49 protein-coding genes and 2 pseudogenes (1 of these 51 running past the window's edge) are annotated in these 57,671 nt (G+C 36.5%); 31 read left to right on the top strand and 20 right to left on the bottom strand.

The window, feature by feature from the left end; translation table 11 throughout:
* Positions 1-662: pseudogene (spa, locus tag HMPREF1208_RS08015) on the bottom strand (staphylococcal protein A); the annotation flags it as partial.
* 729 nt (positions 663-1,391) lie between these two features.
* On the opposite strand from spa, the gene HMPREF1208_RS08020 reads away from it, so the two are divergent.
* The 4 genes from HMPREF1208_RS08020 to HMPREF1208_RS08035 are packed head-to-tail and all read left to right on the top strand — an operon-like array spanning position 1,392 to position 6,510.
* Positions 1,392-2,906, top strand: coding sequence for a PTS mannitol transporter subunit IICB (locus HMPREF1208_RS08020; RefSeq protein ID WP_016425856.1), 1,515 nt, complete (start codon positions 1,392-1,394; stop codon positions 2,904-2,906).
* A 22-nt stretch (positions 2,907-2,928) separates the two neighbouring features.
* On the top strand, positions 2,929-4,950 hold the full coding sequence (locus tag HMPREF1208_RS08025) for a BglG family transcription antiterminator (RefSeq protein WP_016425857.1): 2,022 nt from the start codon (positions 2,929-2,931) through the stop codon (positions 4,948-4,950).
* A 13-nt stretch (positions 4,951-4,963) separates the two neighbouring features.
* On the top strand, positions 4,964-5,398 hold the full coding sequence (locus HMPREF1208_RS08030; protein WP_016425858.1) for a PTS sugar transporter subunit IIA: 435 nt from the start codon (positions 4,964-4,966) through the stop codon (positions 5,396-5,398).
* On the top strand, positions 5,398-6,510 hold the full coding sequence (locus HMPREF1208_RS08035; protein WP_016425859.1) for a mannitol-1-phosphate 5-dehydrogenase: 1,113 nt from the start codon (positions 5,398-5,400) through the stop codon (positions 6,508-6,510). Before HMPREF1208_RS08030 ends, HMPREF1208_RS08035 begins: the two co-directional genes overlap by 1 nt.
* A gap of 210 nt (positions 6,511-6,720) precedes the next feature.
* On the opposite strand, the gene HMPREF1208_RS08040 is transcribed toward HMPREF1208_RS08035, so the two are convergent.
* From HMPREF1208_RS08040 to arcA, 5 genes are all read right to left on the bottom strand, one after another.
* Positions 6,721-7,440, bottom strand: coding sequence for a Crp/Fnr family transcriptional regulator (locus HMPREF1208_RS08040; RefSeq protein WP_016425860.1), 720 nt, complete (start codon positions 7,438-7,440; stop codon positions 6,721-6,723).
* An 18-nt stretch (positions 7,441-7,458) separates the two neighbouring features.
* A complete protein-coding gene (gene arcC, locus HMPREF1208_RS08045; RefSeq protein WP_016425861.1) occupies positions 7,459-8,400 on the bottom strand; it encodes a carbamate kinase in 942 nt (313 codons plus the stop codon).
* A 15-nt stretch (positions 8,401-8,415) separates the two neighbouring features.
* On the bottom strand, positions 8,416-9,846 hold the full coding sequence (gene arcD, locus HMPREF1208_RS08050) for an arginine-ornithine antiporter (RefSeq protein ID WP_016425862.1): 1,431 nt from the start codon (positions 9,844-9,846) through the stop codon (positions 8,416-8,418).
* A 119-nt stretch (positions 9,847-9,965) separates the two neighbouring features.
* Complete coding sequence (argF, locus tag HMPREF1208_RS08055; RefSeq protein WP_016425863.1) at positions 9,966-10,973, bottom strand: ornithine carbamoyltransferase; 1,008 nt, start codon at positions 10,971-10,973, stop codon at positions 9,966-9,968.
* Positions 10,974-11,007: 34 nt separating this feature from the next.
* Positions 11,008-12,243, bottom strand: coding sequence for an arginine deiminase (gene arcA, locus HMPREF1208_RS08060; protein ID WP_016425864.1), 1,236 nt, complete (start codon positions 12,241-12,243; stop codon positions 11,008-11,010).
* Between the two features lie 425 nt (positions 12,244-12,668).
* On the opposite strand from arcA, the gene HMPREF1208_RS08065 reads away from it, so the two are divergent.
* Positions 12,669-13,148, top strand: coding sequence for an arginine repressor (locus HMPREF1208_RS08065; RefSeq protein WP_016425865.1), 480 nt, complete (start codon positions 12,669-12,671; stop codon positions 13,146-13,148).
* Between the two features lie 104 nt (positions 13,149-13,252).
* On the opposite strand, the gene HMPREF1208_RS08070 is transcribed toward HMPREF1208_RS08065, so the two are convergent.
* The gene (locus HMPREF1208_RS08070) at positions 13,253-13,846 is read right to left on the bottom strand and encodes a TetR/AcrR family transcriptional regulator (RefSeq protein WP_016425866.1); all 594 of its coding nucleotides are present in this window, start codon (positions 13,844-13,846) and stop codon (positions 13,253-13,255) included.
* A gap of 194 nt (positions 13,847-14,040) precedes the next feature.
* On the opposite strand from HMPREF1208_RS08070, the gene HMPREF1208_RS08075 reads away from it, so the two are divergent.
* The 4 genes from HMPREF1208_RS08075 (at position 14,041) to HMPREF1208_RS08090 (ending at position 18,863) form a co-directional block, all read left to right on the top strand.
* A complete protein-coding gene (locus tag HMPREF1208_RS08075; RefSeq protein ID WP_016425867.1) occupies positions 14,041-15,816 on the top strand; it encodes an oleate hydratase in 1,776 nt (591 codons plus the stop codon).
* 249 nt (positions 15,817-16,065) lie between these two features.
* Positions 16,066-16,653: a DsbA family protein gene (locus HMPREF1208_RS08080; protein ID WP_016425868.1), complete on the top strand. Its 588-nt coding sequence runs from the start codon at positions 16,066-16,068 to the stop codon at positions 16,651-16,653.
* Positions 16,654-17,068: 415 nt separating this feature from the next.
* The gene (locus tag HMPREF1208_RS08085; RefSeq protein WP_016425869.1) at positions 17,069-17,836 is read left to right on the top strand and encodes a trypsin-like serine peptidase; all 768 of its coding nucleotides are present in this window, start codon (positions 17,069-17,071) and stop codon (positions 17,834-17,836) included.
* Between the two features lie 259 nt (positions 17,837-18,095).
* Complete coding sequence (locus HMPREF1208_RS08090) at positions 18,096-18,863, top strand: trypsin-like serine peptidase (RefSeq protein ID WP_016425870.1); 768 nt, start codon at positions 18,096-18,098, stop codon at positions 18,861-18,863.
* A 214-nt stretch (positions 18,864-19,077) separates the two neighbouring features.
* Here HMPREF1208_RS08090 and HMPREF1208_RS08095 read toward each other — a convergent pair whose 3' ends face one another.
* A complete protein-coding gene (locus HMPREF1208_RS08095) occupies positions 19,078-20,244 on the bottom strand; it encodes an FAD-dependent oxidoreductase (RefSeq protein ID WP_016425871.1) in 1,167 nt (388 codons plus the stop codon).
* Between the two features lie 11 nt (positions 20,245-20,255).
* Entirely contained in the window at positions 20,256-20,789 is a 534-nt protein-coding gene (locus tag HMPREF1208_RS08100; RefSeq protein ID WP_016425872.1) for a PadR family transcriptional regulator, read from the bottom strand.
* Positions 20,790-21,058: 269 nt separating this feature from the next.
* Here HMPREF1208_RS08100 and HMPREF1208_RS12445 point away from each other — a divergent pair, with 269 nt between their 5' ends.
* From HMPREF1208_RS12445 to HMPREF1208_RS08120, 5 genes are all read left to right on the top strand, one after another.
* Positions 21,059-21,241, top strand: coding sequence for a helix-turn-helix transcriptional regulator (locus HMPREF1208_RS12445; RefSeq protein ID WP_016425873.1), 183 nt, complete (start codon positions 21,059-21,061; stop codon positions 21,239-21,241).
* Between the two features lie 482 nt (positions 21,242-21,723).
* Complete coding sequence (locus HMPREF1208_RS12660) at positions 21,724-21,993, top strand: CPBP family glutamic-type intramembrane protease (protein ID WP_371665304.1); 270 nt, start codon at positions 21,724-21,726, stop codon at positions 21,991-21,993.
* The gene (locus HMPREF1208_RS12665; RefSeq protein ID WP_155976562.1) at positions 21,983-22,153 is read left to right on the top strand and encodes a hypothetical protein; all 171 of its coding nucleotides are present in this window, start codon (positions 21,983-21,985) and stop codon (positions 22,151-22,153) included. The genes HMPREF1208_RS12660 and HMPREF1208_RS12665 overlap by 11 nt, the downstream gene beginning before the upstream one ends.
* 435 nt (positions 22,154-22,588) lie before the next feature.
* On the top strand, positions 22,589-23,560 hold the full coding sequence (locus HMPREF1208_RS08115) for a chitosanase (protein WP_016425875.1): 972 nt from the start codon (positions 22,589-22,591) through the stop codon (positions 23,558-23,560).
* 24 nt (positions 23,561-23,584) lie between these two features.
* Positions 23,585-24,847: a glycoside hydrolase family 5 protein gene (locus HMPREF1208_RS08120; protein WP_016425876.1), complete on the top strand. Its 1,263-nt coding sequence runs from the start codon at positions 23,585-23,587 to the stop codon at positions 24,845-24,847.
* Between the two features lie 490 nt (positions 24,848-25,337).
* Here the strand turns inward: HMPREF1208_RS08120 and HMPREF1208_RS08125 are convergent, their stop codons facing one another.
* A complete protein-coding gene (locus tag HMPREF1208_RS08125; RefSeq protein ID WP_016425877.1) occupies positions 25,338-26,072 on the bottom strand; it encodes a GntR family transcriptional regulator in 735 nt (244 codons plus the stop codon).
* A 550-nt stretch (positions 26,073-26,622) separates the two neighbouring features.
* On the opposite strand from HMPREF1208_RS08125, the gene HMPREF1208_RS08130 reads away from it, so the two are divergent.
* The 5 genes from HMPREF1208_RS08130 to HMPREF1208_RS08150 all read left to right on the top strand — a co-directional run bounded on the left by HMPREF1208_RS08130 (position 26,623) and on the right by HMPREF1208_RS08150 (position 32,257).
* Positions 26,623-27,993 carry an MFS transporter gene (locus tag HMPREF1208_RS08130; protein ID WP_037559412.1) on the top strand — a complete coding sequence of 457 codons (1,371 nt, stop codon included), beginning with the start codon at positions 26,623-26,625 and terminating at the stop codon, positions 27,991-27,993.
* 30 nt (positions 27,994-28,023) lie between these two features.
* On the top strand, positions 28,024-28,686 hold the full coding sequence (deoC, locus tag HMPREF1208_RS08135) for a deoxyribose-phosphate aldolase (protein ID WP_016425880.1): 663 nt from the start codon (positions 28,024-28,026) through the stop codon (positions 28,684-28,686).
* A 41-nt stretch (positions 28,687-28,727) separates the two neighbouring features.
* Entirely contained in the window at positions 28,728-29,906 is a 1,179-nt protein-coding gene (gene deoB, locus HMPREF1208_RS08140; RefSeq protein ID WP_016425881.1) for a phosphopentomutase, read from the top strand.
* Positions 29,907-30,070: 164 nt separating this feature from the next.
* A complete protein-coding gene (locus tag HMPREF1208_RS08145) occupies positions 30,071-30,982 on the top strand; it encodes a DUF5996 family protein (protein WP_016425882.1) in 912 nt (303 codons plus the stop codon).
* A 567-nt stretch (positions 30,983-31,549) separates the two neighbouring features.
* Positions 31,550-32,257, top strand: a complete 708-nt coding sequence (locus HMPREF1208_RS08150; RefSeq protein ID WP_016425883.1) for a trypsin-like serine peptidase — start codon at positions 31,550-31,552, stop codon at positions 32,255-32,257.
* Between the two features lie 150 nt (positions 32,258-32,407).
* On the opposite strand, the gene HMPREF1208_RS08155 is transcribed toward HMPREF1208_RS08150, so the two are convergent.
* Positions 32,408-32,686 carry a GNAT family N-acetyltransferase gene (locus HMPREF1208_RS08155; RefSeq protein WP_016425884.1) on the bottom strand — a complete coding sequence of 93 codons (279 nt, stop codon included), beginning with the start codon at positions 32,684-32,686 and terminating at the stop codon, positions 32,408-32,410.
* Between the two features lie 274 nt (positions 32,687-32,960).
* On the opposite strand from HMPREF1208_RS08155, the gene HMPREF1208_RS08160 reads away from it, so the two are divergent.
* On the top strand, positions 32,961-33,899 hold the full coding sequence (locus HMPREF1208_RS08160) for a ketopantoate reductase family protein (protein ID WP_016425885.1): 939 nt from the start codon (positions 32,961-32,963) through the stop codon (positions 33,897-33,899).
* 76 nt (positions 33,900-33,975) lie between these two features.
* On the opposite strand, the gene HMPREF1208_RS08165 is transcribed toward HMPREF1208_RS08160, so the two are convergent.
* Entirely contained in the window at positions 33,976-34,836 is an 861-nt protein-coding gene (locus tag HMPREF1208_RS08165) for an oxidoreductase (RefSeq protein WP_016425886.1), read from the bottom strand.
* A gap of 180 nt (positions 34,837-35,016) precedes the next feature.
* Between HMPREF1208_RS08165 and HMPREF1208_RS08170 the strand changes: the two genes are divergently transcribed.
* Positions 35,017-35,799, top strand: coding sequence for an alpha/beta hydrolase (locus tag HMPREF1208_RS08170; RefSeq protein ID WP_016425887.1), 783 nt, complete (start codon positions 35,017-35,019; stop codon positions 35,797-35,799).
* A gap of 114 nt (positions 35,800-35,913) precedes the next feature.
* Here the strand turns inward: HMPREF1208_RS08170 and HMPREF1208_RS08175 are convergent, their stop codons facing one another.
* Positions 35,914-36,444, bottom strand: coding sequence for a DoxX family membrane protein (locus HMPREF1208_RS08175; protein WP_016425888.1), 531 nt, complete (start codon positions 36,442-36,444; stop codon positions 35,914-35,916).
* A 418-nt stretch (positions 36,445-36,862) separates the two neighbouring features.
* Positions 36,863-38,301, bottom strand: a pseudogene (locus tag HMPREF1208_RS08180) (6-phospho-beta-glucosidase).
* A gap of 142 nt (positions 38,302-38,443) precedes the next feature.
* Between HMPREF1208_RS08180 and HMPREF1208_RS08185 the strand changes: the two are divergent.
* The 6 genes from HMPREF1208_RS08185 to HMPREF1208_RS08210 all read left to right on the top strand — a co-directional run bounded on the left by HMPREF1208_RS08185 (position 38,444) and on the right by HMPREF1208_RS08210 (position 44,343).
* Positions 38,444-39,148, top strand: coding sequence for a GntR family transcriptional regulator (locus HMPREF1208_RS08185; RefSeq protein ID WP_016425891.1), 705 nt, complete (start codon positions 38,444-38,446; stop codon positions 39,146-39,148).
* Between the two features lie 180 nt (positions 39,149-39,328).
* Positions 39,329-40,360: an NAD(P)/FAD-dependent oxidoreductase gene (locus HMPREF1208_RS08190; protein ID WP_037559540.1), complete on the top strand. Its 1,032-nt coding sequence runs from the start codon at positions 39,329-39,331 to the stop codon at positions 40,358-40,360.
* A 288-nt stretch (positions 40,361-40,648) separates the two neighbouring features.
* Entirely contained in the window at positions 40,649-41,092 is a 444-nt protein-coding gene (locus tag HMPREF1208_RS08195; protein WP_016425893.1) for a MarR family winged helix-turn-helix transcriptional regulator, read from the top strand.
* A 2-nt stretch (positions 41,093-41,094) separates the two neighbouring features.
* The gene (locus HMPREF1208_RS08200; protein WP_016425894.1) at positions 41,095-42,441 is read left to right on the top strand and encodes a dihydrolipoyl dehydrogenase family protein; all 1,347 of its coding nucleotides are present in this window, start codon (positions 41,095-41,097) and stop codon (positions 42,439-42,441) included.
* A 523-nt stretch (positions 42,442-42,964) separates the two neighbouring features.
* A complete protein-coding gene (locus HMPREF1208_RS08205) occupies positions 42,965-43,414 on the top strand; it encodes a (4Fe-4S)-binding protein (RefSeq protein WP_228480301.1) in 450 nt (149 codons plus the stop codon).
* Between the two features lie 38 nt (positions 43,415-43,452).
* A complete protein-coding gene (locus tag HMPREF1208_RS08210; RefSeq protein ID WP_016425896.1) occupies positions 43,453-44,343 on the top strand; it encodes a VOC family protein in 891 nt (296 codons plus the stop codon).
* Between the two features lie 470 nt (positions 44,344-44,813).
* Here HMPREF1208_RS08210 and adhE read toward each other — a convergent pair whose 3' ends face one another.
* Positions 44,814-47,414 carry a bifunctional acetaldehyde-CoA/alcohol dehydrogenase gene (gene adhE / locus HMPREF1208_RS08215; RefSeq protein ID WP_016425897.1) on the bottom strand — a complete coding sequence of 867 codons (2,601 nt, stop codon included), beginning with the start codon at positions 47,412-47,414 and terminating at the stop codon, positions 44,814-44,816.
* A gap of 285 nt (positions 47,415-47,699) precedes the next feature.
* On the opposite strand from adhE, the gene HMPREF1208_RS08220 reads away from it, so the two are divergent.
* Entirely contained in the window at positions 47,700-49,118 is a 1,419-nt protein-coding gene (locus HMPREF1208_RS08220; RefSeq protein ID WP_016425898.1) for an anion permease, read from the top strand.
* A gap of 233 nt (positions 49,119-49,351) precedes the next feature.
* Here HMPREF1208_RS08220 and HMPREF1208_RS08225 read toward each other — a convergent pair whose 3' ends face one another.
* Both HMPREF1208_RS08225 and HMPREF1208_RS08230 read right to left on the bottom strand, forming a co-directional pair.
* Positions 49,352-49,879 (bottom strand): transcription repressor NadR, encoded by a 528-nt coding sequence (locus tag HMPREF1208_RS08225; RefSeq protein WP_016425899.1) that lies wholly within the window; start codon positions 49,877-49,879, stop codon positions 49,352-49,354.
* Positions 49,866-50,972: a cysteine desulfurase family protein gene (locus HMPREF1208_RS08230; protein ID WP_016425900.1), complete on the bottom strand. Its 1,107-nt coding sequence runs from the start codon at positions 50,970-50,972 to the stop codon at positions 49,866-49,868. The genes HMPREF1208_RS08225 and HMPREF1208_RS08230 overlap by 14 nt, the downstream gene beginning before the upstream one ends.
* 105 nt (positions 50,973-51,077) lie before the next feature.
* On the opposite strand from HMPREF1208_RS08230, the gene HMPREF1208_RS08235 reads away from it, so the two are divergent.
* Genes HMPREF1208_RS08235 through nadA form a run of 3 tightly spaced genes read left to right on the top strand, consistent with a single transcriptional unit; the run spans position 51,078 to position 54,531 of the window.
* The gene (locus tag HMPREF1208_RS08235; RefSeq protein WP_016425901.1) at positions 51,078-52,646 is read left to right on the top strand and encodes an L-aspartate oxidase; all 1,569 of its coding nucleotides are present in this window, start codon (positions 51,078-51,080) and stop codon (positions 52,644-52,646) included.
* A complete protein-coding gene (gene nadC, locus HMPREF1208_RS08240; RefSeq protein WP_016425902.1) occupies positions 52,597-53,430 on the top strand; it encodes a carboxylating nicotinate-nucleotide diphosphorylase in 834 nt (277 codons plus the stop codon). Before HMPREF1208_RS08235 ends, nadC begins: the two co-directional genes overlap by 50 nt.
* Positions 53,431-54,531: a quinolinate synthase NadA gene (nadA, locus tag HMPREF1208_RS08245; protein ID WP_016425903.1), complete on the top strand. Its 1,101-nt coding sequence runs from the start codon at positions 53,431-53,433 to the stop codon at positions 54,529-54,531. It begins immediately after the preceding gene.
* An 87-nt stretch (positions 54,532-54,618) separates the two neighbouring features.
* Here the strand turns inward: nadA and HMPREF1208_RS08250 are convergent, their stop codons facing one another.
* The 3 genes from HMPREF1208_RS08250 to HMPREF1208_RS08260 form a co-directional block, all read right to left on the bottom strand.
* The gene (locus HMPREF1208_RS08250) at positions 54,619-55,569 is read right to left on the bottom strand and encodes an alpha/beta hydrolase (protein ID WP_016425904.1); all 951 of its coding nucleotides are present in this window, start codon (positions 55,567-55,569) and stop codon (positions 54,619-54,621) included.
* 20 nt (positions 55,570-55,589) lie between these two features.
* Positions 55,590-56,390 carry an arylamine N-acetyltransferase family protein gene (locus tag HMPREF1208_RS08255; protein WP_016425905.1) on the bottom strand — a complete coding sequence of 267 codons (801 nt, stop codon included), beginning with the start codon at positions 56,388-56,390 and terminating at the stop codon, positions 55,590-55,592.
* Positions 56,391-56,933: 543 nt separating this feature from the next.
* Positions 56,934-57,671: the 3' end of an endo-alpha-N-acetylgalactosaminidase family protein gene (locus tag HMPREF1208_RS08260; RefSeq protein WP_016425906.1), read on the bottom strand. Its footprint extends 3,666 nt past the window's final position; 738 of the gene's 4,404 nt are visible here — the last part of the coding sequence; its start codon lies beyond the right edge, outside the window; it ends in the stop codon at positions 56,934-56,936.

The raw sequence follows: 57,671 nt of genomic DNA on the forward strand, positions 1-57,671 counted from the left end.
TGTTGTGCTTCTGTGTAATCAGGAGCAGCTTGGCTGTCGTTTAATTTTTTAGCTTCAGCAAGAATATCTTTGCTTACACTTGGATCATCTTTAAGACTTTGGATAAAACCGTTACGTTGATCTTCGTTTAAGTTAGGTAAGTTTAAAATTTCGTAGAACGCATTTTGTTGATCTTCATTAACATTAGGTGCAGGTTTTGTTGGTGCTTGCGCAACGTTTACGTTTCTAGCTTGGATTAAGATGTCTGCACTTACGCTTGGATCGTCTTTAAGACTTTGGATAAAACCGTTACGTTGTTCTTCAGTAAGGTTAGGTAAGTGTAAGATTTCATAGAATGCATTTTGTTGGTCTGCACTGTGATCAGGTGCAGGTTGTGAACCAGCTTGGCTGTCGTTTAATTTTTTAGCTTCAGCAAGAATGTCTTTACTTACACTTGGATCGTCTTTAAGACTTTGGATGAAACCATTACGTTGGTTTTCATTAAGATTAGGTAAGTCTAAAATTTCAGCGAAAGCATTTTGTTGAGCCTCAGCAGTATTTGTAGCATTCGCATTGTTTTCTTCTGCAAATGTAGGAGAGCTTACTAATAAAGAGCTCGCGATTAAGCAAGATCCGACACCGATAGAAAGTTTACGAATACTAAAAAAGTTTTTATTTTCCATTGATTACAATCCCTTATAAAAATAAAATGTATAATGTAACGCTTACTATAAGACTACAATATAACTATAAAAATGTATAGTGCAAATTTAAAAATATATGACAAATTAACCTAGCAACATCAGATTGGGGTTAATCGATTTTTATAAAAAATCTATATTTATTAGAAATATACTGTTGCATAACACTGTATTTTAAAAGTCTAAAAATTGTACAATATAATGAAGGAACATGTTCAAATTTTTCCCATTAGTTCATGTTATGTAAATTTTTTGTGAATAAAATGAATGCTTATTGCATAAATTTTGAATTTAAAAAAAGTGCAAAAAAGAGCACCGAATAGACTTTGGTAGGGGTCTATGCGGTGCTTTAAATCTTTACCAAGACATTTGAAAAAAGATCGTAAATGGTTAGTTTTAAGGTATAAACTATGAATCATACTGCATTTATATGCTTTTTATTCGAATTAGACTGCTATCCATAACCTCACATAACATATACTTTTTGAAAAATAGTAACAAATTTCCTCTTTTTATAAAAAATATGCACTCCTTTAAAAAATTTATGTCCCCTTTTCTAATCACTTCTTCCATCTTTATTTTTCACACGTGATTTTAACTAAGTGAATGATGTCAAAAAGGTTGTGACAAACTCACTATTTCTTTATATTGAGCCCCCGTTATAAAAGCCCTTACAATTTATATAAATTGAATTAAAGAAGGGGTGTATTTATGTCAAAGACTGAAGAAAAGAAAGGAATGGGGCGCAAAGTACAAGCTTTCGGTTCGTTCCTCAGTAGTATGATCATGCCAAACATTGGTGCTTTTATTGCCTGGGGATTTATCGCAGCCATTTTCATCGATCATGGTTGGCTCCCTAATAAAGAGTTAGCACAGCTTGCTGATCCTATGATTAAATATCTCATTCCATTATTAATTGCATTCAGTGGAGGTCGTTTGATTCATGGGATACGCGGAGGAATTATAGCAGCGACTTCTACTATAGGGGTCATTGTTGCATTGCCTCAAACGCCCATGCTGTTAGGTGCCATGATTATGGGACCGTTAGTCGGTTGGCTCATGAAAAAGGTAGATGAATGGATCCAACCACGCACGCCTCAAGGTTTTGAAATGTTATTCAATAACTTTTCTGCTGGTATTTTGGGCTTTATTATGACGATTTTAGGTTTCGAAATTTTAGCACCAATCATGAAATTTGTGATGCACATTTTATCCGTTGCTGTTGAAGGATTAGTGCATGCGCACTTACTTCCAATCGTGAGCATTATTGTAGAGCCTGCGAAAATTGTGTTCTTAAATAACGCAATCAACCACGGTGTTTTCACACCATTAGGCGCCGACCAAGCTGCATCTTTAGGACAATCCATTTTATATACGATTGAGTCTAATCCGGGTCCCGTTTTAGGCGTGCTTGTGGCCTATATGATTTTTGGAAAAGGCACAGCGAAAGCAACGTCTTATGGTGCAGGTATCATTCACTTTTTAGGAGGGATTCATGAGATTTACTTCCCTTACGTTTTAATGAGACCGATGTTGTTTTTATCCGTTATTTTGGGCGGAGTGACAGGTGTGGCAACTTATCAAGCAACAGGCTTTGGTTTTAAAAGTCCAGCTTCTCCAGGGTCATTTATCGTCTATTGTATCAACGCTCCAAGAGGCGAGTTTTTACACATGTTGCTCGGTGTATTTCTAGCTGCGGCAGTTTCATTTATTGTATCTGCATTCATTTTAAAATTTACGAAAGATACGCAACAAGATATTGAAGAAGCTACAGCACAAATGGAAGCAACGAAAGGAAAAAAATCACAAGTTGCTTCGAAATTAACTGGCGCTGAAAGTAAAAAAACTGAAGAAGCTGACAAAAAGGTAGATGAAGCCAACGCTGAAGAGGGATTACTTCATCAATACAATACAGAACAAGTATCGGCCCATGACTATCATGATATCCATCATATTATTTTTGCTTGTGATGCTGGAATGGGATCAAGTGCAATGGGCGCAAGCATGTTGAGAAATAAGTTCAAAAAACAGGGACTTACAGATATTCATGTCACAAATACCGCTATTAACCAGTTGCCCAAAGATGCCCAACTGATCATTACTCAAAAAACATTAACTGACCGAGCAATTAAGCAAGTACCGACAGCCATTCATATTTCAGTGGATAACTTTTTAAACTCACCAAGATATGAGGAGTTACTGAACAATTTGAAGAAAGATGAATAACGACCAAGAGGGGGACACGACAATGTTTTTGAGCTCTCGAGAAAAACGTATCATTGAAATTCTAATTAAATATCGTGAAACCTACATTCGAATTTATGATATTGCACAGCAACTCGGAGTATCCTCTCGTACGATTCATAGAGAATTAAAACACGTTGAATCTTATTTAGAAACATTTGCTATTGTATTAGAACGTGTGTCTAAACAAGGGATTCGTATCGTGGGCCATGAATATGACATGAAACGTCTTTTTAAAGATGTGTCTGAGAACACAGCGATGGATTTATCTCTAGAAGAGCAAAAAGTGATTATCTTATATGCACTTATTCAGACGAAAGAACCGATTAAACAATTCAGTTTAGCAGAAGAAATTGGTGTATCGATTCAAACGTTATCCAAGCTCCTGGATGAATTATCACAGGATATCCATTTATATCAATTATCGATATCACGAAAACGTGGTGAAGGTATCCAATTACTGGGTCCAGAGTCAAAGAAACGTGAATTTCTAAGTCAGTTAATGGTCAACAAACTGAATAGTACGAGTGTTTACTCTGTAATTGAAAATCATTTTGTATATCAATCTTTGCATCAATCTCAACAATCATTAGTTAATTTAGAACAGATTTTTCAAGTAGAACGAATCCTTATGGATGATTTAGGTCGACTTCCGTATTCGTTGACTGAATCCAGTTACTTGTCATTAACCATCCACATCGTTTTAGGGATTAATCGTATGAAAAATGATGAGTACGTCGCAATTAATGATGAGATTTATGACAGCGTGAAGACGACTTTAGAACAAGAAATCGCCCGGGATATAGCGAGTCGATTAGAGGAGATTTATGATGTGAAATTTAATGAAGCAGAAATCACCTTTATTACGATTCATCTACGAGGGGCTAAAAGGAAAGATTTTAGAGCTGACAAGTCAGAGCAGAGTGATTTAAAAACCATCATCCAATTTGTAGATGCTGTTGAACAAATCTCTGGTCAGCATTTTGAAGATAGAGCGAATTTGATTGAAGGTCTTAAACTGCATATTCATCCAGCGATTAATCGCTTAAGTTCCAACATTGAGACGTATAATCCGCTCACCCAAATGATCCAATACAAGTATCCATTATTATTTAAACAAATTAAGCAGGCGCAAACAATCGTATGGCCTGAACTGGTGTTTCCAGATAGCGAAATTGCATTTATTGTTTTGCACTTTGGCGGCTCCATTAAGAGACACAAAAAAGCGCCTTTAAATCTATTGGTGGTGTGTAGCAGTGGTGTAGGGACAAGTCGATTACTAGCAGCACGTCTTAAAAACACATTCAGAGATATTGAACGCATCACTCAAGCGTCGGTAAGTGATTTGAATCATCTCAATTTAGAAAGTTTTGACGGTATTATTTCAACAGTCAACTTGGATATCAAACAGCCTTTTATTACTGTGAATCCATTATTGCCTGAATCTGATATCACGTATGTTTCACACTTTCTAAAGTTAAATGCAACGCATCATTCGAATCATGAGACGCATACAAAAATATTGATGAAAGATAACGAAAATTTAATCAATACGATGCGTGATGCCGTGCATTTGATTGATTCGATGAAAATAGAGCATCGACAAGTCGATAACTGGTCGATGTACATTGCCAACCATTTATTGAATGAACAAGCGATTCCAGATGTGAATCAATTTAGTCAATACTTACAAGAAAAAATAGCTAATCATCCGGGATGGTTATTAGCCCCATATCCTGTCGCAATTCCGCATTTAAGGGATTCTATCATCTTGAAACCGGTCATTTTAGTCACCATTTTAGATACACCGATTAAGATGTCAAACATGCAAGCGGATGATTTCAAAGTGAAGTATATGATTAGCATGTTCATACCGGATAACGAGGAGATGGCGCAGTTAGTCAGTCAATTTATTGAAGAAGTGGGTAAACATCTCGAGGATATTGAGACATTTATGAAAGAACCAGAAAAATTAAGGACGATTTTAAAATCTAAAATTTCAGAAAAGATAAAAAATTTTATGTAGGAGTGTTCATAAAATGAGTGAACTATTTAGTAATGAGAATATTTTTATTAATGTCGCGGTATCGAGTCAATCTGAAGCGATTGAATTGGCAGGACAAGCGCTAGTGAACAGCGGATCAGTGACGCAAGATTATATTCAAGCAATGAAAGAACGTGAAAATGTAGTATCTACATTTATGGGAAATACTTTAGCCATTCCACATGGTACAGATGAAGCAAAAGAAAGTGTCCTACATTCAGGTTTATCTTTACTTCAAATTCCAGACGGTGTCGATTGGGGTGGCGAGGAAGTTAAAGTTGTCGTTGGGATTGCAGGTAAAGATGGTGAACATTTGGATTTATTATCTAAAATTGCGATTACGTTTAGTGAAGAAGCTAATGTTGAACGTATTGTGAATGCCAAATCAGCCGATGAAATTAAAGCGGTTTTTGAGGAGGCAGATGTATAATGAGAGCAGTACATTTTGGTGCAGGAAATATTGGACGTGGTTTTATTGGTAAAATTCTTGCAGATAACGATGTGAAAGTCACGTTTGCAGATGTGAATACAGAAATTATTGACGCTTTAGAGAAAGAACAACAATATCATGTCATCATTGCCGATGAAAATAAAACGACGGAAAAGGTTCAAAATATAGATGCGGTCAATTCTTCAGAGCCATCTGAAAAATTGAAAAAAGCGTTGCTAGATGCGGATATCATTACTACAGCAGTAGGGGTTAATATTCTGCCAATAATCGCAAAAACAATCGCGCCGTACTTAAAAGAGAAGACGAATCACGTTAACATTGTTGCATGTGAAAACGCGATTATGGCTACTGATACACTTAAGGAAGCGATTTTAGCACATACGGGGCCTTTAGGTGAGCATATTCATTTTGCTAATTCAGCAGTCGATCGAATAGTCCCTTTACAAAAGAATGATAATATTTTAGACGTTATGGTAGAACCTTTCTATGAATGGGTGATTGAAAATCAAGCATGGTATGGTGAAAAGTTAAATCATATCAATTATGTAGATGACTTATCTCCATTTATTGAAAGAAAACTAATGACTGTGAATACGGGTCACGCTTATATTGCTTATGCAGGGCAACATGCGCATTTTTATACTATTTTAGATGCCATCAATGATCCGACGATTGAAGCGGAACTTAGAACGGTACTATCTGAAACAAGTTTGTATATTACTGAAAAGTTTTCGCTTAAAGCGTCAGAACAACAAAATTACGTTGAGAAGATTATTCGGCGCTTTAAAAATGCTTATCTTTCTGATGAAGTCACACGCGTAGGCCGTGGTACGATTCGTAAAATTGGACCTGAGGACCGAATTATAAAGCCATTAACCTATTTGCACGACAACCAATTAGCATATAAAGGGCTTGTTCGCGCTGCAGCATTGTTATTGGCTTATGAAGATGATAACGATAAAGAAACATTAGAAAAAAATCAATATATCAAAAACCATGGACCGGAGGCATTTTTAAAAGAATATGCACAGGTGAATGAAGCGATTGCGAAAGAAATCGCGCAACAATATAGGGAGTTAGTTGTCGATTAGAATGAATTCAGTTAAGCAGTCCAATTAACGATGAAGGCCTAGACAGATGCAATCCCATTTTGGAAGATTGTACAAGTCTAGGCTTTTTTGCAATAAACAAGCCCCTATGAAGCGGGTTGCGTAGGTTATTGCAATCCACGTACTGCTTCAAGAGGCACGTTTATCAAAGTCGACATCATTAATATATTCAGTTAGTTGGTATCTCTTTCGTCAAACTATTCCAAGTATGGCTTTGCTAATCATCCAATTCTTTTGATCTTTTAAAAGGAGGTTTTGTGTTTTTAGTTCGTTTACAATGTGTCCTGTCGTTTCTCGGGAAACACTAGCTAAATCGCTGACCATTTGAATTGTTAAAAATTGCTTAATTTCATAAAACTCTTCATGGTCTTCCCCAATTGTATGGCATAAATAAATAAGTACTTTCTTTACACGTGCTTTAGCGCTTTTTGCACTGAGTGCCATGTTATATTCTGTTAATTGTTTTTCATTTTCGCAAAGGTATTTATACATTTGAATAAACACTTTATCGTGATTTCGACATATATATTCAATCAATTCAATCGGCACAGCCATTACGATACTATCGGTGAGTGCAGTACACATTTCATTTGTCGTTTTATCTTGAAACAGGTTGTGAATAGGATATAAATGTTCGCCTTTATTTAATACACGATTGACGTCTCCATTCACGCTATAGTTTTCTCTTAATATATAACCATCGATTAAATAATAGATATGTGTCAGTTCATCAGATGAATAGTAAATCACCTGACCTTTATTGTATTGTCTGACGATAAACTCATTTTTATACGGCTGTAATGCAACCGTTGGGATATTGATAAAGGCAGCAAACTGCTCGAGATAGGTATTCACATTGTTTTTAATGAGTGAGTTATCAATTGTTGAGTGATCATACGGGTTTTGCCCCATAAATTCACCACCTCATAGCTACTTATAAATTTGTGTGCCGACTTCTCCTTTGAAGGCTTCATAGGCTTTATCTAGGTTCGTGATGACCGCACGACGTCCTTCTCCGTTTTCAACAAAATCTATAGCCGCTTCAATTTTAGGTAACATAGAGCCTTCTGCAAATTTACCTTCTTGTGCGTAGCGTTTTAAACTTTCGACATCGATGTCAGTGAGTTTTTCTTGATTAGGTTCATTGAAGTTAATATAAACATTTTCAACACTTGTTAAAATCATGAGGGTATTGGCATCGATGAGTTGCGCTAAACGTTCACTTGCAAAGTCTTTATCAATAACAGCTTCTACACCTTCATAAGTGTCGCCTCTTTTAACAACAGGCACACCGCCACCACCACAAGCGACAATGATATTGTTATTTTCAACTAAAGTACTAATTAATTCATGCTCTAAAATGGATATAGGTAGGGGAGACGGAACGACTTTACGGTATCCTCTACCGGCATCTTCTTTATAGACGGAATTAGGGTATTGTGCTTTTTGTTGTTCAACTTGAGCTTCTGTGTAAAAAGGCCCAATAGGTTTTGTCGGGTTTGACATTCTTGGATCATTTTCGTCAATTTCCACACGTGTTATCACTGTACCCGCTTTCCGATCACTATTAACCTCTGCTAAAACTCGGTTGACTTCTGTTTCTATCCAGAAACCAATCATCCCTTGTGTCATGGCACCACAGACATCTAGTGGCATCGCAGGTGTTTGTGGACTGTCAGCAGTCGCTTGTTGAATTAAAAGACTGCCAATTTGTGGTCCATTGCCATGGGAAATGACAATATCGTAGTCTGTATTAAATAACGGCTTTAGTGTTTGCATTGTTTTACGTATAGCTTGTTTTTGTGTTTCTGCAGATCCATCTGTCGTTTGGATGGCATTACCACCTAAAGCAATGACGATTTTTTTATGCATGAAAATCACTCCTCATTAAAATACGTTGACGGCACCGCTTAATAATCTCAAGATGCCGATAATGGCTAAAATGATAATAATGATAAAGAACAAATAATCGATTCGTTTTAAAGGTTTTTGGTTATTTCTTTGTACAATTGTGTAAACGATAAGGCCAGGGATATATAACAGCATCGTTAATAAAAAGTAATCTAATCCCGCTGCGTATACGAGCCAAACGGTATAAATAGAAGCGATGATACCGATGACCCATTGTTTCGTTGTTGCACGTTGCTTCGTTTGAATCGTATATTTCACTTGATAAAAAGCACTCAACATGTAAGGAATGAGAATGGCACTTGATGCAAGTGAAAAGGCAAATTGATAAGCGCTTTGTGTGAAAAGCATACTGATTAAAAAGATTTGAACTAATATATTAGTAATGAGTAATGAATGGACAGGTGCTTTGTTTTCATTTTCTTTAGCAAACCATTTAGGAAATAGGCCATCTTTCGCAACGATAAAAGGTAATTCGCCCGCTAAAAGTGTCCAACCTAGCCATGCCCCTAATACTGAAATGATGAGGCCAATATTCACTAGAACAGATCCCCAATGACCGACAATGTGTTCTAACACTGCTGCCATAGAAGGGTTGGAAAGTTCAGAAATATGGTTTTGTTGAATAACCCCTTGTGCTAATACGGTCATTAAGAAATAAATAATCAACACAGAAACTAAACCAATAACGGTTGCAGAACCGACATCTTTTTTATGTTTAGCACGTCCAGAGAAGACGACAGCGCCTTCAATCCCAGTAAATACCCATACAGTGACGAGCATTGTACTTTTAACTTGAGAAAGCGTGTCCCCCCAACTGAACATATGTGCTGGGCCACTTGTCATGCCAAAAATACCTGCTTTGAAAGTCTCAAAGTTAAAAGCGACAATCATACAAACAAGTACAAGTAAAATCGGAATTAATTTTGCGATGGTCACAATGCTATTAATCAATGCTGCGGTTTCGACACCTTTTAAAATAAGATAATGCACGCCCCACAATAAGATTGAGGCAATAATAATAGAAGGTAAGGTATTGCCTCCTTTAAACATTGGGAAAAAGTTACCCACTGCGGACATGAGCAACGTCGCATAAGCCACATTGCCTAAAAAGGCAGCAAACCAATAGCCCCAAGCACTTGAAAAGCCAATAAAATCACCAAATCCTGCCTGGGCATAACTGTAAATCCCACCATCTAAGTCGTGGCGCTCATTAGTTAAGTTCTGAAAGACAAAGGCAAGCGAAATCATGCCGACTGCTGTAATTAACCATCCAATAATGATGGCCAATCCGCCAGCTTCTTTACCCATATCTGAAATGATGTTAAATGCACCGCCACCAATCATCGAGCCAATGACTAAACCAATTAAGGAGGTTTTATTTAATTTGTTTTCATCTGTTCCACCCATATGTCATGTCTCCTTTAGATAGATTAAAAAGCCCAGTACAAAACTTATTTTAAAATATAATAATAGTATTTTATTATGATAAGAATCACTGGGCTTTTTATCATATCATATCTATTGAATTAACCTAGCGTTGCAGCCATTACAGCTTTAATGGTATGCATGCGGTTTTCAGCTTGATCAAACACTTTCGCATGTTTGCTTCTAAAGATTTCATCTGTCACTTCCATTTCAGACAAACCATATTCATCTTTAATTTTTTGACCATATTCTGTATTTGTGTCGTGGAAAGCAGGTAAACAGTGTAAGAAAATTGTGCTGTCTTTACCTGTTTTGCCAAATAAAGCTTTGTTCACTTGATAATCTTTTAGTAATTTAATACGAGATTCAAATTCACTTTCTTCACCCATTGAAACCCAGACGTCAGTATAAATAACGTCAGCACCTTTTACGCCTTCATCAATATTATCGGTAATTGTGACTGAACCGCCATCTTGTTTTGCACGACGTTCAGCAATATCAATATAATCTTGAGAAGGGAATAAAGATTTAGGAGAGCAGATGGTAACATCGACACCTAACATTGGCCCTGCGACAAGTAGTGAATTTGCGACATTATTGCGTCCATCGCCGACGTATGTGAGTTTTATACCGTCTAAATGTCCAAAGTTTTCTTTGATTGTCATATAGTCTGCTAACATTTGTGTTGGGTGCCAAGCATCAGTGAGTCCGTTCCATACAGGGACACCTGAAAATTCTGCTAATGCTTCCACTGTATCTTGAGAAAAGCCGCGGAACGCAATACCGTCAAACATACGGCCCAATACTTTTGCTGTATCTTCGACAGATTCTTTTTTACCTAATTGAATGTCGTTTTTACCTAAAAATTCTGGATGTGCACCTAAATCGATTGAAGCAACAGTAAATGCAGCACGTGTCCGTGTTGATGTTTTTTCAAATAATAAAGCAATATTTTTACCTTCTAAATAGCGGTGTGGGATGCCTTGTTGTTTATAAGATTTTAAAGTCATCGCAAAATCAATTAAGTCTGAAAATTCTTTTTTAGTAAAATCGTCTTCTTTAAGTAAATGTCTACCTTTTAAATCTAATGGTTTTTGAATATCTGTCATTTTAAAAATCCTTTCTTAATTTGATAATGAATGCTTAAATGTCTTCTCTAAATAAAGGTTGGCTCATACATCTAGGGCCGCCACGACCACGTACAAGTTCACTACCTGTGATTTCAATGACTTTGACCCCTTTATCTCTTAACAATTGGTTTGAAACGTAGTTACGATCATAAGTGACCACTACGCCAGGACGAATTGTCAACGTATTTGAACCGTCATTCCACTGTTCGCGTGCGCCGTCGATTACGTCACCGTTACCCGTAGGAATAAATTCAATGTTATCGACATGTAAAGCGTCTTCTAATGTTGCTTTAAGTTGGCTTGAATGAGAGATTTTAATATCATGTGTCGCTTCATCTTTTTCGATTGTAAAGATATTCATATGATTTTCTTCTTTGAAAATCGCCGCATGCATTGTAAATTTGTCGTAGTCTATCATTGTAAAGACAGTATCTAAATGCATGAAACTACGGCTGTTTGGTATTTCAATTGCCAATACTTTTGTAAAAGTCGATTGATCATCGAATAAAATTTGGCGTGCCAAACGTTCGATAGCTTGTGCCGAAGTCCGTTCTGAAATACCGATCGCTAACACTTCTTTTGAAAGGATTAATTCGTCGCCACCTTCGATATTGAATGGTGAATTTCGATCCAACCAAACAGGAACGTCCGCATCTTTGAAACGTGGATGATGTTTAAGAATATAGGTCATAAAAATAGATTCTCTACGACGTGCTCTCCAATACATTCGATTGATTGTCATACCGCGTCCAATAGAAGCTTGAGGGTCTCTTGTGAAATAAAGGTTTGGCATAGGGTCTAAATAGAATGGGTATCTATCATCCATGTATTCAACAAGGTGATTGGTTTCGAGTTGAATTTCTTCTTTACGCACACCCGCCATAATTTTATCTACAAGGTCTTGGTCGCTTAATGTTTCAAAGAGTGTTTTAATTTCTTTTTCATGGCCGAGAACTGTTTTTTGAGATTCAGCCAAAATATCATCAATAAACTGTTCGCGTACGGCTTTATCCGCAATGGCTTCGGCGGCTAATTTTTCGAGGTAAACAACTTCAACCCCTTCATCTCTTAAAACTTGCGCAAATTTATCGTGCTCTTCTTGCGCGACTTTCAAATAAGGAATATCGTCAAATAATAAGCCGCTGAGATGATCAGGTACAAGATTTTCTAATTCTTTGCCTGGTCGTTTGAGTAAAACGGTTTTTAATCTGCCAATTTCACTATTCACTTGGATTGGTCCTTTTTCCATTGTTATTCCTCCTTTGCTTGATTACATCCAAAGTATAAAACGCTTTCAGTTATCCAGTTGTGAATTTTTTCTCAATATAAATGTCTAAAACCTCATACAAATGATTTATTCAATACACAATAATGATAACTTATGCATACTTTACCCTTTTAACATGCGTATTTATGAATAATAAGTTAATATTAAATTAAGAGATATGTATAATATTATTCTTTATTCAAAAATGTGTATGTATAATCATCAATCTTTTGAAAAGAGATGTTTATTGATTTTTTGTAAGAAGATGAAGCCACTTAAATGTTTGACAGCGATTGAGGGTTCATGTGAGATGTCAGAAACTTCACATTTACTAATGAGATGTTTTGTTATGGTAGAGATACACAGTTATTTGTCAGCGGGATTATGAGGCAAAGGAGTTTAAATGCATGAAAAAAAGAAAAAGATTAGACTTAGTATCTATGATTGTAAAAGAGCATAACATTCATTCAAAAGCAGAAATTGTGGATTATATAGAACAACATTTTGGGATAAGGTATAGTGTAGCGACAATTAGTAGAGATTTAAATGAATTGAAGATTTATAAAATGCCATCCGCGCATCAAGAGCGATGTTATCAAAAGTATAATGAAAATGCGCAAAAAGATGCCAAAGCGAAATTGATTAACTTTTATAAAGATGAGATTGCCTCTGTCGTGATTAAAGACACGTACTTAATTATTAAAACAGCACCGGGTTTTGCGCAGAGCATTAATTACTATATTGATCAAATGGAGTTAAATGAGGTGCTTGGAACAGTTGGGGGTAATGATACGATTTTAGTTCTTACGGCGTCAGCTGAGCTTTCAAAATTTGTCCATTATAAGCTTTTTAATCAAACTTACCAAGATGCGAATTTAACGCCTTAATCCGTCGATATGACGAGAAACGAATCGCGCCACGGCAGTCACGTGCCCCATGATTATTCAATGAAATGGGGCACACATAGCGATGTAGAGGCTGTTTGGATTTTTTAATTCAGACGTTTCATGTGCGTTGCTCTCATGCCACATATCAAGTTGACGATATCATTTTTAACAGTCGTGAGTGTCTGTTCAGCATGCGCGTCTCTAGACCAATTGAAGACGACACTTAAAACGCCGCCGGTGAGAAAATGATTGTAAATCGTTGGGCTCACATCGAAACGCCCACCTGTTTGTATGTCGTATTGAGTCTGCTTGTTAATGGCTTGATAAATTTGTTCATAAATAATACGTGACGTCTCATCATACAAATGATGCGTCACTACACTGTTGACGATCGCTTTATTATCATTAATAAAGGTTAATAAGTCATGGATATAACGCTCAAGGAAAGGCTTCGGGTCTTCAAAACGAATATCGGATAAATGAATTTGTCTAAAACGATTCAAGACGTTTTCAATCGCATGATTCAATAGATGATACTTATCCTTGTAATGTCGATAAAATGTTGAACGACGGATAAGTGCGTAGTCACACAAGTCTTGTATTGTAATGTGTTCAAATTCTTTTACTTTTAACAGTTCCGTAAATGCATTCATAAGTGCGTTTTGCGTTTTAATTACGCGTAAATCCTGTTTATTCATCTTTTAACACCTCAGATATCGAACAATTTCTTGATTTTGTCATTTAAGTTACAAATAGTGAATATTGGCGCCTAATTGGATGTGGTCTGTTGATATAATAATATTGAAGGAAATTTTAAAATGAAGGAAGTCATTTATTTTCCTGTTTGTCTTTTATTATACTGATTTTTAATCCAAAAAAGGAAGTGTTTACTATGTATTATAGTAAAGGTAATTATGAAGCATTTGCACGCCCAAGAAAACCTGAAAATGTAGAAAACAAATCTGCATATTTAGTTGGATCTGGCTTAGCCGCTCTAGCAGCAGCTTGTTTTCTCATTAGAGATGGACAGATGAAAGGCTCACAAGTTCATATTTTAGAAGAGTTACCTAAGCCTGGCGGCAGTCTTGATGGTGACGAACTTCCTAATAAAGGCTACGTCGTACGCGGTGGTAGAGAGATGGAAAATCACTTCGAGTGTTTGTGGGATTTATTCCGTTCAGTTCCTTCCTTAGAAGTTGAAAATGCTTCAGTTTTAGATGAATTTTATTGGTTGAATAAAGAAGATCCAAACTATTCACGCTGCCGCATGATTGAAAATAGAGGACACCGTGTTGATACAGACGGCGATTTTACACTCACACAAAAAGCAATTAAAGAAATTGTCGATTTATGCTTAATGAATGAAGAAGATTTAAATGATATCAAAATTACAGATGTTTTTTCTGAAGATTTCTTAAAATCTAATTTCTGGGTTTATTGGAAAACAATGTTCGCATTTGAACCTTGGCATTCTGCTATGGAAATGCGTCGCTATTTAATGCGCTTTGTTCATCACATTGGCGGACTTGCAGACTTTAGCGCGCTTAAATTTACAAAATACAATCAATACGAATCACTCGTATTACCAATGGTTGAATATTTGAAATCACATGATGTTCAATTTGAATATAATATCAAAGTAGAAGATATTAAAGTAGACGTTACGACTTCTCAAAAATTAGCACGAGAAATTCTTATTAAACGAGATGGCAAAGATGATGTCATTCCATTAACGCCTAATGACTTAGTGTTTGTAACGAACGGTAGTATTACAGAAAGCTCAACTTATGGTGATAATGACACACCTGCACCTATTACAGATGATATTGGTGGTAGCTGGTTATTATGGAATAACTTGGCAAAACAAAGTCCAGAATTTGGTAATCCAGAAAAATTCTATAAAGATTTACCAAAAAGAAGTTGGTTCATTTCTGCGACTGCGACAACAAACAATAAAAAAATCATCGGTGCCATTGAAAGACTCTGTAAACGTGACCCGCTTTCTCATAAAACAGTAACGGGTGGGATTATTACGGTTAATGACTCATCATGGCAAATGAGCTTTACGGTCAACCGTCAACAACAATTTAAAAGCCAACCTGATGATCAAGTAAGTACTTGGATTTATGCTTTATACTCTGATGTTGATGGCGATTATATTAAAAAACCAATTACAGAATGTAGTGGTAGTGAAATTTGTCAAGAATGGCTCTACCACATGGGTGTTCCTACTGAAGAAATTGAATACTTGGCAACTGAAGAAGCCAATACCATACCTGCGTATCTGCCTTATATTACATCTTACTTTATGCCAAGAGCAGTAGGTGACAGACCATTAGTTGTGCCACATCAATCACGTAACCTTGCTTTTATCGGTAACTTTGCAGAAACTGAAAGAGATACTGTGTTTACAACAGAATATTCAGTTAGAACTGCAATGGAAGCTGTATACCAATTATTAGATATTGATAGAGGGGTACCAGAAGTTATTGCTTCTGAATTTGATTTACGTGTGTTAATGGATGCAGCATACGAATTAAATGATCGTAAAAGCCTACAAGAAATCACAGAAAATAGTAAAATTCAAAAAGTTGCTTTGAGTGGTTTCTTAAGAAAAATTAAAGGCACTTATGTTGAAACATTGCTTAAAGATCATCACTTACTATAAAAGTGTGGCAGTGATTTCAAAAGTAAATCATATTTAAGAATACAAGAGCTTATTCATTGATTACATCATGAGTAAGCTCTTTTTATGCTTTTAAAAGTATTTGATTAGAAAAGGGATGGATGATAAGCACAAGTCTTAATTGTTAATGTTGTTAATCAAATAATTTAATAATATATTTGAAAATATAATTATTAACAGTTATATTTATTAAAGTAATACACAGGATAGTGTAAAAGGAGAGAGTCAGTAATGAAGAAAATTTTTTATTTTTTAATGATGGCTTTAGTGCTTGTCGTATTCACCGCTTGTCAGAAAGGAGAGCATCACGAAAAGCAAGTCAAAATCGTTGAGTACTTTGATTATAAATGTCCTTATTGCAAAGTGTTCGATCAGAAAATAATGAAAGAAATAGAGAAAAAGTATGGAACAGATCGAATTCAATATCAACTGATAGATGTGGCATTTTTAGGTGACGATGCGATTGAGGGATCAAGAGCGGCACAAGCTGTAAAAATCGTAGCGCCACAACAATTTATGACATTTCATCATCATTTAATTGAGCAACAACCGAATCACGAAGGGAAATGGTTAACGCACGATAAAATCGATGAGCAAATCGATCGTTTATCCATTAGTAAAGAACAAAAAGATAAAATTAAAAAGGAATATAAAACTGAAAATAGTGAGGCATGGAAACGTGCAGAAAAAGATATTATTAGAGCAAATAACGATAAAGTCAAATTGGTACCTACTTTAAAAATTAATGGTGAAGAAGTGAGTGATCCGTTAAATAAAGTTGAGGTATTTCAAAAAATTGATGATGCATTAAAAGCATAATACCATTTTAAATATTCGTGAGCGCTAGGATAATATATACATGTCCTAGCGTCATTTTCATTTTTAATATAAGCAGGAGGCGAGGATGATTCCTAACCTTCTGCTTTATTCTTTTTATAATGACCGCACAAGCTTGATTGAAGTGTGTCTTTCAACCAGTTATATGAAGTTGAGTCTTCCCGTTTAAAATACGTCTATTTTACAATTTTGTTTATTAAATTTTCTGAAATAAAGTGTACTTATCATTTTAATTTACTATTTATATATAACTATCCATATAGAAATTTATAATATTCATACGCTATTAATACTATTAATTAAAACTGAAAAAAATTTTAAGATTTTGTTGATAAAAAGATAAAAATATTATATTCTTTAAATAGCAGTAAAATAATTGAGAAGGAAGTTGAGTACAATGAATAAATTTCTTTTAAGGACGGCAACAGTTGTTTCTTTGTCTTTTATGGCATTCACGCAAGCTTCTTATGCATCAAGTCACACTGATTACAAAATCATAGGTGAGGACAGTCGTGTAAAAGTAAATAATACAACATTGAATCCTTATCAATCGATTACTTTTATTGAATCTAAATTTAATAACGTTTATGAAGACTGTAGCGGTACAGTCATTGCGCCTAATAAAGTGATTACGGCTGCGCACTGTGTTTATAACCCTCAATATGGTGGATTAACAGAGCAGTCAAAAATTACGCCTGGTTTAAACGGCAAAATTGCACCGTTTGGTCAATTTGAATCTAATGATATTAAAGTGCCACAACAATATAAGGATCATCAAGAAGATCAATACGACATTGCTATTATTGATGTCAAACCTAGAAATGGTGTTTCAATCGGAAATGTCGTTAAGCCAATTCAAATGGAAGCCTCCGATAATAGTAAGAATAAAGAAGTAGAAATTACAGGATATCCGTCAGATAAGTTTGAGCAATTACGTGTTCAAACGCAATGGTCATCTTCATCATTAGTTGATTTTCAAGATGGAAATAAAGCTTATTACACAGCAGACACCATTTCTGGAGAATCTGGGGCACCTGTCTTTAATAAACAGACAAAGAACATCATTGGTGTACATACAGGTGCTGTAGAAACAAGTGCAGGTTTATATAACAGAGGCACAACATTTACAAAAAACATTTTAAAATGGGTGCAACAAAACTTGTAGTAGAAGCGGGATTCGATTAGATTCGGTTACGCAAACGTAGAATAACTCAGTTAGCTAAGCCCTTTTATTTAAAGGCTTTTCCTAGGCAAAATCTATATAGGGCAGTCTCTATAATCAAAAGTGGCCTCATATTGTTGACCATAATCAACAAATAACCGAAGCGGGGCAAACATATCAAATCATGGTTTGCCCCAACGCATTGGCCGATGCAAATTGTACTTTGTAATATAATTCAATTTAAAAGAAAGAGGAATGTCAAATGAAAAAAATGATAGCTCAAACTTTATCAGTCGCATCTTTATTATTTATGACACTTACACAAGCATCATACGCAGCAGATTTTACGAATTATAATGTGATTGACAAGGACACACGTGTCAGAGTAGAGAATACAACAGTCAAACCATATCAAGCGATTACATTCTTAACAATGGCATGGGATAATGACGGTGCCGCTTGTACAGGTTCTGTCATCGGGCCGAATAAAGTCCTTACTGCAGCACACTGTGTATATGATCCGAAAAAAGGAGGACTTGCTAAAAGTACAACGCTAGAACCTGGTTTAAATGCAAAATACCAACCGTATTCTAAATTTATCTCAACGCATGTGAGAGTGCCACAACAATATATAGAAAAACAACAAAGTGACTACGATATTGCAATTATTGATGTCCAACCCAGTGCAGGTGCTTCTATCGGTAAAGTTGTGAAACCTTTCGAATTAGAGACTGCGAATGACTTTACTGGAAAAGACTTTGAAGTTGCAGGCTATCCATCAGACAAGTTTAAAGTTTTCCCAGGACCAACAATGTGGAAAGATATAGGCGTCGTTGATAGACAAGAAGGCAATAAAGCATACTATACTGCAGATGCATCACATGGACAATCAGGCGCACCGCTTTTTGATAAAACGACACATAAACTCTTTGGCGTACATACAAGTTATGTAAAAGGTAAAAATACTGAATCAAACAGAGGCACAACACTTACTGATGAAATTTATAACTGGGTTAAACAAAATCTGTAAGTGATACAGTAGTCTTGAAGCATAAATTGATCTGATGAATGTTTCTTAGTTAAGATTACTCGGGTAAGAAAAAACAAGGTAAGCGGCAACCCGAGTACCCACATTCATTTAAGAGCGTATTCAGCACAGCGTTTTGGTGCTGAATGCGCTTTTTAATTTCTAAAATGAAAAAACGATTCGTGATGGCTCACCAACCGTTAAAATACGTTAATATTTAGTTTTGGGAAGCAGAAGATGTGTGGGATGCGGCATCATAAGGGTTTTCAAAGAATGCGGCCATAGTTTCAGCGCCATTTTCTGAAAAGAAGCGTTCTAAATTTTCTTGGGATTCTTGAGCATGTCCTTTTGTGATATCATTCATTTGTTGTTCATAATGTTGGAGTATATCCATGACATTGTCGTGTGTTTTAAATGCTTCAGCTAAAAGGTAAGCATCATAGAGTGCCATGTTGACGCCTTCACCAGCAAATGGACTCATCAAATGCGCGGCATCACCGATTAACGTAACGTGAGATTGCGTATCCCAAGTGAGTCCAACCGGTAATTTATAAATACGACGGAATTTAATGTCATCATAACTGTAACGAATATAATTTTTTAATTCGTCGGCCCAATCCTCAAAATCAGCGAGCAATTTTGTTTTTAAGTCTTCTAATGGGAGATGTCTGTATTGATCTAGTGTGTCATAATGCGTTTTGAAACTGATATATGCCATGATGCGACCATCACCATTACGTTGGCCTAAAATCGCACGGTCACCACCGAGCCCCATCACTTTACCGTTTTTATTAAATGCAAGTAAGTCTGGATGTTCCTGTTCATCACTGTTCATTTCAACCATAGAAATACCAGTATATTCAGGTTCAGCATCAGTTAAATACGGGCGTACTTTAGAAAATGCACCGTCAGCACCAATAACTAAATCAGTCACCGCTGTCTCACCATTTTCAAAATGGATAATCGTTCTGCCGTCATCTTGCTGCGCCATACTTTTAAGTTGATAGCCATATTGAATATGAGACGGGTCAATTTGTTCCAAAATAATATCACATAATTGGCCACGATCGATTTCAGGTCTGCCCCCTTCACCTTCAGCGTCCTCATCATATAAGATTGTGCCGTCTTTTTTGACGATGCGTGTATCTTCGCCATCATAACGTGCATAAGTTCGAAAAGCTTCAAAAATCTGTGCTTCTTTTAAAGGAAGTTGGCCACTATCTTCATGAATATCTAAAGAACCTCCTCTATCACTATGCAAATTTCGATGACCACGTTCATAAATTGTAAAATTGTAGCCTTGTTGTTGTAGGAGGCGCCCAAGCATTAATCCACCTGGACCACCACCGACAATCGCAATATGTTGAAGATCTTGTTTTAACATTTTTAAACCTCCTATTTTTCGTCGTCTTTTTTCTCTTTAAATGACTCAAGTTGCTTTGCTGTATCTTGAATAAATTGTTCAAAATCGGCAAGTTGTTTCTCATCTTTCATTGCATGTTGACCTGCCAACATAAAGGATCTAAATAGTGACTGTAATGATGAGCGAAGTTCTGTTAACTTTTCTGTGTCCATCTCTTTAAATTGCCCCATACGTTTAGCATATTCGTCGTAATGAGGTTGTTCCTTTAAAAATTCGATGCCTTCGTCTGTAATGGTATAGACTTTTTTCTTACCTTCTTTTGAAGTAGATACAAATTCACGGTCTTCTAACATTTGAAGTATAGGGTAGACACTTCCTGGACTTGGGGAATAAAAACCTTTAAATTGCGCTTCAAGATCTTTAATAATTTGATAGCCATGTTTAGGCGAATCCATTAATAATCTCAAAATCAAAAATTGTAAATTCCCTTTCTTAAAAAATCGATCTCTTCTTTGATGTGCATCAAACATTCTGTCAAAACCATCTTGTTGATGTGGCATAAACATTTTAATTTCCACCTTTCCTTTTTCGATATATCTAAATAATAAACGATATATCGTTATTAGTCAAGAATGAACACTTATATTTTTTTGAGCGGGATTATTTTTAGTGGAAACACTATGAGCGTGAGCGGTTTGACCACGTTTAACAATACATGTATACGAAAATGGATGTGAAACAGCGCGTTATGCTCAAAATTTGAGACATCATGCATAAAATCATAAGCATAAAGGCGTAGGTCTGTTTGATAAAATAAAAAAGGGTGGTGAATACAATGCGATTTGCAGATCAAATTAAAAAACTAAGGATTGAACATGAACTTACACAAGAAATGCTAGCAACAGAAATGCATACGACGAGACAGACTGTTTCCAAGTGGGAACAAGGGACAATCGAACCCATTATCCAAATGTTAAATAAGCTTGCCTCTTTTTTCAATGTCAGTTTTGATGAATGAGTGAATGGAAATGAATTGGAAAACAAGGGAAACAACGGGACGTCTAATACGGTTGAAAAACCAATCAACGGCTGGACTTTTCTTGCACAAAAATGGTGGTTTGTACTACTGATTGTCATTATTATTTGTGATAGTGTTTTTCCGCAAAATTTAGCTATATAGTGGCATTTGTTAGATTTAAAAGGCGTCGAGTATCTATTACACGGCGTAACTTACGGTGTGATATTTATCCTTTTAATAAAACGATTGATACATAAAGGTTTAAAAAAGATTGGCTATATTTTAGAGTAAAGCGATTCAGTGGATTACGATTTTGTATAATATTAGGTCTTTTACTGCCATTTATTGTTATCGCCACTTAGATTATATTTGTGCCTGGTTTTTTCTACTGGACACAGATTGATAAAATAACGGATTACAGTGCTATGTTGATTGAAGCTGTTTTTATTGGAGGAATAGTGGCACCTATTGTTGAGGAAATGATGTTCAGGGGCGTGCTGTTACAATATATTGAAGTTAAGACAAACCGTGTATGGGCAATAGGGATAACATCTGCTTTATTTGGCTTTATTTATTTATTTATTCAATGGCAAGTTAGTCGGCTTGGATTTTGTATTATTAATAGTTGGGGGTACGATGGTGGGTGTCATGTTTGGCATTACTGTGTATACATTCAATTCAATTTGGGCAAGCGTGATCTTGCACGCGCTATGGAATCTCACGGGTGGCCTCTTTCAGATAGTGACAGCTAAAAGCGACAGTGGGCTAGGTCAATATGTAATACAAGTCCAAAACCCATTAATCACTGGAGGTCAATACGGTATAGATGCTTCAGTCATTTCAATACTTGGATATGCTGGGGTCATTTTAATGATGTTATATCGACAGAGAACAGCCAAAGTGAATATGTAAATTAACTTTTAACAGAGCCGGGGCGGGACAACGAAATCAAATAGATTTCTGTCCCGCTCCCTTTTTCATTAAATAAATGGTTGGTTTTGTTGTGTAAGATAGAGCATTTTAATTGTAACTACAATATCTTTTTTAGTTTACAATTAAACTATTATATATAAGATTTGTAATAGTTTCTTTTTAAAGTAGTAAAAATATTTAAGTCAATTTTAAGATAATATTTAATTTTTGGAAACAGCGCTTTCAATTGTTGACGTTATTCTATGATAGTTTTAAAGTTTCTTAATGTCAGGGAACGAAAGGTTGTCTGATAATTTATAGATAGGAAGAAGGCTTGTACATACCTAAAAAAGGTCTATATGAAGTAAGTGTCGTGCCGCTTTGCATTTAAGACATTGATTTTAAAATTTTCTTAGTTTAAAGGGGAATTTTGTAATGAAAAAAACGTTAAAAGTCGCATTATCAAGTGCAGTAATCTTATCGTCATTTTCATCAATCGCACATGTCGCACATGCAGATCAACAACTCGGTCAAGCTTCAGCGCAACAAATAGCGCAAAAAGAAAGTGACAGCAATGCAAGCCATTATATGGATGCAAATCATGATTTAAGAAAAAGAATCATGGCATTAGTCGGAGCAGCAGAAAATACTGATACGAACTATTCACATAATTATAGCTACATTGATGATATTGGTGATCATAGAGGCTATACTGCGGGTGTCATTGGCTTTACTACTGGTTCTGATGATATGGTGCATCTTGTTAAACATTATAATCAAATCAATCCGAATAATAACTTAAAAAAATATTTGCCAGCACTTGAAAAGCTAGCTCAAGCACAATCAGAATCTCATGAAGGATTAGATGGGTTCGAGCAAGCATGGAAAGATGCAGCAAAAAATGATAGAGCAAATTTGGTGAAAGCACAAAATTATGTATTAAAAAAAGATTATATGGATGAAGCCGTTCAAGCTGCTAAAGAAGATGGCTTATCTCAACTAGGTCAATATGTATACTTTGATGCAATTGTAAAACATGGTCCAGGTGAATTTAAAAAAGGTGGCTACAAAGGAAAAGATCCTGCAGATTGGAGTTTCGATGAATTACGCGAACGTGCGATGGATAAGAGCGGCGGAAAAACACCTAAAACAGGTGCTAAAGAAGCAGATTATTTATATGCGTTTTTAGACGGCCGCTTTAAAGCGACTCAAAAAGAAAATGAAAATAATGGTAGTAAGGATAACGATGTCTTTGATCGATTGAAAGTACAACAACAATTTATAAAAAACCAAAACTTTGATTTAAAACTTCCTTTAGACTTCAAAATGAATGGGGAACAATTTCATTTAGACCAAGATGCCATTCAACATTATAGTAATGAAGATATAGATTTTGATCATGCTTAATAAAAAAGGAAAAGGTGACTATCAATGAAAAAAACGATGTTGACTTCAATTTTAGCGGCAACAACTCTATTAACATTATCACTACCAGCACATTCTGCACATGCAGATGAAATGGGGCGTTTACAAACGCAAGGTAAAGAAATTCAAAAAGATGGACAAAACTTCCAACTTAAAGGTGTCAATGCGGGTAATGTATTTACAACTGAAAAATGGATGGGCGGCTATCCGAGTGCTGCAAATATCAATGGCGGCTACAAAGCGGTATTTGATGATATTCAAAGTAAAGTAAATTCGTCTGAAAAGGCACACCAAATCTTAGATCGATATGCGCATAACAGATGGGACGACCAAGATTTTCAAAACGTTAAAGATATGGGCTGTAATACAATACGATTGCCAATTAACTATATTAACTTAACTAATTATCAAAAAGGCATGAATCCGAAAGATGTTAAAATGAGAGACCATGCGTTTGATGAAATTGACCAATTTGTAGCTAAAGCGCAACAACATGGTTTATACGTCATTTTAGATATGCATGGTGCGCCAAATTCACAAAATGCACAAGAACACTCTGGCGAAGCACAAGGTGATAAATCAGTGGGAAATTTCTGGAATGACCCAGATGCACAAGGTAAAACAAAAGAAATTTGGTACTATATTTCACAACATTATAAAAACAACAATGCTATCGCTGGATATGATATTTTAAATGAACCTAAAGGGCCTGCAGGTCACAGTGATGGCCAAGTGCAACAATTTTATAAAGATACTTTAAAAACAATTAGAGGAAACGGCGATAACCATATCGCATTTTTAGAAGCAGTATGGGATCCGCAAAATATGAAAGACCCTCAATATTTTGGTAAAAATAATAATAATATTGTATATGAATATCATAACTATCCATATGGTGACGGTGCACAATCACATAAAGGTATTCGAGAAAACTTCGACAATAAAATTAATAGTATTAATAAAGCAAATTATAATGTGCCAAGTTATATGGGTGAGTTTAATGGTAACGCGGCAACAAATGATCTGCATATTGCGCCAAATGGCAATGACTTCAAATATATTTTGAAGAAAATGAATGAGAGTCATATGTCTTGGTCGATTTGGAATTATGATAAAGAAGGTATTAATCAGCAAGATTCTTCTTGGGGCGTAGAAAATTTCAAAGGCATTCAAACAGATATCAACTCAAACGATTTCGGTAAAAAAGAACAACCAAAAAAAAATGAAACTGTTTTTAATGCAGTCAAAGAAGCTGCACAACAATCATAGCGCTACACAATGAATAATCAGATAATCAGACTTTATAGCAACTAGAAGCGTGGGCAAGAGTCTGGGACAAAATTGTCTCAGTAATCGATGAAATCCGAGGTTTTCGTAAAAAGCGAAAAATCTCGGATTTTTTCCTTTTACCATCAGTTTAGCCGCACTAGATGCGACTAATTTCCTTAGGTACCTCGTTAGTTTAGTTTTTGTTGTGATGAATTAAATTATACGAAAGTGCCTTATTTTTTTAAAGGATAATGGTGAATGATTACATATATAAGCGAAGTATTTATAGCGAGACTCCTGAGGGAACAGGACGAGCCGAAGACTACAGGCTGAGGCTGTCCCCTCGGAAAGCGAGCCTATATAATACGAAGCATGATAATAAAAAGGAAGCTCGAAGACGTTTTTTATCAAAATCATCTTCGAGCTATTTATTTTGGTATTTATGTCCCAGACTCTTGTCCGTTTTTTATATTTAAATGGATATTTCTCCCTACTGTTGAATCCGCGATAGTATCAATTCTGCATTTTCTTGTGGGATATACCATTTGTTAATCATAATTGGAGCTTGGTTTTGAGCATAGATGGTTTCAATGATTAACCAACAGTTTTTGCCCCCTTCAAAGGTATGATTTTGATATTGAAAACTTGGTGAAGAGGTGATACTGATTTTTAAATCGGATTGTGTTGAATTTTGATAAATCGTATTTTCCACAAAATCACGCATTGCTTGTTCACTTTGCGTATTGATTTTAAATGTATCAATCACATGTAGTGGAATAAAACTAAAACAAAAGGCAGCTGAAGCTTCATATGAACTTTGTGCATGTTCATAATAACGTTCCATCGCAATAACAGCTGTAGGATGGTTTGGGAATAAGTGGTTGGTATATTCGCTTTCGAGGTCGACACGATAATGCATAGAAGCCAGTGATACAGGTTGTATTGAAACCTGTTGAAGCGGATGTTTTAACAGACCCATACTTGAAGTTTGGTGTGCCACTTTTTGACGGAGAACAAAATGACCTTTTCCACGTGTACTTTCCACGATACCATCTTCTACTAAAAGTTTGATCGCTTGTCGCAATGTCATTCGGCTCACTTGGAATCTTTGACATAGCGTCATCTCTGTAGGCAACGCCTGCCCACTCGGATATTTGCCGATTTGAATTTCTTCATACAATGTATTATAAATCGTTAAAAATTTAGGCTGTGATTGCGACGCCATGAAACAAACCTCCAGTTCAATCATTCTCTTCTATCATCATACAACACTTTAAAGTTGAAGTGGACCAATAAATTTGATTGAACTATGAAGATAATGGCATGAATCATAGGCAATAGGAAAGAGCCAAAGCGGGAAATGACACCTTGATCTCTATCCTGGAGACTAAAAATGAATCTTAATCGTGATGTTCTTAATTTTGTCATAAGCTAAGTATTGAAAGCGTTTTAAAATAGGTTTATTATATAAATGGGTATACAAATAGACAAATTAGTATACAAGTTTGTTGAAGGCGTTTTAAAGCTAAGTATAGTGTTAAATGTTATTCGCGAAGTGGTGGGTCACGTGACATGACTTGGTGAATAAAAGTGTTGTTAAGTGTAACGTACAATATGTTTGAATCATGGAAGCAAGCCTGAAAATAAGGTTAGAAAATCGCTTAGCTTTAAGATGTCTTCCACAGATGTGTCATTCAGTCAGTTATTGCCATTTTAAAATAGAGAGACTTTTTTGTAGGTGAAAGTGTGTATTGGTCTCAGACTCAAGGAGCGAAATGACTATGGACTATTCTAAAGTTAAAAAAGCAGTTCCCATTTTATTATTTCTATTTGTGTTTAGTTTAGTGATTGATAATTCTTTTAAATTGATTTCAGTCGCGATTGCAAATGATTTAAACATTTCTGTAACGACTGTAAGTTGGCAAGCCACGTTAGCAGGTCTTGTTATTGGTATTGGTGCAGTGGTCTATGCATCGTTATCTGACGCGGTCAGCATTCGTACGCTGTTTATTTACGGTGTTTTTCTTATCATTACAGGTTCAATCATTGGTTATATTTTCCAACATTATTTTCCAATGGTTTTGATTGGACGCATTATTCAAACGGCCGGACTAGCAGCAGCTGAAACACTTTATGTCATCTACGTGGCAAAATATTTATCAACAGAAGATCAAAAAACGTACTTGGGTCTAAGCACAAGTAGTTATTCGCTATCTCTTGTGATTGGGACTCTATCAGGTGGCTTTATCGCGACTTATTTACATTGGACCAATATGTTTTTAATTGCGCTAATCGTTGTGTTTACATTACCATTTCTTTTTAAATATTTACCTAAAGAAAAAAATACAAATAAAGCGCACTTAGATTTTATAGGTTTAATATTAATTGCAGCTATTGCGACAACAGTCATGCTGTTTATTACACATTTCAATTGGCTATACATGATTGCTGCTTTAGCAATTATTATTATCTTTGCATTTTACATTAAAAATGCACGCCATCCATTAGTGGATAAAGCATTTTTTCAAAATAAACGCTATACGTCATTCTTATTTATTGTTTTCATTATGTATGCAATTCAATTAGGTTATATTTTTACATTTCCTTTTATCATGGAAAAAATTTACGAGGTAAAATTAGATACAACGTCATTGTTACTTTTACCGGGTTATGTAGTCGCAGTGGTTGTCGGAGCATTGAGCGGTCAAATTGCGAAATTTCTTAGCTCAAAACAAGCAATTATGACTGCGATTAGTTTAATTGCTTTGAGTTTGATTTTACCTGCATTTGCGGTGGGTCATCACATTATCATTTTTGTTTGTTCCATGATATTCTTTGCAGGTAGCTTTGCATTAATGTACGCACCACTTTTAAATGAAGCGATCAAAACAATTGATGTTAAAGTGACAGGGGTAGCGATAGGTTTTTACAATTTAATTATTAATGTAGCTGTCTCTGTAGGGATCGCGTTAGCTGCGGCATTAATTGACTATCAACCTTTAAATTTCCCGGGAAAAGATGCGATGAATACGCACTTCGGAATGATTTTAATTATTTTAGGGCTACTCAGTGTGGTTGGACTTATTCTATTTACCATCCTTAATCGCTGGACACAGTCAAAAGTGACATCCCACCACGAACAATAAAAAGAATGAAAAAGAGAAGGAGATCAAATTATGAAATTTGAAAAATATATCGATCATACATTGTTAAAACCAGAATCTACACGTCAACAAATTGATCAAATCATTGAAGAGGCCAAAACGTATCACTTTAAATCGGTTTGTGTCAATCCGACGCATGTTCAATACGCTGCCGAACGTCTTGCAGATAGTGACGTGCTTGTGTGTACGGTGATTGGTTTTCCATTAGGTGCATCAACGACAGAAACGAAAGCTTTCGAAACCGAAGATGCTTTACGTAAAGGTGCAGATGAAATCGATATGGTCATCAACATTGGCGCTTTAAAAGATGGACGTTACGCTGATGTACAGCAAGATATTGAAGCTGTGGTCAAAGCGGCTCAAGGTCATACGGTTAAAGTCATTATTGAAACGGTTTTACTGACAGATGAAGAAAAAGTGAAAGCCTCTGAATTAGCACAAGCAGCAGGTGCACATTTTGTGAAAACATCCACTGGCTTTGCGGGTGGTGGTGCCACACCTGAAGATGTGAAATTAATGAAAGAGACTGTCGGGGATGCATTAGAAGTGAAAGCCTCCGGCGGTGTGCGTAGCTTAGAAGATTTTAACGCAATGGTTGAGGCAGGTGCCACACGTGTGGGCGCAAGTGCAGGTGTTCAAATCATGCAAGGATTAGAATCCGACGCAGACTATTAAACGATAACAATGTTAAATTAATCAATGTAGGAGTGATTTATATGACAGCACCATTTCAACGTGTACATTTGATTGTCATGGATTCTGTTGGGATAGGAGAGGCCCCAGATGCGAAAGATTTTAACGATGAAGGGTCCCACACACTGAAACATACGTTAGAAGGATTTGACCAAAAATTACCGTATCTCGAACAATTAGGTTTGGGTAATATTGATGCCTTACCTGTCGTAGGGGCAGTTGCACATCCCAAAGCGTATTATACGAAATTAAGCGAAGCTTCAGTCGGTAAAGATACGATGACAGGTCATTGGGAAATGATGGGCTTGAATATCATGCAGCCGTTCAAAGTGTATCCAAACGGTTTTCCACAAGAATTAATTGATGAAATCGAACGAATCACGGGACGTAAAGTCGTTGTGAATCGACCGGCTTCAGGTACACAAGTGATTGATGAGTGGGGCGAACATCAAATGAAAACAGGCGATCTGATTGTATACACATCCGCAGACCCTGTGCTTCAAATTGCCGCACATGAAGAGATTATTCCACTTGAAGAACTCTATGACATTTGTGAAAAAGTACGTGAATTAACAAAAGACCCGAAATATTTAGTCGGTCGCGTGATTGCACGTCCATATGTTGGTGAACCGGGACACTTCACAAGAACAAGTAATCGTCATGACTATGCCTTAAAACCTTTTGGCCCAACAGTGATGAACACACTTAAAGATCATGATTACGATGTCATTGCCATCGGTAAAATTAATGATATTTTCGATGGCGAAGGTGTTACAGAAGCCGTACGTACGAAAAGTAACATGGACGGGATGGACCAACTGATGCAAATCGTACAAAAAGACTTTAAAGGTTTAAGTTTCTTAAACTTAGTCGATTTTGATGCATTGTATGGGCATCGTCGTGATAAACCCGGTTACGCGCAAGCCTTGAAAGACTTTGACAATCGTTTACCGGAATTAATGGCTGCGATGCGTGAAGATGATTTACTCATCATTACAGCTGACCACGGCAATGATCCAACGGCAGAAGGCACAGATCACACACGTGAATACATTCCAGTGTTGATGTACAGTCCGAAATTTAAAGAAGGTCAAGCGCTCGATACGGATACAACATTTAGTTCAATTGGGGCAACCATTGCAGATAACTTTGGCGTACCGCTTCCAGAATTCGGTCGCAGTTATCTTCAAAAATTACAATAACAGTGATGCGTGTCAAACAATGAAATTAAGGTTTGACACGCATTTTAATGTTGTTAAATGGACATACAAACCAGTTGGATGACAATTGTTATTAAAAAGGTAGAAAATTTTATATAATGAAAGTAAGTGGCACGGCCTGAATAACAATTTACGGAGGCGATAAAGTGTTAAAACTTGCAGATTGGAAAGAAGAAAAAGAAACATTGCATCGATTGGCTCAAATATTAGGTAAACATAAGCTCGCGAGCGCCTTCCAAGAACCGCAGTGGGCACATGTAGTTTTAGATATTACTCCAAGTGGGTTTTCAACAGGTATTTTATTCTACGCTGAACATACGTATAATATTCAAGTCGATTTAGTACAACATCGCATTATAGTTGAAACAGATCAAGGACGAGATAGCATCCCATTAGAAAATGGAACGAGCATCCAACAATACTATGAAGGCATTCATCAGTTGCTTCAAAAATTTGAAATTGATGTAAAAATCAATCAAACCCCACAAGAAGTCGAAGATCAAACGCCTTTTAATCAAGATGCGCATCACTGTCACTATGACCCTGAGAAGAGTAAACAAGCATTAAATCTAATGAAATTCGCAACACGCACGTTATCCTTCTTTGTGGCGCCTTTCCGTGCACGCAAAGTTAAACCTGGTCTTTTCTGGGGTACATTTGATATTTCATCAATTATTAACTATAACGCGATACATGAAACATTCAAACCATCTCAAGTCATTGAATATGCCGCTTTTGATGAACATTTTATAGAATTTGGTTTTTGGTTTGGTGACGATCGCTTTGAAGGTCCGACATTCTTCGTCTTGCCTTACCCATTTGTAGACGCTAACTTCAAGTTCGATCAACCTTTAATTGAAGATGCTTACTTTGACAAAACGCTCACTGAGCTGATTTATGAATTGCCTGAAACATCACAAGAAACATTAAAATTATTGAATCAATTCTTTAATCAAGGTTTCCACATTTTCAAAGATTATTTATCATGGGAAAACTGCCAATACTATGAAATCCCATTAAAAATGCAAAATAACCAAATCCAACAACAACCTTATTAAACCATAATAATCAACAAATTAAGCACAGAGTCACAAAAAAGCCCGTCTCATGCATTTTATACAATGCAGGGACGGGTTTATTTTTTGGCAGTATTGTTCGCATATCTTCAATATTTTGCTTTAAACCATAGCAAAAGTCCTTAACAATAAATTATAAATTTTTACTACTTGTTTTATCCCTAAATATTTGTATAATTTAATTATAAAGATTAGTTTTCATATAGTTTTACTGAAATTTCACTTAAAAGGAGGATGAAAATACACGGTTGTAAGTGAAGTTAAATTGTAAGTTCATAAATGTTATTAGCAGATTAAAACGTAGTGATCATGCAGACGCACTATTCAAAATTGATTTGTATTTTATTGTTATGCAAAAGATAAGTAATAAACCTATGTTTTAAAAATTTAAAGATGTTGAATTAAAGAGGTCTACTTATAAAAGACATGAAGATCCAATAAATGGGCTAGAGTGTCACTATTAAATCAAAGGTTAGTTAACTGGTTCAAAGCAAATAAGTAAATATTTTAAGTAACTATCAAAATAATATATTTAAGGAGAACATCAGTATGAAAAATAAATTACTTATAGTTATCAGCGCTATCTTTTTAACTTACTTTTTTATTATTCCAAATGCAATCGCTTCAGAAGATAATAGAGAATTAATTACAGATGTATTTAAAGAAAAAGGAAGTATAAATACAGCCAAATATGAAGGCGTAGATGGGCATCACTGTACAGCGGTTATGTTGACACCAACTGTAGGGTTAACTGCTAAACATTGTAAAGACGGTGAATTTGAAGAAGGAAATATAGGAAAAGTTTATCCAGGAGAATCAGGATTAGCTACAGAAGCAGGGAATATAACAGTGAGTACATTTAATCCTTATAGCACAGAAGACATTGCTTTAATTAAAGGATCAAACCCTACTCCTGCTTATAGTTATTATATGAAAGACGTAAAACTTTCAGTAAGAGGTGTAAAACCTTCAGATTTAAATGGAAAAAGTGTGTATTCAATAGGTTATCCTGCTGAAAAAAGTGGTTACAAGCAATATAAAACTAGAGGGAAAATAACATCTGTTAACGGTGAAAAATCTATACAAACAACTTTACAATCTAGTGCTGGTCAATCAGGTTCGGGAGTATTTTTAGAAGAAAATGATCAATTGATAGGCATACTTGTGCAAGGTAATCTTGATGGTTCAAATGTAGTTTTGATTAATTCTCAAATTTCAAATTGGATTCAAACAAAGAGTGATTATTTGCCTTTTTAGGCTGTAATGATAGATACAAACAAAAATAGCGAAATTAGACTTTCGATTCAAAAAAGCCCGTCTCATGCATTTTATATAATGCAGGGACGGGTTTATTGCGTTCCAAAAATTTTTAGATGACACTTTAACAATGCCAACTGTGACTGTGTTTTATTTTTCAAAAACGTCATGGTATTCAGTTGTTTTCTCTAAAACACTTTTAGCGAATGGGCAAGTGGCATGAATTTTAATATTGTTTTCACGCGCGTAATCAACGGCTGTTTGAACTAATTGTTTACCTACACCTTGACCTTTTAATTCGTCACCGACTTCAGTATGATCGATGATGATCCGACTGTTTCCAACAGGGACATAGGTCATTAAAGCTTGTAAATGATTTTCGTCTTCACCTACATAAAACTTATTATCTCCATGTTTAATTTCTGCCATACAATCATCACCTTTTCTTTTGTTATATACTTTATATACCACAAATCACATGAACTATGCACTAAAATACACTTACCCGTGTTGTACGGAGACAGAAACAAATTTTTAGGAAAAGCGTGATGCTTTCGCTTTTCACTTATTGCCTTAAAAGGTGTGTAATTCAACAGAAACTATGCCAAATGTAAGAATTATGATAAAATGAATTTATCTTTAATAGGTCAATATAATTGACTTACATAGTAATACAGTACAATCAACAGAGGAGTGAACAGTCATGTATAAAATTGCAATTGCAGGCGCAGGTGCCATGGGTGGTAGAATAGGGACTTCTTTAAAAAAAGCAGGTTACGATGTGACTTTGATTGATGATTGGGCTGAACATGTGCAGCGCATTAACAGCCGAGGTATGGAAATCAAAACTGAAAATGAAACGTATACCGTTGAAATTCCAGCCGTCTTGTCAAAAGATGTGTCAGAAACTTATGATTTAATTATTATTTTAACGAAAGCGATGCAATCTGAGGCAATGTTGACACGTTTGAAAGAAGCGGGTGCCATTCATGAACAAACAGCTATCTTGAGTATGATGAATGGTTTAGGTCACGATGAGCGTTTGTCAAAATTTGTACCGATGTCACAAATCTATTTGGCAGTGACAATGTGGACAGCCGGATTACGTGGGCCGGGTCAATTATTATTAGAAGGTGAAGGTGCTATTGAGTTTTATCGAGCAAGTGGTGATTCAGATGAACAAACAGAAATCATTTTCAAAGCATTGGATGAGGCGGGCTTACACCCTCACATCAACGACAATGTTTTTGAAGCGATATGGTCAAAAGCTACTTTAAATAGTGTCTTGAACCCTTTATGTACAATTTTAGATAAAACCATTTATGATTTCGGAAGCTATGATCATTCACGGAACATGATTGTACCGATTATCGATGAAATTGTGGCTGTCGCTAAAGCACGAGGTGTCGAATTAGATAAAACAGCATTAATTCAAAAAATTGAAGGGGCTTATCCAAAAGAAAAACAAGGTTTACATTATCCATCTATGCATCAAGACTATAAAAATGGTCGTCTGACAGAAATAGATTATTTAAATGGTCAAATTGCAAAATACGGAGAGGCGCTTCAAATTCCTATACCCGTCAATACAATGTTGACACATCAAATTCATCAATTGGAAATGAAACATAACCAAGCATAAGTGTTTTATCATAAAAAGAGGGATTGAGCAGTTGTATTGCTGCTCAATCCTTTTTTTAATGCATATTAAAGTGATGTTATCGTAATCTCGTTTGGTTTTGATGGGCTAATAAAGTATATGTTGTTTCAATATAAGGGATATGGAGGCCATATTTTTGACCTTCACGATAGATAAAGCCTTGAATCGTTTCTACTTCAATGGGTTGTTCGCTCATTGTGTCGTAATACATACTTGTAGCTGTGTCATCATTAAAGATTTGATAAGCTGCCATCACGTCATCGATAAATGAATCTTCATATATAACGCCAGCTGCATTTGCGACTTGTAAGCCTTCATTTAAAAGATTGCGACACAATTGTTCCATACGTGAGTCTTTTAATAAGCGTGCCGTATCACGACCTAAAGCGGTTAACGTGTTCATTCCAAGATTGAAGATGAGTTTAAACCAGATGGCTTTATCGATATCATCTTCTAAGATAAGAGATAACTGTGAATCTTGAATCTTTTCTGCGAATTGCTCTGTAAAAGCGTCACGGCGCAAATGAATTTTATAATCTTTGAAGTGTTTAACGACGTTGTCTTGTTTGGCACCACTAATATAAACGACGGCTTGATAAGCATGGTACGCTTCTAATTTTGGAAGTAAACCACTGCCGTTTTGTGCAAGAATAACGCGTGATTCGGAATGCGTGATGTTTTTAAGATCATCTAAAATGTTATCTATTTGATGTGTTTTCACTGCGATAAAAACAATATCATATACATCAGTGGCTTCTTTAAGGGCATGAACGTTGACTTGCTTCGTTTCAGATACTGCTTCGTCGACGTAAGTGACAGTTTTATTTTGTCTACCGAATAAAGTGACATCTTGTGTGTCGAGGGCGGATGCAATGGCTGTACCCACTGCACCTGGGCCGATAATCGCTATTTTTGTCATAATCACTCAACCTTTTCTGTTTAATACATACGTTGATTTTTATTACTATTAGGGTTATTACAAATTTAATGTATTATCTTTATATTTATTTGTAAAGTTGAAAGCTTTCGAATCTGTGGACATTTAAAATAAGAAAGACGTAAGATAAAAAGCGTAATGAGTCATAAAGGAGTGAGTATTTTGGCACGATTAGAAATCAACTATCTTTCTGAAACGATTGGGATGCATCAATCTTTAACGGTCATTTTACCTGATGACAAAAGCTACGTTCAACCCAATGTACAACCTAAACTATTACCGTCATTATTACTATTGCATGGCTTATCAAGTGATCACAGTGCTTACACGCGCTTTACAAGTATTGAACGCTATGCCAATGCGCATCAACTTGCAGTGATTATGCCCAATGCAGACCATAGTTTTTACACTAACATGGTCTACGGACATAGTTATTATGATTATATTCTAGAAGTTTGGGATTACGTGCACCAAATTTTACCTTTGTCTAAAGCACGAGAAGATAATTTTGTAGCAGGTCATTCAATGGGTGGCTATGGTACGATTAAATTCGCTTTGACAGCAGGTGAAAGATTTGCGAAAGCCGCGCCGCTCTCTGCTGCTGTCGATGTGAAAACACTTGCCCATTATACTTTCCCTGATTTCAAGCCTAAAGCGATTGCGGGTGAAGTCACAAAAGTTGAGGGGACACCTTTTGACCCTTACTATTTGGTAGACGAAGCGGTTAAAAAGCAAAAACAAATCCCTGAGTTTTTAATGATGTGTGGTACAGAAGATTTTCTTTATCAGAGTAACGTTGATTTTGTGCATTATTTACAACAAAAAGGTATCAGTTGTGACTTTAAAGACGGTACAGGTCGCCATGATTATGCTTACTGGGATAAGGCCATTCAAACTGTGATAGAGACTTTTATGAAAGACCATCATACGCGTGAAACGAAATAACAAAAAGAAGCACCTCAAAAGATCATTTACAGAAGATTTTTTGAGGCGCTTTATTTTTATATGAAGAGATGCATCACATTAACGCTTGTTCATGATGCATATGAGCTTATAAGATTATTGCAGTGATTTTGTATGGTTCTGATGACTTTCAGGATAATAGTTAAAGAATCTGAAAAACTTCACGCTTAAAATTGATTTAATAAAGTAGTCTAAACCAATTTTACCGCTATTATAGCCACCCATGAAAATAAAAATACTAATCAAAATGTAAAGTGGGTTAACTGATACAGTGCCTGCGAATAAGAACATGAAATTGAGTATTAAACCAACAAATGCACCCACTGAAGTGAATAAACCTAAGATTAATAATAAGCCTACAATGACTTCTAAGAGTGGGATGAGTACGTTAACTAAAGGTGTCATAGGTAAGACGACTGTTTTAAGAAACCATGTATAAATCGGGTATTGAACACCTGCTTCAGACATGACTGGATGTTGTACGGCATTTTGTAGAAAGCCGCCTGCATTAAAACCACCACTCAACAATTTTCCGAGCCCCGCTTTGAACCAGCTAATTCCTAAATATAAACGAAGTAATAACAAAATTACACTCGCAATTTTACTTTGTTGTAGCCATTTAATCATAATAAAGACCTCCCAATAGATTTAGAGATACAAAATGATTCTAGTATAATATTTATATCTCCTTTTTAATTTAATTATACTCAGTTGTGAATCAAATCACAACATTAAAATAGATTTGTTCACAAATCAGTCAAAAACTAAATTTAAATATTTATCATTTTTGGTTTTTATTGAAAATATCTGTGGTACGACAAGAAGATAGAGTAGGAAGGCACATCAATTTAAATATAGGAAGAAAGACTAACAAAGGCGTGAAGCGGAAATCTTTTCTCTTTTCCGTTCCACGCCTTTCTAAATCTAAAATTAAGGGCATTTCTATACGATTCTTTTAAAATGATGAGTTTCTGCACTGTAGGCGCAAATACATAGAGGTTTAAAAGTATGGTGATTTATCAGTGCGCAACAGGGCTTTGTACCCTCAATATGAGGAAAGGTTTGTCCCATTAGATTGAATCACCTCATGATACCAGTAAAAAGAATCTTTTTTCAAACGTGCTAATGAGCCATGCCCTTCGTCATCTTGATCAACATAGATTAAACCATAACGCTTTTTCATTTCTCCAGTTGTAAAAGACACAATATCGATAATGCCCCAAGGTGTATAACCGAGCAAGTCGACGCCATCTTCACCAACGGCTTGAATCGCAGCTTCAATGTGTTGTTTTAAATAATCGATACGATAGCTGTCATGGATTTCATTATTTTCGACTTGATCAACAGCACCGAATCCATTTTCTACAATAAATAAGGGGAGCTGATAACGTTCGTATAATACATTGAGCGTATAACGCAAGCCTATCGGATCAATCGCCCAGTCCCAATCACTTGATTCAATATAAGGGTTATTTACAGCGTTAGGTAAAGTGTAATTCATAATGTTATTTTCAGGTGAATCTTCGGCTTGATGTTTCACTGCAGTAGACATGTAGTAACTAAAACCGATGTAATCAACAGTCCCTTCTCTTAATAGAACATCATCTCCTTCTTGCCAACCGATGTCATAACCTTGTTTTTCAAACATTTTAACAGCGTAATGAGGATAATAGCCTCTAACTTGAACGTCTGGAAAGAAAAAGCGTAAACGATTTGCGATTCCATCATATCTTTAGGATGACAAGAATAAGGATAAATAGGGATATGCGATATCATTGCGCCTATTTGAAAGTTTGGATTAATTTGCTTCCCAATTTTGACCGCGCGTGCACTTGCAATGAGTTGATGATGTGCAGTTTGATATAACACTTCTTCAGGATTGTCTTCAGGGTTGAGCTGAACCCCTGAGTTGGTCCATAAAAACAGAGGATTTTGTACATCCATTTGGTTATTAATTTCATTAAAAGTCATCCAATATGTGACTTTATCTTGATAGCGTTCGAAGACAACTTCTGCAAAACGGGCAAAGCAATCCACGACTTTTCGATTTCGAAATCCGCCATAGGTGTGCGCAAGGTGGAGGGGCATTTCGAAATGAGATAAAGTAATGACGGGTTCAATCCCGTTCTCGATAAGTGTGTCTATGACTTTGTCGTAAAATTGTAAACCAGCTTCATTAGGAATCGTTTCATCGCCTTTTGGAAATATCCGCGTCCACGCAATGGAAGTGCGTAAGCATTTTAAGCCTAATTCTTTAAATAACGCGATGTCTTCTTGATATTGATGATAGAAGTCGATACCGAAATGATTAGGATAATAAGCATCAGGTTCCACATGTGTTGTAATTCTTCTTTCCTTACCATGAGCACCTGCAGTGATGACATCCATGACACTGAGTCCTTTGCCATCTTGATCATAGCCGCCTTCAAATTGATTGGCTGCGAGTGCACCGCCCCACATGAAATTTTGAGGTAATTGACCCATTTTCATACCACCTTTTCATATAATAGACTAAAGCATATTGTTCAAAGTTATTATAATTGTACCGGTACAATATGTAAAGGTCGTTCTTATTTTTAGAAGCATGCTATAATAAATCGATGTCTATTGAAAAGAGGGATTCAGATTGTTGAAGTATGAACAAATTGCACAACAAATCAATACATTAATTGAAAGTTCGAATTATCAGCCAGGTGATAAATTGCCGAGTGTGACGGCATTTAAAGACATGTACGACGTAAGTAAAAGTACGGTTGTTAAAGCGTTGACCTTGCTCGAACAAGATGGACGTATTTATCAAGCGCAAGGCAGCGGTATTTTTGTAAGAAATTCTAAAAGTAGCGATTATATCAATGTGTTTAAAACGAATGGATTTTCAAGTCATTTAGCGGAACACCATATGACAAGTGACGTTATCAAATTAGAATTAGTGACAGAGGTACCTAAGTCCGTGATGCAAGCACTTAAGTTAGGACCTGGGGAGCAGGTTTACTATTTGGAACGCGTGCGCTATATGAATGGCTTGATATTGTGCATCGAATATTCTTACTTTAATAAGCGCATTGTAAAGTATTTAAATCAAGAGCTTGCAGAAGGTTCTATTTTCAATTATTTACAAAACGATTTACAAATACGCCTTGGCTTTTCGGATATCTATTTCAATGTGGATCAACTCGATGAGAGGGAAGCGGATTTATTACAATTAAAAGCTGGCGCACCTTGTTTACGTTATCATCAGACATTTTACACATCTACAGGCCAACCTTTTGATGTTTCTGATATTACCTTTCATTATCAACATGCCCATTTTTATATTCCAAGTAAAAAGTAAATATGCGGGTTTAAAGTGAGTGGGTATTACGAAAATATGAACAACTGATAAAAGGATACGTCCAGGTTTTTCAATCAACGGAGAACAGTCTGAGTCATCATTGATATTGATAATTATTATCAATTGTAGCATACTTAGTTTATATAAGAAGTTCATGTATTAAACAGGAGGATGTCTATGATGAAAGATGTGACTATTATTGGCGGGGGTCCTGCGGGGTTATATGCGAGTTTTTACGCGGGGTTAAGAGGATTATCCGTAAGGCTCATTGATGTTCAAGATAAATTAGGTGGCAAAATGAACATTTATCCTGAAAAAATTATTTGGGATATTGGTGGTCTGGCACCGAAGCCTTGCTTTCAAATTATTCAAGATGTTGTTCAACAAGGACTTCATTTTAATCCAGAAGTCTGTTTGGAAGAACGTGTAATAGATATTACTAAAAAAGAGGAGCAGCATTTTGAAGTGACTACAGAACAAGGTCACGTTTATTCTTCAAAAGCGGTTATTGTTGCGATAGGTGGCGGCATCATAAAACCGAAGCAATTAGAAATTAAAGATGCTTCCAGATATGAACTGACAAACTTGCATTATACGGTTCAAGCTTTGAAACATTTTAAAAATAAAAATGTGTTGATTTCAGGTTCAGGTAATTCTGCATTAGATTGGGCCTGTGATTTGTCAGGTTATGCGAAAAGTGTCACTTTAGTTTATAGAAAAGATGAAATCCGTGGTTATGAAGCGATGAATCAAATCTTAGAAAAATTAGATGTTGAAAAAATGCCGAATACACACATTAAACAATTAATCGGGGATCAAGTACAGAACCGAATCAAAGAAGTGATACTTGAAAATTTAGAGACAGGTGACACGACGATAAAAAGTGTTGATGATGTGATTATTAGTCATGGCTTTGATCGAGAAAGTACATTGTTAGAGGCATCGACAGCACAATTAGATATGTTTGATTCCTATCGCATCAAAGGATTTGGGAATACGTCAACAAGTATTCCTGGTATTTATGCTTGTGGGGATATTGTCCATCACGATGCTAAAGTCCATTTGATCGCAAGTGCATTTAGTGACGCTGGGAATGCTGCAAATTTAGCAAAGCAATATATTGACCCTGAAGCTAGAAAAGAAGGTTACGTATCAAGCCATAACGAAGCTTTTACCGAATCGAATAAAGTGATTATGAAAAAATATTTATAAAGGATAGAGATTACGCGTGTGAAGTGTTACCTTAATGACAAGCTATTTTAAAGCTCTAATCCCCAAAAACAATTCTTGTGTGATGATGTTTTTCTCACAAGAGTTGTTTTTTTATTTATTAAAACATAAGATGTAATATTTTTATTTATCTCGTAAAAAGGCGCTATGACAAGGCTCTGCCAAGAAACAATAAAAAATTATAATAAGCGAAGTTCTTTTATTTGATTTATCTTTGGGGATGGTTTAAGCTTTAATCAATCGTGCACGATTGGAATAGGGGGAGATCAATTGTCTAGTGAGGAGATGAAGCTAGCAAATCAACTGTGTTTTTCTGCTTATAACGTAAATCGATTATTTGGAAAATTTTATGAGCATCAGCTCAAACCGTTTAAATTAACGTTTTCTCAATACCTCGTTTTATTAACGTTGTGGGAAGATAACCCCCAAAATCTGCAATCTATAGGGAGAAGGTTAGATTTAGGGAGTAATACGTTAACACCCTTGTTGAAGCGTTTAGAAGCTACTGGATGGATAAAGAGAGAAAAGTCAGAAACAGATAAGCGACATTTGTTGGTGAGTTTGACTGAAAAAGGGCACAGAGAGCAAGAAGCAATACATGAAGCAATTTCCGAGTGTATAGCCTCAAAATTTGATTTAGATGAATACTTAAAAGCAAAAGAAACAATGGATAAACTAGAGGAAACTCTAAAAAATATTACAAAGGATGAATAAGAATGAAAAAATATGACGTAGTATACTTAGGTAGTGGTCACGCAGCATGGCACGGTGCAATTGCATTAAAACACGCAGGTAAATCTGTCGCAATTATTGAAAAAGATCGTATTGCGGGAACATGTACAAACTATGGTTGTAACGCAAAAATCTTGTTAGAAAATCCATTTGAAGTATTAGAACAAGCGTCTCACTATCCAAACATTATTAATACAGAAAACTTAGAAGTAAACTGGGAAAATCTTATGAATTATAAACATTCAGTGATTGACCCAATGGCAGGTACAATGAAAGCAATCCTTGAACAACAAGGTATTGATATTATCGAAGGTGCTGGTAAAATCGTTGATGCACACACAGTTTCTGTTAATGGTGAAAACTACGAAGCTGAAAATATCGTTATTGCTACAGGTCAACATAGCAACGAATTAAACATTGAAGGTAAAGAATTCACAAAAAATAGTAGAGACTTCTTATCACTTGAAAGCATGCCAAACAGCATTACTTTCATTGGTTTAGGTATTATTAGTATTGAGTTCGCTTCAATCGCAGTTAAAGCAGGTGTGGAAACACACATGATTCATGTGGATGATCAACCATTAAGAGGCTTCTACTCTGCACACGTTGAAAAATTAATGGACAAATTAAAAGAAGAAGGCGTTCATTTCCACATGAGCGAAAATGTAGTTGCTGTTAAAGAAAACGGTACAAACTACGATGTTGTGACACAATCAGGTTTAACAATCCAATCTGACTACGTTTTAGATGCAACTGGACGTATGCCAAACGTTGAAGGTATTGGTTTAGAAGAAGTAGGTATTGAATACTCTAAATTCGGTGTAAAAGTTGACGAATATCTACGTACAAATGTACCTAACATTTACGCAAGTGGTGACGTTATTGAAAAAATGATTCCAAAATTGACACCAACTGCGACATTCGAATCTAATTACATCGCAGCACACATTTTAAAAATGAATGAAATGCCAATCCAATACCCTGCAATTCCATCTGTATTATATTCACTTCCAAGATTATCTAACATCGGTGTAGGTATCGAAGAAGCGAAAAATAACGACGAATACAAAGTGATCGACATTCCATTTGGTAAAAGAATGGTATTTGAATACAAAAATGAAACAGAAGCAGAAATGACAATCGTATTAGATAGCGAAAAACGCCTCGTTGGTGCGGCTATTTATGGTGACGACGCACCTGATTTGATCAACTTGCTTACATTCATTGTTAACCAAAAACTGACTGCAAGAGACTTAAATCAAATGATTTTTGCATTCCCAGGTTCTTCAAGTGGTGTGTTAGATCAATTGAAATTAGCGATGATGCTTTAATTAAATGCATATAAAAATGACTGAAATTGCACGGATGAGACAACCGAAGAGAGAGAAAATGTTTCACGTGTGACATCTATCATTTGTTTATTAATTAAAGATTATGAGTTATGAAAGACAGTGCGTGCACTCGCACTATCGCCCTAGATAAGGTAACGCCTTATCTAGGGTTTTTTATATTCTTCAAAAGTGGCTGGGCATTCGTTATGAGAACATGAGTCAGCAAGATTTGTTTGCTTTTGCTTTTCTTGTGCGTTGGATTGAGGCGTAATAATCAGTATGAGATTACATCAACCATCATTGGACACTATATTTTGGAATGAGAACAAGATTCATATTATACGAAAAGTGTATTTAGATGCAATTTGGGTATAGGTGTTGTGTTATCAAATTTAACAGCGAGAACATGTTGCTTTACTTTCGTTATAATCCGATTTAGTATAATTATTATACTAGGTATTGAATGATATGACTGTCATTTATGAATTAATACAGGTATGTTGTTTTAAAACCCATGAATGGAGTGTTTGCATTGGCGAAAAAGTATACCGGATCAGATATCAATGTCTATTTTGAGCCTAAACGATGTGTACATGCGACGGAGTGTGTTCGTGGATTAAGTCATGTGTTCGATGTCAATCAAAGACCGTGGATTAATCCGGATAACGATACTGCAGAACATATCGCTGAAGTGGTTGAGCGTTGTCCAAGCGGTGCGTTAACTTATGAGCTGGCTTCAAATGAGGTAGAATCACACGACGAAACGAGAGTCACTTATGGTGACAATGGAGAGATTTTCTTATATGGAGATTTTTCTCTTGTTAAAGACGGGGAAGTCATGCATTTAAATAGAGCCATTTTAACAACAGATGAGACTAAAACGGATGATCCGCCTTTTTATACGAAGAGCTTTCAAGGACAATCGGATAAGTCTCGTTACTACAAATCAATTCAAGATGACAATGAGAAGTAATGACAAAATACTGTGAACAGAAAAAGGAGGATAACAAAATGGAAGCAATTAAAAATATCCATCATATCTCAGCAATTGTAGGACATCCAAAAGAAAATAAACAATTTTATCAAGAAGTTTTAAATTTACGTTTGATTAAAAAAACAGTGAACTTTGACGATCCAGGCACATATCATTTATATTTTTCAAATGATAATGTAGACCCAGGTACAGTGATTACGTTCTTCCCATGGGCGAATGCCAGAGAAGGTCGTGTCGGAAGCGGTCAAGTAGGTCGTATTGCATTTAGAATCCCTAAAAATTCTAAAGACTATTGGATTCAACGTCTTAAAGACCATCATGTAGAAGTGACAGAAACATCTTTATTCCAAAGACCAACAATTGAATTTGAAGATATTCATGGTCTTGATTTAGCATTAGTGGAAAGCGATGAAGAAAGTGAGACGAATAGTATTTTAGGTTTTCATGGTTCCGTGTTGCTATCACTTCGTCCTATTGAAACATTAAAAGAATTAGTAGACGATTTAGGCTTAGTAGAGCTTGAACATACTGAAGATGCGTTCCACTTTGAAACAGTGGGCGAACTAAAACACCATATCATTATTCCGAAAACACCAATGAGAGAAGGCCGTTGGGGTGTAGGTACAGTACATCACATCGCGTGGTCTGTGGATGATGAAAATGTACAAAAAGATTGGCAAAACTATCTAGTGGGCGAAGGTTACCACGTGACTGAAGTAAAAGATAGAAATTATTTTAAAGCGGTATACACTAAAGAACGCGGTCATATCATTTTTGAATTTGCGACTGTTGGACCAGGTTTTGACCGTGATGAACCTAAAGATCAATTAGGTCAAAAATTAATGTTACCACCACAATTTGAAGCAAACCGTGAAGCGTTAGTTTCAAAATTACCAGAATTAGATTAACGATTGTAATATTTAAAAGCCGAGACTTTTTTCTAAAGGGAAAAGTCTCGGCTTTTTTATTTTAATTTATTAGGAATTTATACAAACGAAGTATTTATGACGAGACTCCTGAGGGAACAGGATGAGCCGAAGATTACAGGCTGAGGTTGTCCCCTCGGAAAGCGAAGTCATATAATACGAAGTTTCATCATAAGAAGAAAGCGCTAAGACAATTTTCTATTAAAAATCATCTTAGCGCTATTTATTATGGGATCGATGTCCCATCTTTTTTAACGTTCTTCAGCATTTTATGACTAAAAGTGATACATCGACAATAATGGGGCGTCCGAGACAATGCAGTTTTGGTATAGTTGAATTGGGCTGCGTCCCTCATCGGTTTTATGAGGGTTAAGAGTCGTTTACGGATAAAGGTGTAGCGATGTCCCAGGCGCCCCGAATTTTAAATTTGAATAGGTGATGCTGAAAAATCGTTATGCTTCACAATCATAAGCGGCTTGAATAATACCTTTCAGTTCGCTGATTAAAGGTTCTTTTGGATTGGCAGTTGTACATTGGTCTTCATAAGATAATTCAGCCATACGATCAATTGTTGCATTGAGTACTTCTTCTGTCACACCTTGTGATTTTAAGTTCATTTTTATTCCGACTGAATGACCTAACTCATATACAGCTGTAGCAAGTGCTTCCACAAGTTCTTCTGTTGTATTCCCTTTGAGTCCTAAGAATTTAGCGATGTCTGCATAGTCTGTATCCGCTCTGAAAAATTCGTATTTAGGGAAAAGTGTGTGTTTTTGCGGATCTCTAGCATTATAGCGAATAACATGTGGCAATAAGATTGCATTTGTACGTCCGTGTGGAATGTGATATTCTCCACCGATTTTATGTGCAATTGAGTGAGAGATACCTAAAAATGCATTGGCAAATGCCATACCTGCCATTGTTGAAGCGTTATGCATTTTTTCTCTTGAAATTTTATCCCCTTTTTCGACAGATGATTTTAAATATTCAAAAGTCAGTTTAATCGCTTGTAAACTTAAGCCTCTTGTATAATCAGATGCCATAACAGATACATAAGATTCAATGGCATGTGTTAAAACGTCCATCCCTGTATCTGCAGTTACACTTTTTGGCACACTCATCACAAATTGCGGGTCAACAATTGCAATGTCTGGTGTTAGCGCATAGTCAGCGAGAGGGTATTTCACATGTGTTTCACTATCTGTGATAACAGCAAATGGTGTCACTTCTGAACCTGTACCTGAAGTTGTAGGGATACAAATGAATTTTGTGTTTTCAGGTTTTCCAATTTTATACGTACGTTTACGGATGTCTAAGAATTTTTGTTTAGCGCCAAAGAAAGATGTTTCTGGGTGCTCAAAGAACATCCACATTGCTTTCGCAGCATCCATTGCAGAACCCCCACCAAGCGCGATGATTGTATCTGGTTTGAAAGTTGTAATCATATCGAGACCTCTATACACAGTATCTGTAGAAGGGTTCGGTTCAACTTCACTAAATACTTTAATTTGTGGTTCGATTTTTCTACGTCTGAGGACGCCTTCCACTAAAGAGGCATAGCCGAATTCCACCATACCTGGGTCACAGATGAGTACCACGCGTTCTACTTTATCCATTTCAGCTAAATAAAGAAGTGCATTTTGTTCAAAATAAACTTTTGGTGGTAATTTCACCCATTGCATATTGTTGCGGCGTTTTGATATCGTTTTAATATTAATTAAGTCTGTTGCAGAAACGTTATGAGAAACTGAGTTTTTACCATATGAACCACAGCCTAAAGTTAAAGAAGGAATTAATTCATTATACATATCACCAATACCTCCAGCAGATGATGGTGTATTTACAAGAATACGACAAGCTTTCATTCTAAGACCAAATTTTTCTTGGAGTTGTTCATCTTCAGTATGAATTACAGCTGTATGACCTAAGCCACCTAAATGTAGCATCGCTTCACATAAATCAAAAGCGTGCTCTGTTGAAGTTGCTTTGACCATCGCAAGGACAGGTGAGAGTTTTTCTTTTGATAAAGGATAGTCTTCACCGACACCTTTTAGTTCAGCGATTAACATTTTTGTGCCTTCTGGTACTTTAATTCCGGCCATTTCAGCAATTTTTACAGCTGGACGTCCTACGATGTCAGGGCGTACTGCAGAGCGGTCTTCCTTCATCACAGCTGCTTCTAATTTTTTGAGCTCATTATTTTTCACAAAATAACATTGATGTGCTTCGAATTCTTTTTTAACTTCTTGATAGATGTCTTTATCTACTATTGCAGCTTGTTCTGATGCACAAATCATCCCATTATCAAAAGTTTTAGAACCGATGATATCGTTGACAACACGTTTAATTTTAGCAGATTTTTCAACATAAGCAGGGACGTTACCCGGTCCAACACCTAAAGCAGGTTTACCTGTTGAGTAAGCAGATTTAACCATTCCTGAACCACCTGTTGCTAATACTAATGCGATGCTTTCATGGTTCATTAATTGTTTTGTCGCTTCAACTGATGGATGTTCAATCCATTGAATACAATGTTCTGGTGCGCCGGCACGGATGGCTGCTTCTAAAACAACTTGAGCTGCTGCTTTTGAAGATTGTTGTGCACTTGGGTGGAAAGCGAAGATGATTGGGTTACCTGTTTTAATCGCTATGATTGCTTTGAAGATAGTTGTTGATGTTGGGTTTGTTGTTGGTGTTACCCCACAAATGATGCCGACAGGTTCAGCGACATATGTTAAACCTCTTTGGTCATCTTGATCAATGATACCGACAGTTTGATCATCTTTAATGGAGTTCCAAATATACTCAGATGCATAGAGGTTTTTAATGGCTTTGTCTTCGTATACACCACGTCCTGTTTCTTCACAAGCATGGCGAGCAAGTGCCATATGTTGATCCACCGCAGCCATACTCATTTCATGAACGATGTGATCAATTTCAGCTTGTGATTTTTTTGAGAGTCCTTCAAGGGCAGCTTGGCCGTTTTGAGCGAGCAAATGAATCATTTCAAAAACTTCTGTTTCTTGTTTCTGTTCTTTTACTACTGTAGTCATATTGAATACCTCCCACTATATTGTGAATAATTTCACAATCATTATAGTATACTCTTATAAAAAGGTAAAGGTTTTTCATGTGAAGAAAATAAATTTTTAATAGAAAATAAGTGAATTATTATTATAATATGCATAGAAAAACGTTAGCATATAAGCATTTTTATTCTTAATTTTAAATTTGTTAAAAAACTGTGAATATTTTAAGAGTTTCGATTTATTTATGAGAACGGGCTATGTTACTATTGGTTTATAGTAATCATTTAAAAAAATAAAAGGAAGATGGTTATGGAAAGCAATGTGAAGTATCATAAATTTATTATTCCGATTGTGGTAGGTTTGTTAATTTGGGCATTGACGCCTTTCAAGCCTGACGCAGTGGATCCTCAAGCATGGTATATGTTTGCGATTTTCGTAGCAACGATTATTGCTTGTATTACGCAGCCGATGCCGATTGGCGCTGTTTCAATTATCGGTTTTACACTGATGGTCGCTTGTGGCATTGTTGATATGAAAACGGCTGTGCAAGGGTTTGGTAACAATAGCATTTGGTTGATTGCGATCGCGTTTTTTATTTCAAGAGGTTTTGTGAAAACAGGGCTAGGACAACGGATCGCATTACATTTTGTTAAAATATTTGGTAAGAAAACCCTCGGCTTAGCTTATTCGTTAGTCGGTGTGGATTTGATTTTGGCACCTGCAACACCTAGTAATACTGCACGTGCAGGGGGAATTATGTACCCTATCATTAAATCCTTATCGGAATCATTTGGTTCGTCACCAAAAGATCATACGGAACATAAAATGGGGGCTTTTCTTATTTTTACAGAGTTCCAAGGTAATTTGATTACAGCAGCAATGTTTTTAACAGCTATGGCGGGTAACCCATTAGCACAAAATCTTGCAGAGAGTACAGCTAAAGTACAAATTACATGGATGAATTGGTTTTTAGCCGCTTTAGTACCGGGTTTGATTTCTTTAATTGTTGTGCCGTTTATTATTTATAAAATCTATCCTCCAACGATTAAAGAAACACCAAATGCCAAAAGTTGGGCAGAAAAAGAATTAGAAAAAATGGGGAACATCGCATTACAAGAAAAGTTTATGATCGGAATTTTCTTAATTGCGCTTGTTCTGTGGATTATTGGAAGTTTTGTACATATTGATACAACGCTCACTGCTTTTATTGCATTATCTTTATTACTTTTAACCGGTGTTTTGAATTGGAAAGATATTCTTAATGAAACAGGGGCTTGGAATACTTTAATATGGTTCTCAGTACTGGTACTTATGGCTGGTCAATTGAATGAATTGGGCTTCATTCCTTGGTTGAGTCATGCGATTGCGCACAGCCTAGGTGGACTCAGCTGGCCTATTGTATTGGTTATTTTAGTCATCTTCTATTTTTATTCACATTATCTATTTGCAAGTGCGACTGCACATGTCAGTGCGATGTACGCAGCGTTATTGGGTGTCGCAATAGCAGCGGGTGCGCCACCATTGTTCAGTGCTTTGATGCTCGGCTTTTTTGGTAACTTACTTGCATCCACAACGCATTATAGTAGTGGACCTGCACCTATTCTTTTTGCGTCAGGCTATGTCAGTCAACAGCGTTGGTGGACGATGAACTTTATATTAAGTATCGTTTATTTTATTATTTGGTTAGGTATTGGCTCGCTTTGGATGAAACTGATTGGCATTATGTAAGTTGAGGCTTGCGATACCAATTACACAGCTATACAGCGTTTGAAGATGCGTCTTCAGCTGATACTTCGATCTTGAAAATGAAAATATGCTCTTTTCAAAGTGAACATTGAAAGCATGGGAACTTTGAAAGGAGCATATTTTTTATAGATAAGTGAGCCACAACGCGTGTTTGAAGTTGTGGCAACTAATGATGGCTTTGTTTTGAGCGCAAATCGTTGATGCGTCATCTTTTATTATGATTGAACGTCAACGATAAAGCCTTGTTGTTGTAGGTCACGAACGGCATTATCAAGTATTTTTTCGGAATCTGCTGAAATGGTATGCAAATGAATCAAGTCTGTTAGTTCTGCTAACATTGTGCCTTGATATTTTGCCATATCCTCAACAAAGGATTGAATATTTTCAATGGATTCAATCATCAATTCAGCTTGAATCGTACCGTAAATAGGGTGTTCGACAGAGACATTATCAATCATGGCACCATTTTCAACAATGGTTGTTAACTCTTTTTCGATTTGCGTGTGGTCATGCTCACACATGATGACACGTTTAAACGGTCTACCTTGAGGTTTATCATTGAAGAAATAACCTTTACTAGTAGAGTGAATAGGATAATTTTGTGTTTTTAAGTGAGAAATATCTTTAACAATTATTTGTCGAGAAATGCCAAACATTTCACTAAGATATGCGCCTTTAATGGGTCTATCCGAATGTTTGAGAAGCTCGACTATTTTTTTGCGTCTTTTTTCAGCTGGACTCATGGATGGGCACCCCTTTGAAAATATGATCAATTTGACTAAAGCACTGATCAATTTCATCGATTGTCGTCTCTTTTGAAAATGAAATTCTAATATATTGATCAGGTTCTAGTTGATCATTTTGAATTTTATGAATCAGGCCTTGACTCAATAATACCCCATGACCACAGGCTGTTCCAGTGGAAATGCATATATTCCGACTAGACAGTGACTGCATTAACCATTGACCTTCAAAGTGAGGTGTCATTAAACCTAAAATATGGGGTGCTTGCTGTTTAAACGTTAAGACTGTGAAACCAATCATTTCAGCGCGCTGTTTTGCATAGTGGTGGAGACGTTGTAAATGGTCGAAATGCGACGTTAAGGTCAAAGCCTTTGTCAGCGCAAGGATACTAGGCAAGTCTAATGTGCCATTACGTGTTCCCTGTTCATGAAAATAATGTGGATTTAAAGGACGGACATAAGCGTGAGATATGGCGAGTACACCGCTCCCTTTTGTCCCATGAAATTTATGCCCAGAAAACGAATAGGAAGTACAGATCTGATCGAGTGATGGGCGTTCAATCTTTTGTACGGCTTGAACACCGTCCACATGGAAAGGAATATGGTACTGATGTGCCAGTTTCGCTATCGCTTCAATAGGTAAGATGTAGCCTGTTTCAGAATTAACGTGCTGTGCGATGACTAATAAAGTGTCTTGATTGAGCAACTGTTCGAGCGCAACGATATCAATCTCAGCCTGGTCGTTTAATGGCATTTGAACGACTGTAATTTGAGGTTCGTATGGTGCCAGTGCAGCCCATATAGAAGGGTGTTCATAAGGGGAGACTACGACAGTCCCTTGTTCGTGAGACGCTAAATAATTTTGTATCGCGATTAAGTTGGCGTGTGAACCACTTGTCGTAAAAAGGATCTCTTTCGTCGTATTAAAGTAGCGTTGAATATAAGTCCGACATGAATGGAGTGTTTCTTTTATCATTTCTCCGCCAATGTGTAGACTTTCGCTATTAAAGTACATTGAGGCTTGTGCTTCTTGATAGAGCGATAGCACTTCAGAATCAGGTTTAGTTGTCGACGCATTGTCTAAATAAATCATTATTTTTTCCTCCACTTGCATTTATCGTTTTTTTGTGACAAAATCAGTGCGTATATAAATGTTAACATATATGTATATATTAGTGTAAATAGAGGTGTAAACAAATTGCGTGTTATTATTGTTGGTAGTGGTATTGCGGCTTTATCATTCATACGCGCTTTGAAATCAGACATTGAAGTGGTTTGTGTGACTAAAGATCACCTGAGTCAGAATAATAGTTACTTTGCACAAGGAGGCATTTGTTTTTCAAAATATGAAGAAGATCAAGGTGAACAGCATGCGCGTGATACGTTCGAAGCGGGTGCACAAATGGGAGATCTTCACATGCTTAAAACGGTGATCCAACAAAGTTATCCGCTCATCGAACAGTTGATAGATGAGGGTTTACCGTTTGATAGAGATGAAATGCAACACTTGCTTTATGGTATGGAAGGTGCACACCAGCTGCCTAGAATTTTACATGCAGGTGGTGATCAGACGGGTTATTTCATCGCACAACATATGGTTCATCATTTGAGTCATCCACGTCTCACAATTTACGAAGCGATGGAAGTCATCGACCTTGTCAAAAATAGTCATAATGAAGTGTGTGGTGTTTTAGCTATCGATGAAAATCAAATTCAGCGCATGATTGAAGCTGATGCTGTGGTATTTGCATCTGGAGGTGTGAGTAATGTTTTTACGACGCATTCGAATGTGTCTGAGAGTGTGGCGACCGGTGCTGTGATTGCTTTACGTCATCAATTGACACTAGAAAGTATGGAGATGATACAATTTCACCCAACCTTGTTGGGGACGCCTGATCAAGCTTATGGTCTCGTCTCGGAAGCTGTACGTGGCGCGGGAGGCGTGTTAATCAATGATGAGAATGTTGCATTCATGGATGATATTCATCCTATGAAAAGTTTGGCACCTCGAGATGTGACGAGTCGTGCTATCTTTCAACAACAACAGCAAGGTCACCAATGTTACATCGACATCAGTGAAGTGGCACATTTTGAACAACGCTTTCCTACCATTTTTAAAGCAATCCAACGGGACATGCCTCAAACATTAGCAGAAAAAAGAATCCCTATTACGCCCGGTGCGCATTATACGGTAGGAGGGATTCAAGCAAATATTCATGGTCAAACGCAAATCGAGAATGTATTTGCGATTGGGGAAGCCGCGTGTACTAATTTCCATGGTGCGAATCGTTTAGCGAGTAATTCATTGTTAGAAGGCTTAGTCATGGGAGCGAACTGCGCGGAAGTGATTAATCAACAGTTGGTATCTGTAGATTGGGAACCACAAGAACAAGTGTGTCATATTCCAATCATTGAGCGACAGCATGTGCAAAAAGTACAACAATATAGCTTTGAAGTTTTAGGTGTCGAGCGTGAACAAAAAGCGATGGCACACTATTTGCAAATGATTGAAACGTTATTAAATGATGCACCCCAAACAAGCACAGTAACGCATGAAATATGGCAAAATTACAGTATTCTCAAGTTGTTACAGACGATATGTCATTCCGCATTAAGGCGAGAAGAGTCAAGAGGTGTACATTATCGAAAAGATTATCCAACACGTGAAACAGCATGGCAAGACAAAGTGATAGAAATGAATAGGGGAGGTCAAGAACATGTTGAATCGGTTGTCCGTCAGAGAAAAAATCAATCAATATTACATTGAAGATAACCAACAGGGAGATTTAGCGACGCGCATTTTTGATCGTTATTCAGAAGGCACACTCATGATTAAAGCGAAAGAAGCGGGCATATTTTGTGGGGAAGTCATCATTGCAGAAGCTTTTGCATTACTCGATCCAACGACTGAAGTGGATCAAAAGATTAAAGATGGTGCATCAGTGCAGGCTGGAGATGTTATCGCAGAAATTACAGGCACGATCCCGACACTTTTAACGATGGAACGTATCGTATTAAATTTAATACAGCGCATGTCTGGGATTGCGACGATGACACAACGCATCTCACAACAAATTGCCCATACCGATGCACGCATTGTCGATACACGTAAAACAACGCCTGGACTAGCAATCTTTGAAAAGTATGCGGTAACCGTTGGAGGCGGATTGAATCATCGACGTTCGTTGAATGATGGTTTGATGTTAAAAGATAATCATATTGATTTTAGTGGCTCCATGAAAGAAGCGATTGAAAAAGCTAAAGGCTTTTTAGGACCAATGGATAAGCTAGAAGTTGAAATCGAAAATGAAACGATGTTGAAAACAGCGATAGCAGCAGGTGTAGATGTCATTATGTTTGATAATCAACAACCCGAATGGATACAGCAACATATTCATCTCGTTCCAGACTTTATTCAAACAGAGGCTTCGGGCAATATCAACGAAGAGAATGTTGTCGCGTATGCCAAAGCGGGTGTTGATTTTATTTCTATGGGTGCTTTATTTTATGCTTCAAAAGCGCTTGATATTTCTGCAAAGGTTGTGATGTAAATGTTTAATCCGATGTTAACAGCGACAAAATCTATTCCTGAACACTATTTGCAAATGACGCAGGAAGAGTTGAAAAATCATATTCAATCGATTAAAGACACGTTGGGAGACCGTTTGTTTATGCCGACACATCATTATCAAAAAGATGAAGTGGTTCAATTTGCTGATATTACGGGTGATTCATTAGAGTTAGCACGTATTTGTAAAGCAAACACGCAAGCGGAATATTTTGTATTTAACGGTGTGCATTTTATGGCAGAAACGGCAGACATACTCACAGACGACCATCAAGATATTTATTTGCCCGATTTATCTGCAGGGTGTTCCATGGCGGATATGGCGAATATTCAACAAGCGCTTCATAGCTATGATGTCCTCACACAACACTATCATCTAGATATTTTGCCACTCACTTATGTTAATTCGACAGCAGCCATTAAGAAATTTGTTGGTGAACATGGAGGCTCTTGCGTCACAAGTGGCAATGCAAAATCAGTTGTCAAATGGGCGTTGCAACAAGGTAAAACGATTTTGTTTTTGCCTGATCAACATTTAGGTCGCAATACGGCCTATGATTTAGGTGTACCTTTAGAACACATGGCAGTCTGGGATCCAATAAAAAAACAATTAGATTATGATGGACGTCATGATCAATTGCGTATTGTATTGTGGAAAGGACATTGTTCTGTTCATGAGAAATTTCATAAAGCGCATATTGAAATAGGGCGTGAAAAAAATCCAGAAGTGAACGTGCTCGTGCATCCAGAATGTCCGTTTGATGTGGTTCAAGCAGCTGATTATGCAGGTTCGACACGTTATATTATCGATAAGATTAAAAATGCACCAAAGGGGTCGCATTGGCTTATTGGAACAGAGATGAATCTTGTAGAGCGATTGAAAAAGACGTATACCGATCTGCATATTGAATCGTTAAACCCACTGATGTGTGCGTGTCTGACAATGAATCGCATTGATTTACCTCATCTTGCGTGGTGTTTAGATAAGATTATGGATGGAGACCGAGATCAAATTATTAAGGTAGACCAAGAAACTGCAAAGTATGCGAAACAAAGTTTAGATCGTATGCTCAGTATCACATAAAATAAGAGATAAAACATAAGCGTCTGAATCATTGGCATATCACTTGAAAAGTGCAGTTACAATCCGGATTCAGACGCTTAGCACGTTTTAGTCATAAAATGCCCGTTTCAACGCATTGACACGATCATGATAGATTTGGCGTGCCACACGTGCTTCAGGAATGAGTTCGCCAAGATGAAATAAGCCAGGATATACATGCAGTTCAGTCGATACACCTGCTTGTATTAAACGCTGTGCATACTGAATTGCTTCATCGACAAATAAATCTAAGCTGCCTACCGTAATCAGTGTCGCAGGTAATTGTGACACATCTTGTCTTTGCGCAGGGACTGCATAAGGTGGAAGCGTTGTTTTTTCGAATGCTTCGCCGAGATACTGTTGCCAAGCAAATGCATTCATTTCATATGTCCAACCGTAATGACCTACATAAGGGTTAGCGGGACGTTGATAGGTTGTCGCAATGTCCAGCATTGGAATATGCAAATTTTGGAATACGATATGGATTTCATGACGGTCTTGTGCGAGTTGTGCCAAGCTAGCAGAGAGTAATCCGCCTGCGCTACTACCGCCAATGGCAATGCGTGACACATCGATATATAGCGCATCCGCATGTTGAACGAGCCACTTTAACACACCATAACATTCATTTAATTGCCCGGGAAATACGGTTTCAGGGGCAAGGTGATAGTCAATAGACACAACGAGACAACCAAGGTCGTGTGCAAGACGTGCATTGTCTTGATTATCCAAATGGGCACCACCAGAAATTGTGCCACCGCCATGCATATAGAGATAAACAGGCCGTCGTTGTTGACTTTGATGGGGGTTGAATAGCAACACATCTACCTCTCCTGCTTCAGTCGATAAAGTTTGCTTATCAATCGTTACATCCAAGTTGGCGTCAACTGAGGTCTTGGCATGGCGAAGTACTTGATCACGATAAGCTTGCAAAGTTTCGTCTGAAAGTGTGGCGCCATACATTGTTGAGGCCAAGTCACGTAAGTCACGATCCAATTTATCTATATAAGGCAATTCCATGTTTAAGGCTTTCTTTCTCTCTATTCTGTTTCCTCAGGTTCAAAAAATAAAATCGGTGTATGCGTAATGTTAAAATAATCAGCTAAAAATTGACGATAGTTTTCTCGAGTCACGGGATGTTTTTCTTTTTTACCTTGGTCAGTCACTGTTAAATTTCTTCCTGTCATCGTTACATGACCTGTTTCCCAATTTTTAACAAGTAAAGGGTCCGTTACAAAATGTGAATCTAAACTTGTTTGGTTATAAACCATGGCATTTTCAAAGTCTCTAAATTTTAAATAATGATCAACCGCACGATATTGAATGACCCATTGATCTTTCACTTTTTTAAGTAAATCAAATGTTGTATCATCGATATATTTGATTTTATAAACCTGTCGTTTTGCTGTATCTTCTACAATATCGCCATTAAGTGGAACCGCCATTAAAGGGGATTCGCCAAAGCCGGTTTCAACTAAATAACGTGATCCATTGAGTGTTGCAATGGTTGTCATATGAACATTTTCAGCAGCCCATCCTTTTTCTTCACCTTGATTAACAGTAGCCGCAATGAAATGCATATCATAGCCGTGCTGACTCAAATATTCATATGTGAGTCGATTGTTTTCATAACAGATTCCCCCTTGATGACGTTCTGTTATTTTTTGAATCATGGATGCATTATTCACAGCAAGAGGTAAACGATTTTGAACATTGATATTTTCAAACGGCACATGTAACACATATTGACGAATATAATGGTTCAAATTCTCTAACGTCGGTTCGAAATGAGCGGGCTTATTCAAACCGATAAATGTTTCTAACTTCGTAAAATCATACATCTTCATTAACTCCCTTCAAAATGACGCGCCCATATTTAACAGATGACGCTAAAAAACGTCAATGTCATATGGATTATCTAAATACCCAACAAAGTAGATTAGAAAACGGAACTAATTCCGTTTGGTAAGTACAATAATACATTGTATATAAAAATGAAAATGTATTGCTCAAAGCGATGTTTTCGAGATTAATGATAATGACAACTTTATGATTAGATATAAAAAAGAATGCATTTTATGCACATGGATTACGTAAGCACAACGATAAATAGGCGACATAATCGCACTAAAAACCCCTCACTTTGCCAGTAGTGAGGGGTTTGATGCATCAAATGCAGATATCTTTGTTAACTGTACTATAACAATACTTAGTAGAGAGGTGCAAAGCATGTATTCAGACTAATGAGGCTAAATTGAATTTCTAATGGAGCTGGGACAAACCTAACTTGAGATAGCACTTTTGGCAATAAATATTAAAAAACTAAACAGGTAAGTGCAATTTTTGAAAGGAACTGGAGGCCCTCAGCCCATGTCTAAAAATGTTTAAGAATGCTGTTTTTGCTTTTTACGACGTGTATGGTGAAGTCCTAATACAGTAGTGAAAAAGCCAATCATTACCATGAGTAATGGTGGTGTTGATGTTTTAGATGATGCACCTGTATCTGGAAGTTGTGCGTTAAGTTGTTCAACACGCATTTGGTCAGCTGATGCTTTAATGATTGTATTTGTACCTTGCGTTGTATGTTTTACAACTTGCCCATGATTTTCAAATGAGATGGTTGTTGATGTACGGACATAAGACGGATCCGTTGAAATTGTTGCGACACCGTTTTGTTTCTGTTGTGCTGATGAAATTTCAGTGTCTGTTGAAGCTGATGATTGTGCGTTGTCTGTTGTCGATTCATGTTGATCCGTTGTTACCTTGTGGGATGGTGAGATTGATTGAGCTGTTTCTCCAATAGGTTCCTGTTTTATTTGCTGACCAGTTGGTTTATTAGGGAGCCTTGTGTTGTCAGTAGAACCATCGCCACTCGGATGTGAAGGGTTGTCTGTTGAAGGATTGTTATCGATAACTTCATCGATTGGTCGGATAATCAAATTATCGAGAATAAAATCCTTTGTTCCTTCAAAATTGACTTGCCCATTATCTTTGACACCTCTTGTATCAGGTTGAACGTCTGTCGAATATATGCCAATCCATGTTTGTCCATTTTCGTTTCCAGTCACTTGGAATGTCACACGTTGTGCATGGGGATGATCGATTGTATTTTTTAATGGTGT

It is taken from the genome of Staphylococcus sp. HGB0015, assembly GCF_000411275.1.
Lineage (GTDB): Bacteria > Bacillota > Bacilli > Staphylococcales > Staphylococcaceae > Staphylococcus > Staphylococcus schleiferi.

Excerpts from the sequence above, each read along its gene's own strand:
- HMPREF1208_RS08020 (WP_016425856.1), top strand. The coding sequence starts at position 1,392 with ATGTCAAAGACTGAAGAAAAGAAAGGAATGGGGCGCAAAGTACAAGCT.
- HMPREF1208_RS08025 (WP_016425857.1), top strand. The coding sequence starts at position 2,929 with ATGTTTTTGAGCTCTCGAGAAAAACGTATCATTGAAATTCTAATTAAA.
- HMPREF1208_RS08030 (WP_016425858.1), top strand. The coding sequence starts at position 4,964 with ATGAGTGAACTATTTAGTAATGAGAATATTTTTATTAATGTCGCGGTA.
- HMPREF1208_RS08035 (WP_016425859.1), top strand. The coding sequence starts at position 5,398 with ATGAGAGCAGTACATTTTGGTGCAGGAAATATTGGACGTGGTTTTATT.
- HMPREF1208_RS08040 (WP_016425860.1), bottom strand. The coding sequence starts at position 7,440 with ATGGGGCAAAACCCGTATGATCACTCAACAATTGATAACTCACTCATT.
- arcC (WP_016425861.1), bottom strand. The coding sequence starts at position 8,400 with ATGCATAAAAAAATCGTCATTGCTTTAGGTGGTAATGCCATCCAAACG.
- arcD (WP_016425862.1), bottom strand. The coding sequence starts at position 9,846 with ATGGGTGGAACAGATGAAAACAAATTAAATAAAACCTCCTTAATTGGT.
- argF (WP_016425863.1), bottom strand. The coding sequence starts at position 10,973 with ATGACAGATATTCAAAAACCATTAGATTTAAAAGGTAGACATTTACTT.
- arcA (WP_016425864.1), bottom strand. The coding sequence starts at position 12,243 with ATGGAAAAAGGACCAATCCAAGTGAATAGTGAAATTGGCAGATTAAAA.
- HMPREF1208_RS08065 (WP_016425865.1), top strand. The coding sequence starts at position 12,669 with ATGAAAAAAAGAAAAAGATTAGACTTAGTATCTATGATTGTAAAAGAG.
- HMPREF1208_RS08070 (WP_016425866.1), bottom strand. The coding sequence starts at position 13,846 with ATGAATAAACAGGATTTACGCGTAATTAAAACGCAAAACGCACTTATG.
- HMPREF1208_RS08075 (WP_016425867.1), top strand. The coding sequence starts at position 14,041 with ATGTATTATAGTAAAGGTAATTATGAAGCATTTGCACGCCCAAGAAAA.
- HMPREF1208_RS08080 (WP_016425868.1), top strand. The coding sequence starts at position 16,066 with ATGAAGAAAATTTTTTATTTTTTAATGATGGCTTTAGTGCTTGTCGTA.
- HMPREF1208_RS08085 (WP_016425869.1), top strand. The coding sequence starts at position 17,069 with ATGAATAAATTTCTTTTAAGGACGGCAACAGTTGTTTCTTTGTCTTTT.
- HMPREF1208_RS08090 (WP_016425870.1), top strand. The coding sequence starts at position 18,096 with ATGAAAAAAATGATAGCTCAAACTTTATCAGTCGCATCTTTATTATTT.
- HMPREF1208_RS08095 (WP_016425871.1), bottom strand. The coding sequence starts at position 20,244 with ATGTTAAAACAAGATCTTCAACATATTGCGATTGTCGGTGGTGGTCCA.
- HMPREF1208_RS08100 (WP_016425872.1), bottom strand. The coding sequence starts at position 20,789 with ATGTTTATGCCACATCAACAAGATGGTTTTGACAGAATGTTTGATGCA.
- HMPREF1208_RS12445 (WP_016425873.1), top strand. The coding sequence starts at position 21,059 with ATGCGATTTGCAGATCAAATTAAAAAACTAAGGATTGAACATGAACTT.
- HMPREF1208_RS12660 (WP_371665304.1), top strand. The coding sequence starts at position 21,724 with ATGTTCAGGGGCGTGCTGTTACAATATATTGAAGTTAAGACAAACCGT.
- HMPREF1208_RS08115 (WP_016425875.1), top strand. The coding sequence starts at position 22,589 with ATGAAAAAAACGTTAAAAGTCGCATTATCAAGTGCAGTAATCTTATCG.
- HMPREF1208_RS08120 (WP_016425876.1), top strand. The coding sequence starts at position 23,585 with ATGAAAAAAACGATGTTGACTTCAATTTTAGCGGCAACAACTCTATTA.
- HMPREF1208_RS08125 (WP_016425877.1), bottom strand. The coding sequence starts at position 26,072 with ATGGCGTCGCAATCACAGCCTAAATTTTTAACGATTTATAATACATTG.
- HMPREF1208_RS08130 (WP_037559412.1), top strand. The coding sequence starts at position 26,623 with ATGACTATGGACTATTCTAAAGTTAAAAAAGCAGTTCCCATTTTATTA.
- deoC (WP_016425880.1), top strand. The coding sequence starts at position 28,024 with ATGAAATTTGAAAAATATATCGATCATACATTGTTAAAACCAGAATCT.
- deoB (WP_016425881.1), top strand. The coding sequence starts at position 28,728 with ATGACAGCACCATTTCAACGTGTACATTTGATTGTCATGGATTCTGTT.
- HMPREF1208_RS08150 (WP_016425883.1), top strand. The coding sequence starts at position 31,550 with ATGAAAAATAAATTACTTATAGTTATCAGCGCTATCTTTTTAACTTAC.
- HMPREF1208_RS08155 (WP_016425884.1), bottom strand. The coding sequence starts at position 32,686 with ATGGCAGAAATTAAACATGGAGATAATAAGTTTTATGTAGGTGAAGAC.
- HMPREF1208_RS08160 (WP_016425885.1), top strand. The coding sequence starts at position 32,961 with ATGTATAAAATTGCAATTGCAGGCGCAGGTGCCATGGGTGGTAGAATA.
- HMPREF1208_RS08165 (WP_016425886.1), bottom strand. The coding sequence starts at position 34,836 with ATGACAAAAATAGCGATTATCGGCCCAGGTGCAGTGGGTACAGCCATT.
- HMPREF1208_RS08175 (WP_016425888.1), bottom strand. The coding sequence starts at position 36,444 with ATGATTAAATGGCTACAACAAAGTAAAATTGCGAGTGTAATTTTGTTA.
- HMPREF1208_RS08190 (WP_037559540.1), top strand. The coding sequence starts at position 39,329 with ATGAAAGATGTGACTATTATTGGCGGGGGTCCTGCGGGGTTATATGCG.
- HMPREF1208_RS08200 (WP_016425894.1), top strand. The coding sequence starts at position 41,095 with ATGAAAAAATATGACGTAGTATACTTAGGTAGTGGTCACGCAGCATGG.
- HMPREF1208_RS08210 (WP_016425896.1), top strand. The coding sequence starts at position 43,453 with ATGGAAGCAATTAAAAATATCCATCATATCTCAGCAATTGTAGGACAT.
- adhE (WP_016425897.1), bottom strand. The coding sequence starts at position 47,414 with ATGACTACAGTAGTAAAAGAACAGAAACAAGAAACAGAAGTTTTTGAA.
- HMPREF1208_RS08220 (WP_016425898.1), top strand. The coding sequence starts at position 47,700 with ATGGAAAGCAATGTGAAGTATCATAAATTTATTATTCCGATTGTGGTA.
- HMPREF1208_RS08225 (WP_016425899.1), bottom strand. The coding sequence starts at position 49,879 with ATGAGTCCAGCTGAAAAAAGACGCAAAAAAATAGTCGAGCTTCTCAAA.
- HMPREF1208_RS08230 (WP_016425900.1), bottom strand. The coding sequence starts at position 50,972 with ATGATTTATTTAGACAATGCGTCGACAACTAAACCTGATTCTGAAGTG.
- nadC (WP_016425902.1), top strand. The coding sequence starts at position 52,597 with ATGTTGAATCGGTTGTCCGTCAGAGAAAAAATCAATCAATATTACATT.
- nadA (WP_016425903.1), top strand. The coding sequence starts at position 53,431 with ATGTTTAATCCGATGTTAACAGCGACAAAATCTATTCCTGAACACTAT.
- HMPREF1208_RS08250 (WP_016425904.1), bottom strand. The coding sequence starts at position 55,569 with ATGGAATTGCCTTATATAGATAAATTGGATCGTGACTTACGTGACTTG.
- HMPREF1208_RS08255 (WP_016425905.1), bottom strand. The coding sequence starts at position 56,390 with ATGTATGATTTTACGAAGTTAGAAACATTTATCGGTTTGAATAAGCCC.